At 71.1% G+C, this 54472-nt stretch carries 61 protein-coding genes and 3 pseudogenes (1 of these 64 cut by a window edge); 32 read left to right on the plus strand and 32 right to left on the minus strand.

Going from position 1 to position 54472, the window contains the following annotated elements; translation table 11 throughout:
• On the plus strand, positions 1-471 hold a 471-nt coding region (locus N912_RS0145580), incomplete at its 5' end, for an RNA polymerase sigma factor (RefSeq protein ID WP_028927688.1).
• A gap of 353 nt (positions 472-824) precedes the next feature.
• On the opposite strand, the gene N912_RS0145590 is transcribed toward N912_RS0145580, so the two are convergent.
• Complete coding sequence (locus tag N912_RS0145590) at positions 825-1178, minus strand: hypothetical protein (protein WP_156994403.1); 354 nt, start codon at positions 1176-1178, stop codon at positions 825-827.
• Between the two features lie 1137 nt (positions 1179-2315).
• Here N912_RS0145590 and N912_RS64235 point away from each other — a divergent pair.
• Positions 2316-3449: a CBS domain-containing protein gene (locus N912_RS64235; RefSeq protein WP_169748071.1), complete on the plus strand. Its 1134-nt coding sequence runs from the start codon at positions 2316-2318 to the stop codon at positions 3447-3449.
• Between the two features lie 1206 nt (positions 3450-4655).
• Here the strand turns inward: N912_RS64235 and N912_RS64815 are convergent.
• Entirely contained in the window at positions 4656-4976 is a 321-nt protein-coding gene (locus N912_RS64815; RefSeq protein ID WP_051581716.1) for a hypothetical protein, read from the minus strand.
• Between N912_RS64815 and N912_RS67185 the strand changes: the two genes are divergently transcribed.
• From N912_RS67185 to N912_RS67190, 4 genes are read left to right on the plus strand one after another with little or no spacing between them, the layout of a single operon-like run.
• The gene (locus tag N912_RS67185) at positions 4906-5319 is read left to right on the plus strand and encodes a GntR family transcriptional regulator (protein ID WP_156994409.1); all 414 of its coding nucleotides are present in this window, start codon (positions 4906-4908) and stop codon (positions 5317-5319) included. The two genes, N912_RS64815 and N912_RS67185, sit on opposite strands and share 71 nt — an antisense overlap.
• Positions 5320-5366: 47 nt before the next feature.
• Positions 5367-5933, plus strand: coding sequence for an HD domain-containing protein (locus tag N912_RS58875; RefSeq protein WP_064745586.1), 567 nt, complete (start codon positions 5367-5369; stop codon positions 5931-5933).
• Positions 5934-5977: 44 nt separating this feature from the next.
• Entirely contained in the window at positions 5978-6256 is a 279-nt protein-coding gene (locus N912_RS64240; RefSeq protein ID WP_156994405.1) for a hypothetical protein, read from the plus strand.
• Positions 6257-6303: 47 nt separating this feature from the next.
• Entirely contained in the window at positions 6304-6861 is a 558-nt protein-coding gene (locus N912_RS67190; RefSeq protein WP_425415400.1) for a bifunctional DNA primase/polymerase, read from the plus strand.
• Here the strand turns inward: N912_RS67190 and N912_RS66270 are convergent.
• Positions 6849-7220, minus strand: a complete 372-nt coding sequence (locus N912_RS66270; RefSeq protein WP_051581719.1) for an NUDIX hydrolase — start codon at positions 7218-7220, stop codon at positions 6849-6851. The genes N912_RS67190 and N912_RS66270 overlap by 13 nt on opposite strands.
• 103 nt (positions 7221-7323) lie before the next feature.
• Positions 7324-7899, minus strand: a complete 576-nt coding sequence (locus N912_RS66275; protein WP_051581720.1) for a hypothetical protein — start codon at positions 7897-7899, stop codon at positions 7324-7326.
• A gap of 1 nt (position 7900) precedes the next feature.
• Here N912_RS66275 and N912_RS61350 point away from each other — a divergent pair, with 1 nt between their 5' ends.
• Positions 7901-8119: a hypothetical protein gene (locus tag N912_RS61350; protein ID WP_028927691.1), complete on the plus strand. Its 219-nt coding sequence runs from the start codon at positions 7901-7903 to the stop codon at positions 8117-8119.
• Between the two features lie 31 nt (positions 8120-8150).
• Here N912_RS61350 and N912_RS58895 read toward each other — a convergent pair whose 3' ends face one another.
• From N912_RS58895 to N912_RS64820, 5 genes are all read right to left on the minus strand, one after another.
• Entirely contained in the window at positions 8151-8804 is a 654-nt protein-coding gene (locus tag N912_RS58895) for a DUF998 domain-containing protein (RefSeq protein ID WP_169748072.1), read from the minus strand.
• Positions 8805-9071: 267 nt separating this feature from the next.
• On the minus strand, positions 9072-9821 hold the full coding sequence (locus N912_RS58900) for a sensor histidine kinase (protein WP_084211974.1): 750 nt from the start codon (positions 9819-9821) through the stop codon (positions 9072-9074).
• 106 nt (positions 9822-9927) lie between these two features.
• A complete protein-coding gene (locus N912_RS65395; RefSeq protein ID WP_211261632.1) occupies positions 9928-10068 on the minus strand; it encodes a hypothetical protein in 141 nt (46 codons plus the stop codon).
• Between the two features lie 675 nt (positions 10069-10743).
• The gene (locus tag N912_RS62985) at positions 10744-11109 is read right to left on the minus strand and encodes a nitroreductase/quinone reductase family protein (protein WP_211261633.1); all 366 of its coding nucleotides are present in this window, start codon (positions 11107-11109) and stop codon (positions 10744-10746) included.
• A 103-nt stretch (positions 11110-11212) separates the two neighbouring features.
• The gene (locus tag N912_RS64820) at positions 11213-11380 is read right to left on the minus strand and encodes a DUF6307 family protein (protein WP_169748073.1); all 168 of its coding nucleotides are present in this window, start codon (positions 11378-11380) and stop codon (positions 11213-11215) included.
• 236 nt (positions 11381-11616) lie between these two features.
• Here N912_RS64820 and N912_RS66870 point away from each other — a divergent pair.
• Positions 11617-12056: pseudogene (locus N912_RS66870) on the plus strand (DUF1876 domain-containing protein).
• Here N912_RS66870 and N912_RS0145670 read toward each other — a convergent pair.
• From N912_RS0145670 to mgtA, 4 genes and pseudogenes are all read right to left on the minus strand, one after another.
• Positions 11947-12555, minus strand: a complete 609-nt coding sequence (locus N912_RS0145670; RefSeq protein ID WP_028927694.1) for a DoxX family membrane protein — start codon at positions 12553-12555, stop codon at positions 11947-11949. The pseudogene N912_RS66870 and the gene N912_RS0145670 overlap by 110 nt on opposite strands.
• A 114-nt stretch (positions 12556-12669) precedes the next feature.
• Positions 12670-12753 (minus strand): annotated as a pseudogene (locus N912_RS67195) (universal stress protein); the annotation flags it as partial.
• A 52-nt stretch (positions 12754-12805) separates the two neighbouring features.
• Positions 12806-13156: a hypothetical protein gene (locus N912_RS0145675; protein WP_028927695.1), complete on the minus strand. Its 351-nt coding sequence runs from the start codon at positions 13154-13156 to the stop codon at positions 12806-12808.
• Positions 13157-13261: 105 nt separating this feature from the next.
• Positions 13262-15880, minus strand: a complete 2619-nt coding sequence (gene mgtA / locus N912_RS0145680) for a magnesium-translocating P-type ATPase (protein ID WP_037070109.1) — start codon at positions 15878-15880, stop codon at positions 13262-13264.
• A 156-nt stretch (positions 15881-16036) separates the two neighbouring features.
• Between mgtA and N912_RS0145685 the strand changes: the two genes are divergently transcribed.
• Both N912_RS0145685 and N912_RS0145690 read left to right on the plus strand, forming a co-directional pair.
• Positions 16037-17287, plus strand: a complete 1251-nt coding sequence (locus tag N912_RS0145685; protein WP_245645938.1) for an acetyl-CoA hydrolase/transferase family protein — start codon at positions 16037-16039, stop codon at positions 17285-17287.
• 263 nt (positions 17288-17550) lie between these two features.
• Positions 17551-18048: a Crp/Fnr family transcriptional regulator gene (locus N912_RS0145690; protein ID WP_051581723.1), complete on the plus strand. Its 498-nt coding sequence runs from the start codon at positions 17551-17553 to the stop codon at positions 18046-18048.
• A 228-nt stretch (positions 18049-18276) separates the two neighbouring features.
• On the opposite strand, the gene N912_RS0145695 is transcribed toward N912_RS0145690, so the two are convergent.
• On the minus strand, positions 18277-18720 hold the full coding sequence (locus tag N912_RS0145695) for a pyridoxamine 5'-phosphate oxidase family protein (protein WP_028927699.1): 444 nt from the start codon (positions 18718-18720) through the stop codon (positions 18277-18279).
• Positions 18721-19479: 759 nt separating this feature from the next.
• Here N912_RS0145695 and N912_RS64250 point away from each other — a divergent pair.
• Positions 19480-19722 carry a hypothetical protein gene (locus N912_RS64250; RefSeq protein WP_156994406.1) on the plus strand — a complete coding sequence of 81 codons (243 nt, stop codon included), beginning with the start codon at positions 19480-19482 and terminating at the stop codon, positions 19720-19722.
• 25 nt (positions 19723-19747) lie between these two features.
• Here the strand turns inward: N912_RS64250 and N912_RS58905 are convergent, their stop codons facing one another.
• The 5 genes from N912_RS58905 to N912_RS0145730 form a co-directional block, all read right to left on the minus strand.
• Positions 19748-20668, minus strand: a complete 921-nt coding sequence (locus N912_RS58905; protein ID WP_156994407.1) for a universal stress protein — start codon at positions 20666-20668, stop codon at positions 19748-19750.
• Positions 20665-21690, minus strand: coding sequence for an Acg family FMN-binding oxidoreductase (locus tag N912_RS58910; protein WP_051581725.1), 1026 nt, complete (start codon positions 21688-21690; stop codon positions 20665-20667). The genes N912_RS58905 and N912_RS58910 overlap by 4 nt, the downstream gene beginning before the upstream one ends.
• A 413-nt stretch (positions 21691-22103) precedes the next feature.
• Positions 22104-22397 carry a hypothetical protein gene (locus tag N912_RS58915; RefSeq protein WP_037070110.1) on the minus strand — a complete coding sequence of 98 codons (294 nt, stop codon included), beginning with the start codon at positions 22395-22397 and terminating at the stop codon, positions 22104-22106.
• A gap of 151 nt (positions 22398-22548) precedes the next feature.
• Positions 22549-23421, minus strand: coding sequence for a universal stress protein (locus N912_RS0145725; RefSeq protein ID WP_028927700.1), 873 nt, complete (start codon positions 23419-23421; stop codon positions 22549-22551).
• Positions 23422-23777: 356 nt separating this feature from the next.
• The gene (locus N912_RS0145730) at positions 23778-24587 is read right to left on the minus strand and encodes a hypothetical protein (RefSeq protein WP_028927701.1); all 810 of its coding nucleotides are present in this window, start codon (positions 24585-24587) and stop codon (positions 23778-23780) included.
• A 310-nt stretch (positions 24588-24897) separates the two neighbouring features.
• Between N912_RS0145730 and N912_RS66875 the strand changes: the two genes are divergently transcribed.
• From N912_RS66875 to N912_RS66680, 8 genes are all read left to right on the plus strand, one after another.
• On the plus strand, positions 24898-25320 hold the full coding sequence (locus N912_RS66875) for a hypothetical protein (RefSeq protein ID WP_342670908.1): 423 nt from the start codon (positions 24898-24900) through the stop codon (positions 25318-25320).
• The gene (locus N912_RS66880; protein WP_342670909.1) at positions 25262-26161 is read left to right on the plus strand and encodes an HAD-IC family P-type ATPase; all 900 of its coding nucleotides are present in this window, start codon (positions 25262-25264) and stop codon (positions 26159-26161) included. Before N912_RS66875 ends, N912_RS66880 begins: the two co-directional genes overlap by 59 nt.
• The gene (locus tag N912_RS66885) at positions 26128-26994 is read left to right on the plus strand and encodes an HAD-IC family P-type ATPase (RefSeq protein ID WP_342670910.1); all 867 of its coding nucleotides are present in this window, start codon (positions 26128-26130) and stop codon (positions 26992-26994) included. Before N912_RS66880 ends, N912_RS66885 begins: the two co-directional genes overlap by 34 nt.
• 105 nt (positions 26995-27099) lie before the next feature.
• On the plus strand, positions 27100-27552 hold the full coding sequence (locus N912_RS58925) for an Hsp20/alpha crystallin family protein (protein WP_245645939.1): 453 nt from the start codon (positions 27100-27102) through the stop codon (positions 27550-27552).
• A 170-nt stretch (positions 27553-27722) separates the two neighbouring features.
• Positions 27723-28622, plus strand: coding sequence for a universal stress protein (locus N912_RS0145745; RefSeq protein WP_028927702.1), 900 nt, complete (start codon positions 27723-27725; stop codon positions 28620-28622).
• Between the two features lie 166 nt (positions 28623-28788).
• Entirely contained in the window at positions 28789-29397 is a 609-nt protein-coding gene (locus N912_RS61355; RefSeq protein ID WP_051581728.1) for an alcohol dehydrogenase catalytic domain-containing protein, read from the plus strand.
• A gap of 133 nt (positions 29398-29530) precedes the next feature.
• Complete coding sequence (locus N912_RS58935; RefSeq protein ID WP_051581729.1) at positions 29531-30034, plus strand: universal stress protein; 504 nt, start codon at positions 29531-29533, stop codon at positions 30032-30034.
• Between the two features lie 182 nt (positions 30035-30216).
• Entirely contained in the window at positions 30217-30345 is a 129-nt protein-coding gene (locus tag N912_RS66680) for an SHOCT domain-containing protein (protein ID WP_281176405.1), read from the plus strand.
• A gap of 62 nt (positions 30346-30407) precedes the next feature.
• On the opposite strand, the gene gap is transcribed toward N912_RS66680, so the two are convergent.
• Positions 30408-31427, minus strand: a complete 1020-nt coding sequence (gene gap, locus N912_RS0145770) for a type I glyceraldehyde-3-phosphate dehydrogenase (protein WP_028927703.1) — start codon at positions 31425-31427, stop codon at positions 30408-30410.
• A 192-nt stretch (positions 31428-31619) separates the two neighbouring features.
• Between gap and N912_RS58940 the strand changes: the two genes are divergently transcribed.
• The 3 genes from N912_RS58940 (at position 31620) to N912_RS0145785 (ending at position 33962) form a co-directional block, all read left to right on the plus strand.
• On the plus strand, positions 31620-33053 hold the full coding sequence (locus N912_RS58940) for an MBL fold metallo-hydrolase (RefSeq protein WP_084211982.1): 1434 nt from the start codon (positions 31620-31622) through the stop codon (positions 33051-33053).
• Positions 33050-33625 (plus strand): rhodanese-like domain-containing protein, encoded by a 576-nt coding sequence (locus N912_RS58945; protein WP_037070111.1) that lies wholly within the window; start codon positions 33050-33052, stop codon positions 33623-33625. Before N912_RS58940 ends, N912_RS58945 begins: the two co-directional genes overlap by 4 nt.
• A 76-nt stretch (positions 33626-33701) precedes the next feature.
• Complete coding sequence (locus N912_RS0145785) at positions 33702-33962, plus strand: metal-sensitive transcriptional regulator (RefSeq protein WP_028927704.1); 261 nt, start codon at positions 33702-33704, stop codon at positions 33960-33962.
• Between the two features lie 10 nt (positions 33963-33972).
• Here the strand turns inward: N912_RS0145785 and N912_RS0145790 are convergent, their stop codons facing one another.
• The 3 genes from N912_RS0145790 to N912_RS0145800 all read right to left on the minus strand — a co-directional run bounded on the left by N912_RS0145790 (position 33973) and on the right by N912_RS0145800 (position 37263).
• Positions 33973-35190 (minus strand): ABC transporter permease, encoded by a 1218-nt coding sequence (locus tag N912_RS0145790; RefSeq protein ID WP_028927705.1) that lies wholly within the window; start codon positions 35188-35190, stop codon positions 33973-33975.
• A 109-nt stretch (positions 35191-35299) separates the two neighbouring features.
• Positions 35300-36523, minus strand: a complete 1224-nt coding sequence (locus N912_RS0145795; protein ID WP_028927706.1) for an ABC transporter permease — start codon at positions 36521-36523, stop codon at positions 35300-35302.
• Between the two features lie 281 nt (positions 36524-36804).
• A complete protein-coding gene (locus tag N912_RS0145800) occupies positions 36805-37263 on the minus strand; it encodes a DUF6292 family protein (RefSeq protein WP_028927707.1) in 459 nt (152 codons plus the stop codon).
• A gap of 247 nt (positions 37264-37510) precedes the next feature.
• Between N912_RS0145800 and N912_RS63005 the strand changes: the two genes are divergently transcribed.
• The gene (locus N912_RS63005) at positions 37511-37819 is read left to right on the plus strand and encodes a DUF3040 domain-containing protein (protein ID WP_028927708.1); all 309 of its coding nucleotides are present in this window, start codon (positions 37511-37513) and stop codon (positions 37817-37819) included.
• Here the strand turns inward: N912_RS63005 and N912_RS58950 are convergent.
• Entirely contained in the window at positions 37781-39367 is a 1587-nt protein-coding gene (locus N912_RS58950; protein ID WP_064745587.1) for a bifunctional aminoglycoside phosphotransferase/ATP-binding protein, read from the minus strand. The genes N912_RS63005 and N912_RS58950 overlap by 39 nt on opposite strands.
• A gap of 244 nt (positions 39368-39611) precedes the next feature.
• Between N912_RS58950 and N912_RS0145815 the strand changes: the two genes are divergently transcribed.
• The 4 genes and pseudogenes from N912_RS0145815 (at position 39612) to N912_RS66690 (ending at position 41827) form a co-directional block, all read left to right on the plus strand.
• The gene (locus N912_RS0145815; protein ID WP_028927709.1) at positions 39612-40502 is read left to right on the plus strand and encodes a universal stress protein; all 891 of its coding nucleotides are present in this window, start codon (positions 39612-39614) and stop codon (positions 40500-40502) included.
• A 182-nt stretch (positions 40503-40684) separates the two neighbouring features.
• Positions 40685-41395 (plus strand): hypothetical protein, encoded by a 711-nt coding sequence (locus N912_RS61360; protein WP_028927710.1) that lies wholly within the window; start codon positions 40685-40687, stop codon positions 41393-41395.
• Between the two features lie 12 nt (positions 41396-41407).
• Positions 41408-41512: pseudogene (locus tag N912_RS66685) on the plus strand (CBS domain-containing protein); the annotation flags it as partial.
• Positions 41489-41827 carry a CBS domain-containing protein gene (locus N912_RS66690; protein ID WP_342670911.1) on the plus strand — a complete coding sequence of 113 codons (339 nt, stop codon included), beginning with the start codon at positions 41489-41491 and terminating at the stop codon, positions 41825-41827. The pseudogene N912_RS66685 and the gene N912_RS66690, both read left to right, overlap by 24 nt.
• Before the next feature lie 52 nt (positions 41828-41879).
• Here N912_RS66690 and N912_RS0145830 read toward each other — a convergent pair whose 3' ends face one another.
• From N912_RS0145830 to N912_RS0145840, 3 genes are read right to left on the minus strand one after another with little or no spacing between them, the layout of a single operon-like run.
• Entirely contained in the window at positions 41880-42797 is a 918-nt protein-coding gene (locus tag N912_RS0145830) for a carbamate kinase (protein WP_028927711.1), read from the minus strand.
• The gene (locus tag N912_RS0145835; protein WP_028927712.1) at positions 42794-44020 is read right to left on the minus strand and encodes an arginine deiminase; all 1227 of its coding nucleotides are present in this window, start codon (positions 44018-44020) and stop codon (positions 42794-42796) included. Before N912_RS0145835 ends, N912_RS0145830 begins: the two co-directional genes overlap by 4 nt.
• Positions 44017-45441, minus strand: a complete 1425-nt coding sequence (locus tag N912_RS0145840) for an amino acid permease (protein WP_037070113.1) — start codon at positions 45439-45441, stop codon at positions 44017-44019. Before N912_RS0145840 ends, N912_RS0145835 begins: the two co-directional genes overlap by 4 nt.
• Before the next feature lie 331 nt (positions 45442-45772).
• Here N912_RS0145840 and N912_RS64260 point away from each other — a divergent pair, with 331 nt between their 5' ends.
• A complete protein-coding gene (locus N912_RS64260) occupies positions 45773-46300 on the plus strand; it encodes an Rv1733c family protein (RefSeq protein WP_051581731.1) in 528 nt (175 codons plus the stop codon).
• Positions 46301-46335: 35 nt separating this feature from the next.
• On the opposite strand, the gene N912_RS58965 is transcribed toward N912_RS64260, so the two are convergent.
• The 4 genes from N912_RS58965 to N912_RS0145865 all read right to left on the minus strand — a co-directional run bounded on the left by N912_RS58965 (position 46336) and on the right by N912_RS0145865 (position 48898).
• On the minus strand, positions 46336-46695 hold the full coding sequence (locus N912_RS58965; RefSeq protein WP_037070114.1) for a hypothetical protein: 360 nt from the start codon (positions 46693-46695) through the stop codon (positions 46336-46338).
• Positions 46696-47082: 387 nt separating this feature from the next.
• Positions 47083-47796, minus strand: a complete 714-nt coding sequence (locus tag N912_RS58970) for an ABC transporter ATP-binding protein (RefSeq protein ID WP_037070116.1) — start codon at positions 47794-47796, stop codon at positions 47083-47085.
• Positions 47797-47822: 26 nt separating this feature from the next.
• Positions 47823-48596, minus strand: coding sequence for an ABC transporter permease (locus N912_RS0145860; RefSeq protein ID WP_169748074.1), 774 nt, complete (start codon positions 48594-48596; stop codon positions 47823-47825).
• A complete protein-coding gene (locus N912_RS0145865; RefSeq protein ID WP_028927716.1) occupies positions 48593-48898 on the minus strand; it encodes an ABC transporter permease in 306 nt (101 codons plus the stop codon). The genes N912_RS0145860 and N912_RS0145865 overlap by 4 nt, the downstream gene beginning before the upstream one ends.
• A gap of 232 nt (positions 48899-49130) precedes the next feature.
• Between N912_RS0145865 and N912_RS0145870 the strand changes: the two genes are divergently transcribed.
• The 3 genes from N912_RS0145870 to N912_RS0145880 are packed head-to-tail and all read left to right on the plus strand — an operon-like array spanning position 49131 to position 53312.
• Positions 49131-50021: a universal stress protein gene (locus tag N912_RS0145870; protein ID WP_028927717.1), complete on the plus strand. Its 891-nt coding sequence runs from the start codon at positions 49131-49133 to the stop codon at positions 50019-50021.
• Positions 50018-50632, plus strand: a complete 615-nt coding sequence (locus N912_RS58975) for a CBS domain-containing protein (protein WP_084211988.1) — start codon at positions 50018-50020, stop codon at positions 50630-50632. The genes N912_RS0145870 and N912_RS58975 overlap by 4 nt, the downstream gene beginning before the upstream one ends.
• A gap of 10 nt (positions 50633-50642) precedes the next feature.
• Positions 50643-53312 carry a bifunctional acetate--CoA ligase family protein/GNAT family N-acetyltransferase gene (locus N912_RS0145880; RefSeq protein ID WP_037070120.1) on the plus strand — a complete coding sequence of 890 codons (2670 nt, stop codon included), beginning with the start codon at positions 50643-50645 and terminating at the stop codon, positions 53310-53312.
• Between the two features lie 10 nt (positions 53313-53322).
• Here N912_RS0145880 and N912_RS0145885 read toward each other — a convergent pair whose 3' ends face one another.
• The gene (locus N912_RS0145885; RefSeq protein ID WP_028927719.1) at positions 53323-53826 is read right to left on the minus strand and encodes a universal stress protein; all 504 of its coding nucleotides are present in this window, start codon (positions 53824-53826) and stop codon (positions 53323-53325) included.
• Positions 53827-54039: 213 nt separating this feature from the next.
• On the opposite strand from N912_RS0145885, the gene N912_RS0145890 reads away from it, so the two are divergent.
• A protein-coding gene (locus tag N912_RS0145890) for a universal stress protein (RefSeq protein ID WP_028927720.1) crosses the window boundary here: on the plus strand, positions 54040-54472 show its start. The gene runs 464 nt beyond the window's last position; only the first 433 of its 897 coding nucleotides appear in the window; it begins with the start codon at positions 54040-54042; its stop codon lies beyond the right edge, outside the window.

A 54472-nucleotide genomic window follows, 5' to 3' on the forward strand; every position in this document is an offset into this window, starting at 1 on the left:
GACCGGATGCCGATGCTGGTCCGCTACGCCGCGCGCAAGGTCGGCGACCACGGGCGCGCCGAGGACGTCGTGCAGCGCGCCTTCGAGAAGGTGCTGCGCCGCCAGCGGCAGGACAGCCCGGAGATCAGCAACCTGGACGCCTACCTGCTCACCGCGACCTGCAACGAGGTCAACCGCGAGCTGCGCTCGGTGATCCCGGACCGGCAGCGGCTGGTCGCCGAGGACGACTCCGGCCACGCCGAGCTGCCCAGCCAGCGCCCGGACGTCTCCGCGCAGGTCGCCGACGCGCTGGCGGTGCGCGCGGCGCTGGCCGAGCTGCCGCCGAGGGAGCGCGAGGCGGTGGTGATGCGGCTGCAGTGGCAGCTCAGCGTCGCGGAGGCCGCCGAGGTCATGCACCTGAGCTCCGGCGCGGTCAAGCGGTACACCGCCGACGGGCTGCACCGGCTGCGCGAGCGACTGGCCGCCGCCTGATCCGACGTTCGGGCCGGCTCCTGCTCCATCATCCGTTCGAGCATGGCTCGAAGCAGTCGGTGTCACCGGCGTGTGCGGGCGGCAACCCGTTCACCTCCGGCGCGATCTGGCGACCGGCCGACATGATCGCGCCGTAGGGCGATGACCAGATTGATGACTTCTCCTCCGCGGGAGAGTTCTTTGGGGAGCGAGATGATGTCGTTGTGCCGAACGTTTCTCGTCCTGGTAACCGATGAGGATCTGGTTGATCGTTGCGATGGACTTTGCATACAGGTGCGCGGGCATGTGACAGGCGATCGCGTCCTGTCGGAGTTGGTAGAACTGTCGGTAAGGGCGCCCGCACACGACACAAGCTACGCCGGCTGACCGACGTCGCCGCGGGCGCGTTCCCGTATCTCACACTGGCCGAGTTGCGGCCCGTCGCCCGGTATGCAGCCACCGGAGCAATGATGGACGACGAGGGTCAGCTGGGCAATTGATGCGGTGAGCACGACCGGTGCGCCGTGGCTGATCCCGCACAGCCGGCGGGTGGCGGCGGGCAGGTGCAGCGCACCGCGGTCATCGAGGATGTGGGAGCCGGTCGGCGCGGACTTGACGACGATCAGCCCGTGGACGACGTCCAAGCTCAGGTGCCGTCCAGGTGTCCAGCCCAGCGTGCGCAGCAGCCGCCGATCGTTCAGCCGGCCGGAGCGGTCGGCGCGAACCATCCCGATCAGCAGACCGGCCGCGGTGGTGGACGCCGGCCGCGTCGGAGCGGGGAGCATCGGCAGCGGGACCGGTGTCCAGCTCGGCCAGTGCGTGCTCGACCGACTGCGCGGCCGCCCGGCGAATCGGTACGCCCGGTGGGCTCGACCACGCCGGGGTCGCCTCGACGGTCATCCGTGCTCTCCCCACCGCATCAGGCCGGGCACCCCGGGGACGCTCCTCCCGGCACGGCCACGACAGCTCCGATGCTCGTCTCGCGCTCCGCCTGGCCACAGGGTCACAAGTCCCGCCGGGCCAGGACCGGCGGTCTCGGCGGCTGTCGCGCCGGGCGTGACGGAGAATGACTCCGTGCGGGTGCTCTCCGAGTCGCGGCTGGCGGCGATCTTCTCATCCACCTGCGCTGACCGGTCGTGCTTGTTCACCGCAGCCGACCAGCTGCCTTACACGACGTGAAGTCGCCGGACGCAGGCCCGGCGGGCTCAGACGCTTCGCGACGAGGCGCTCTAACGGTGCAAGACGTCGTCGACGCTGCTGGCGCCGGAGTCTCGGCGGCGTGATTGCCGGGAAGGCGCTCTCCCTCGACTCCTCGTCTCAGGGTCGCACGACCTAATGCATGGGCCGTCTGGCTGATCTTCCGCTACTCTAGCACCTGGCGCAAGCCAGATCATGTAGTTTATGCCCGCTTCTATCTGTCGTATGTGCGGCCGAAGACGTCGAGTATCTGTATCGAGGTGTCTGTGACGACGGCGTGGATGATACGTGCTGGCTGGGAGGGCGAGCGAGAGCACGCATCCCTAACCGAAGGGCGCGTAATCGCAGGCTGGGAAGAAGTGGGCGATCTGTCCGGAGTTTCTTCCAAGGCAGCAATGCGTGAGGTGGTGGACAGTACCTACTCGGATGCGAGTCCCGCCAGGGCAGCCAACTGGACTGGGCAGCTATGGCGCTTCACCCATGTCATGTCAATAGGTGACTACGTTGCCACTCCGCTGAAGCGGAAACTGCAAATAGCAATAGGTCGAGTTGCCGGAGAGTACGAGTATCTGGAAGGTGCTCCTGTAGGGTTTCGGCACACTCGAAAGGTTGAATGGCTAAGGACTAGCCTTCCCCGAAGTGCTGTCCGCCAAGACCTGCTCGACAGCATGGGATCGTTGCTGACGGTCTGTCGACTGGAGCGCTTTGAGGCCGCCGACAGGATCGCCTCGCTGGCTCTTACGGGCGTCGATCCCGGTCCGCCAAATGACGAAGCTTACGCGCAGGTAAGTTCACAGCAGGAGCTTGCAGACCGGGCTGCGGAGGCAGCAGCAGCGTCTGAGCCGTTTCGCATGTCGGTTCGTGAACTGCTCAACCTATGGGGTGCGATTCGGCGCAGTGCGTCGACCGTTGCGCAGATCGAGCAGGACCTTGCTGACCTCGGTTTGACGACGCGACCTGCCTTCACGGATGCCGGCCTGGACGACAAAGTCGCAATTGTGATTGTTGGCGGCGAGCCGAGCAGCGCGCATGTTCCCGCGGACGACATCGCCGAGGACTTTGATGCTGCGGACTCTTTAACCCTCGCCCCGCGAATCGGTGTCATTGAGTCTGCGAGTCGGGGAGTTGTTGCCGTATCACCTTCAGATGATATATCGGTGGCGATAACTTTGATGATAGCCCATGAATATTCACAGCTTGCTGTTGTGTCGGGCGAGGGTGAAGCTCGACAGTTGCGAGGCGCCATCAGTTGGGAATCGATTGGGATCGCCAGCGTGACCGCTCCGCCAAAGCGAGTCGTGGATGCGACCATTCCCGTCTCTCCAGTGCATCACCGAAGCCTTCTGCTTCCACTGATCGAGGAGATCTTCCAAAAGGACTACCTCTTTGTGTCCTCAGACGAAACTCCCTTAGCCGGGATCGTGACCGCCGCCGATCTTACCCGTAGATTCGGCGAGACGACCCGGCCTCTAGTGCTCATCGAGGAGGCTGAACGCAGATTGCGAATGAACTGCGATGAAGTCTTCGCTGCAGAGGATTACGCGCGGGCGAAAGTCAAGTACAATCCGGCGACAGGGGCCTCACCTACCATCGGGAACTACTGGCATCTCCTCAGGGAACGCGAGATGTTCGATAAGCTCGGATGGCCACTTGATCACGCCTTCTTCATGGATCACCTTGAGAGGCTTCGTGTTGCCCGCAACGACTTCATGCACTTCAACCCTGACCCGTTGAGTGGTGACCAGTTGGACGCGCTTGAGAGCTTCGTACGCTTGCTGCGAGCAGTGGACTCGAGGGACTGAAAGGACAGATCGCCGAGAACGTCGAGCACGGTCGCGGCGCCAATACGCGACGCCGCCCCCGAAGTGGTTGTCCTGTTGGATGCATCCATGATTGCTGTGTAGTGGTCTTTGAGCCCGAAAGGGTCTCGGCCCGGTCGCTGGAGCCGTCGAGGGCTTTGTGCTCGACCGGTCGGCATGCCATGGTTGACGGTGCCTTTCGCTGCAGCACTTCGTAAAAATGGGATGGTAGTGCGCCTCAGGTTGGTGGAGCACGTCGAAGTGTTAAGGGTGGCGTTCGTGCAAACTGACTCAGTCAAAATCGGTTTGACAATTCGACAATACATTCTAAGTCCGAGACCTCTGCGGTTTTGTCGCCGTCTCGGCGTTAAGGAATTCCTCTAACAACGACGTGGCGCCTACCGATCCGCCGAGGCTCGATCCCGTCTAGAATCTTAATGCGCCTAGAGTCTTCGTCCTTGTTGGCAACTCTTATAAGGATCGACCCGGAGCGCCCTTTTCCATTGTTTGCGATCGCGCAGATAGTTTTGATGACCTTATCAATCACGTTGCCGTCGAGGATCCTTCGTTCGTCAAGAGTTAGCATGCCTTGCTTTAGTTCGTAGTGTGGAAGTTCGATCTCTGACCTGCGAATCTGCCCGTCTGTGTCGACAGTTGAGTGCGCCCCATAAACTTCGGTGGTTTGACCGTCTACTAGATAGTCGTTGATCAATCCTTTAATAATTCGAACATTGTTTCTGCGTTGCTCGGGTACGATCGATCGCTTGCTAGTTTCGATGCGCCCGTGAAGGCTCGAGATTGCTGCCTTCGTACCTCTGTAGTCCGCAATCTTCTTTCGTTGTCCAATTAGCGACTCATGTATGGCAACCATTAAGATTGCGAAGGCTGACGGAAATGGATTAGGGAAAGTTTATCGAAGATAATGGCTCGAAGTTTCCAGGGCTCCTCGCCTGCGGAGCAAACCTTTAAGAGTTGATCAATGCAATACTTTAGCTCGGCGGCCAGTCTCTCTGGCTCGTAGGATGCTAGGGCGCCAACCGGTCTTTCGTTCGTTGCGCTACCGGTTTCGTATGCTTGATCGAGAGCTTCTTTTGAAAAAGGGGCACCCTTTTGGGTATGTCGAGGAGCTTCCAATCGATACGCTTGGTGCCGCGACGTCCAATGTCATGTCTACGTTGGTCTAGTGCTGTTCATGGGCCTGGCGTCGGCCTAGACGCGCTCGAAGCTGTCGATGTATGTGGCGAGCATCCCGGCCTCTTCGACCTGGCGTAGTTGGAGCACTGGTGCGTAGGCGGCGGCGATCCCGTGGACTTGGGGATTGATCAACGTCTCGTCGTCGGCTCGGAAGATCGAGTTGTACAGGATGGTCTTGTGCTGGCGGGCCTGAACTCCCTCGGTGTCCAGTAGCGGCCGGAACAGGGCTATGGCGTTGTGGACCCGTGCCGCGACGGCAGCGCCGATGCCCTCCTTGCCGCCGCGATCGGCTACTTGCGGTGAGTTTGGGTCGGCTAGACGCAGTCGCACGGTCACGCCGGCTCGCGCCTTGTCGGCGAGTAGTCGGGTCAGCTCGGCGCTGCTGCATGAGGAGGGGCTGATCGGCCCGATAGCCGGGCGGGGGTGGGTGGTGGTGGAGCGGAGCTCGGCGTCGGGTGTGGTGGGTTTGCTTCCGCGGTACCGGCAGATTGCCGCTGAGCTACGTGCGGCCATCGAGGAGGGCCGGCTTTGGGCTGGTGCCGCGTTGCCCAGAGAGGCAGGCCTCATCGCTCGGTATGCGGTTTCTCGCGCGACCGTTCGCCAAGCTCTCGCCGTTCTGGAGCCGGACGGGCTGATCACCACTCATCCGGGTGAGGGCAGGTACGTGCGCGTTCGGTGAGTCGGCGGCAGCGACAGGTACGTACGTGTCGCGGGTAGCCCGCGCGTGTGGGACGGGTGGAGTGGGCGCGCGCCCTGGCGGAGAGGTTGCCTGCCGAGCCGTTGCCGCGGCGCTGGGCTCACACGCAGGGCGTGGCGGCCGCCGCGGGGCGCCTGGCTCCCATCCTCGGCGAGGATGCCGAGCTGATCGAAGCCGCTGCTTGGCTACACGACATCGGGTACTCGCCCGTTGTCGCGGATACTGGATTCCACCCTCTCGACGGCGCCCGGTATCTCCGCGATGTCGAGAGTGCGGACGCGCTTCCTTGTGGTCTCGTCGCCTACCATACGGGCGCGGTCTATGAAGCTCAGGAGCGCGGCCTCGAATCTTCCCTGGGGGATGAGTTCACGCTACCGGCGCGCTCGCTTGCCGTCGCGCTCACGTATTGCGACGTTACCACTGGGCCTGATGGAAACAGTGTCACTGTTCAAGAGCGTATCGACGACATCTTGGAGCGGTACGGTCCTGATCACCCGGTTGGTCGAGCGCTTCGGAAGGCGCAGTCGTTTTACCTTGATATCGTGAGCGAGATCGAGGCTTGCCTGACGTCGAGGACGCCGATAGGACGTTTCTGACTTTTACGGCATCTCAAAGAAATCTGGACGCGAGGTCCGATTATGTGGTTGCAGCGGAGGTGCTGGCGCCGCCTGGCGGGTATGGCGATGGGCCGGTATACATCCGGGTAGAGAAGGAGAAGGCCGGTTCATGGCGCCCGCCGCCTGGTCATGGCGTGTCGTATGACGACCGGCGGTGTGTGTGGGATCGGCGGTTCGACTACGTGCGGGTCGTGAACACGCACAACGCATTTCTCTATGCCGAGCTGATGCGAGAGGAAGGTGTGCCGTCGGAGGCGTTGTCGGTCGTGCGGCTGGCGCCGGCCGCTGGGGTGGTGTCGTGAACGACGGGCGTGGTCACTTCGCCGAGTTGCGGTGTGCGGCGATGGCGATGGTCAGCTACGGATGGCCGGTGTTGCGCGGCACCTATCTTGACGATGGTGGCTGCTGGCGTGGACGTGCCGGCTTGGTGGACTTGCGGCCGATCGATGACGACTGGCAGACGGCATGGACGCGCAAGGCGAGCCAGGTCGCGGCGTGGTGGGCTGAGCAGCCGTACAGCGTGCTCGTCGCGTGCGGGCACGGCGTGGATGGTGTGGAGTTGCCGGTGCAGGCTGGGCCGAAGGTGCTGTGTGCGCTGGACGCGTCGGATGTTCATCCGCCGGCGATGTTGACCCCAGTCGGCACGCTGGTGCTGTTCGTGCAGACCGCACCCGGGCCGCGCCCGTTCTTGGCGTCCGCTTCGTTGCGGCGGCCGGGTCGTGGGCGCCGGTGCCGCCGACTGGGCAGAGCTGTGGTCCCAGGTCGGCACGGTATCGGTGGGTGCTGGGCGCATCACCGTGCGAGCTTCGCTGGGAGTTGCCAGAACTGGCGCGCGTGCACGAGGCGATTAGCGCGGCTGTTCGGAATCCGGCGAATACACGCTTATCTGCGGCATTACTCAAGGTAGGGTGTGCCGTCGAAGTCGAGAAAATGGCGAATTCGACGCCGCTGGGCCGGGGTCATGGGAAGCTCGGTGAGGGTTTTGCGCTCCTGCCAGGCGACTTGCCGTGACTCCGGGCTGGTGGCGACCTCGCCGGCGACCGGGCGCCCGGCGAAGAGGATCGAGAACTCCTGGCGGGTTTCGCCGTCGCTGGTGAACTCGACTACGTTGCGGGGGTTGCTGAAGATCCCCATCAGGGCGGTGATCTCGCAGGTGATCCCGGTCTCTTCGTGTACCTCGCGCTGGGCTGCCTGTAGTGGAGTTTCGCCGACTTCCTGGGCTCCACCGGGAATTGCCCATTGGTCGTTGTCGGTGCGTCGGATCATGAGCAGTTGTCCTGCGTCGTTTACGACCGCGACGGAGACTCCGGGGACTATCCGGGTGGCTCGGGGCGCGTGGGGTCGTCGAAGTAGTCGATCCGCTGCCCGCTCATGCTTCCGCTTCCAGCGACGTCGCGTCGGACCAGATCGACTCGAAGGTCTCGTGGAACAGGTTGACCATGTCACCGCCCGGGACGCGCCGCAGATGCAGGGTGGGCGCGTTGTGCCCGGCGAGGCCGTAGACATGCATGGTGACGATCATGTCGTCATCGGATCGGAAGATCGAGTTGTACAGGCATGTTTCGTGTAGCCGGAACTCGATGCCGTCCAGGCCCCGGAGAGGGCGCAGTAGCGCAAGGACGTTGCGCACTCGCGAGGAGACGACGCCGAGGCCGGTTTCCTCTTCTTCCTCTCGTAAGGCAACAGCTGGCGCGTCGGGGTTGCTGATCAGCAGCCGGGGCCGGACGCCGGCCTCGGCCCGTGGTTCATCGAGTGCAACCCGCGCACCGTCGAGCCCGGCAACGCCGCCGCCGGCGGCGTCGATCTGCCCGCCATGACCATCGCGCTCTCGCGCGGCGACACCCTGCCGGCGCGGGCCCGAATCGGCCAGCCGGGAATACGCATCCGCAGTGCGCTGGCGCTGGCCCTGGGCGGCCGAACACGGAACCCACGGATCCGTCCTCACCTTGCTCGTCGACCTGGCGATCCGGCGCGGCCAACTGGGCCATGCTGCGGAGGTTCTGCCCCCGATCGTCCGCGACCCCTGCAGTGCCATCCCGCTGTTCGCGGCCGCCGCCCGCGTGCTGGCCGACCCGGCACGGACGCTTGCGCTCGCTCGCGGCGCGGTCCACGGCTACTCGATAACACCGGCCGCGGTCGACAAGGTCCGCGCCGCACGGCCATGAGCAGCGCACCTGGGCGCGGCCGCCCGACGGATCATCGTCGTGGACTCGCCGCGTCGGGAGAAGTGCGGTTCCGACCGTGTGCGCCCTTGTTGCGCAGGAGGGCGACGGCCAGTACAGCCATCCACAGCAGGTAGGCGCCGATGTTGATGCGTTCGTACACGCCGAGCCACGGTGTGGGCGCATTGGCGATGATCTGGTCACCGTGCATGCCGGCCAGGGCGCCGAACACGATCGTCACCGCCAGGGTCGTGAGGGAGTAGAAGCGGAACCGCTTGCCGAGTGCGGCGGCGCCGAACCCCATGGCCAACAAGATGGGGAGCACGTTCGCGACGGTCACGATGATGTGCATCGTGTCGGTCGCCGACGCCTCGACCCCACGCATGTGCATCGGGAACACGGGTGCCACCAGATCGATGACGCCGACACCCACCAGCAGCCAGCCGGTCACCCGTAGGGCGCGGTTGCGGCGGGCCAACCACACGGTGCCGATGCCGAACGCGAGCGCCAGCACGCTGTGCACCAGGAGCAGCACGACCATGAGCGGTCTCGATGGGGCGTCGACGGCGGACAACTCGCTCACCGCTTGGTTCGCCGAGCTGTAGCCCTCCCAGCGCATGGCTCCGAACACGTTGGCCATCAGGTAGATCAGGGATGCCGCGATCCCGCAGGCGATCAGGAGCGCCACCGGCGCCGGCGGCGGCGAGCACCCGGCGGCGTCACCGCGCGCTGTCGGCGTCCGTCGAACGAACGTCGCCATTCCTCGCCTCCTCCAGCGCGAGGTCGTCGGGTCCGCGCTTCGACTTCAGCTTCGGGACCGAGACGTTGCGGCGCCTAGGGTCGTTCGCTCGCGACTCCTCGGTCCTTTGCCCCTGCGCTGAGCAGCGCCACGTAGCCTGGGAAGTGGGTCGACATCGCTGGAGCTCGCATCGCTGGACACCGCGCGGGTGGCTGGTCAGACGGGTCGTGCCGGCCCGCGAGTGGCTGGCGCGGTCCAGAGTAGGCGGGTGCCACCGGCGTCCGGCCGTTCGATGGCGCAGGTCCCGCCGTTGCTGGCCGCCCGCTGCTCGAGATTGCGCAGCCCGCTGCGCAGGGTGGTCGCCTCGGGGATGCCGGAGCCGTTGTCGGTGACCTCGGCGGCGACCTCGTTGTCCTGGATGGTGATGGCGACGGCCATGTCGGTGGCACCGGAATGCCGGACGGTGTTGCTGACCGCCTCGCGGATCACGGCCTCGACGTCGTCGGCCAGCTCGGCGGGTAGGCCATCGAGGTCGCCGGCCATGCGCACGGTGGTGCGGATCGGGCTGTCCTGGGTCAGTTCGGTGATGGACTCGTGCAGGATGGTGCGCAGCTTGGCGGTGTCTCTGGTGGCGTTCTGCAGGTCGAAGATCGCGGTGCGGATGTCCTGGATGACCTCGTGGAGCTGGTCGATGTGCTCGCTGAGCCGTTGAGCGACGACCGGGTTCTTGGCCCGCCGGTGGGTGGACTGCATGGCCAGCCCGACCGCGAACAGCCGCTGGATGACCTGGTCGCGCAGGTCGCGGGCGATGCGGTCGCGGTCGGAGGGGACTTCCACCTCGCTGACGGCGGTCTGGGCCTCGGCGTGGCGCAGCGCGAGGGCGGCCTGGTCGGCGAACGAGGCCACGATCTGCGTCTCGGCCTCGTCGAACACTGGTGAACCCGGGTTGCGCACGGTGAGTAGCACGCCCGGCGATGGTGTCGGCCTTGCCCACTGGCAGCGCGAGTGTGGGCCGAACCGGGCCCGTCCTCACTGAGCACCCCGAGTGCGCCGTAGCGGGCGTGGACCAGGTTCATCGCCGCCTCGACGATCCGGCGAGCTGGTCGCGGGCTTCGACGATCTCGCCGATCCGGTCCTGTACCTCCACCAGCAGCGCCCGCAACCGCAACTGCGACAACGTCTCGCTCACCCGGCCCGCAAGCTCGTCGCTCACGCGTGTTCACCTACCCCGACGGCCCAACGTCACCACAGCAAAGTTATCCGGATTACCCGCCGACTCGTACACCAACCAATCGATCGGCTCGTCAGCACATGGCACGCAGGATTTCACTTGATGACGCCCCGGGTGCTACACCGCCGGCTTCGCCGACCGGAGATCATTTCGACCTTCTGGAGGATGAGCGCTGAGCGGATCAAGCGGATTCTCGCTTTGGTGAAGGCGCAGGAGCCGGCTGCGGTGGGCGGCCCGCCCGCGGTGGCGGACCGCCCACCTCCTCAAACGCGGTCATCGCCGAAAACTGCCAGGTCTCGGCCCGATGACCCGCGAGGCGTCAGGCGCGCGTTCCCTCCACGGGGGACGGAGGCGAACACCGCGGCGCCTGACACGTACGACGCTATGCCGTCCCGGCCGACAGCCGCGGCGACCGAATGGCCTGCTCGCCGGGGACCGAAGCCCTCAGCCCCGACAGACCCACCGCTCAGTCGTGGCGACGTTCACCCCGTGCCCGACACTCGCCCCGACCTCGCTGTGGCAGGGCCACAGCGAGGTCGCGGGTCCAGGAAGTTCGGTCGGTCCCTCGGGCCGGTCGGGTCATCCATCACCGCGAACGCGTCGCGGCGTCGACGGCGAGCGCCCGCGCACGGGGCGAGATCGAGGTCGACGGGCGCCTCACGGCGGGTCGAGCTCGATCCTCACGGTGAGAAGGGCGGTGCCGAAGCGGCGGACGAGTTTGGCGTGGCGCTCGTTGCCGAACGAGGTAAGGCGAGCGTCCGGGTCGTCGTCTGCCATCGTCGTTGCCGTGCCTGGTATCCACCGGCGGCCCAAGCGGACCCGCACCCGAGGATGTGCGACGAGGTTGCGCACGTATCCGGCGTGGCGTCCTTGTTCGGCGACCAGCCACACGGTCCGTTGTTCGAGGTGGGCGCCGACGACTGTGTGGCGGCGTTTGCCGGTGACGCGGCCGACGGTCTCGATGAGGATGTGGCCGGGTAGCAGCCCGAAGAATGCCGCGAGCTGTGACGGCGGGTTCAGCACGTACTTCTGGAGCCGGCGGATTCGTGCGCGACGCCGGGCTTGATCATGGTGCTCAGGCAGCTGAGTCATCCCTTGCGTCCTCTCGAGAAACCGCACGCGGCCACTACCGGATGCGCTCCGGGATGTGGTCGAGCGTGTAGAGGACGTGCACCGCGAGCGCGCGCGACTGCTGTTCGGTGAGGTTGGAGTGTTCCTGGATCACCGAGGCCACGCGCTCGAGCCGCTGCCGGTATCGCGGGCTGTGTCCGTCCTCGGGGAGGTTGGCTGCCATGGTTGCCTCTCGTTCGTTCGTCGGGTGACCAGCCTGGTGTTTCCGTCCATTTGTTGTCTGGAGGCGAAGGTCCGTGTTGGCCGGGGCCTCCGGCCCGCCAGGTGAGCCAACGCCCCCTGTGGTGAGGGCCGAAGTCACTTCAAGATCGTAGGATGCGCTTCTACGCTCCGCGAACAACGCGATAGCCGGGCCGCGCACGGGCGCAGGCGGCGGTCGAACTTCGGATGGAGCGTGCGATGGACGAGAGCAAGCGGTGGACCGTGTCGATCGATATCGACGAGCACGACGGCAGGACACGGGCGACCGCGCGACTGCGTACGCGGAACACGGACCATCTGTCGGGGCCGGGCTGGCCCGGCTCAACCCGCGGGACCGCGACGTGCCGGAGATCGGTGACGAGCTCGCCGCCGCCCGGGCACTGTCCGAGCTGAGCCACTGGCTCGTCGATCTCTTCCGTGGATCCGCGTCTGGTCGCGTACGTCACCAGCACGTCGGCCATGACCTCACCGTCCTTTCGGCGTCGCCAGCCGTCTCAGCCGGGGCGGCGGCGGTCACCGAGTCGGGGCTCAGAGCAGCCAGCGCGCGCGCCGTACCAGGCGTTCCCAGGCCCGGCCCAGCCCCCAGGTGTGGCCGGCGTAGGCAGCCGCGCAGGCGATCAGGGCGAGTGCGTAGATGATGTGGTAGTCCACGACCGGGTTGGTCGAGTCGGTGGGATCCCCGGTGAACCCGAACCGGGCGGGTGGCCACTCCGCCGCCCACATGCCCAGCAGCATGAGCGTGCCGGTCAGCGCCGAGATGCGCAGCCCGATGCCGAGCATCACGGCCAGCCCGATGCCGGCCAGGCCGACCATGAACAGCCAGTCCGCCCAGGGCGCGCCCGCCCAGCCGGCGAACATCTCCCGCAGCGGGCCCGCCTTCAGATGGCCGAGGTAGCCCCGGGTCGGCGAGCCGCCGGCCAGCCACGCCTGTGGGGCCGTGGTGTGGTAGCCCAGGCCGAACAGCTTGTCCAGGAAGGCCCACAGGAACACGAAGCCGATCCCGATGCGCATCAGGGCCAGCGCCCACCCGCCGGGCGGGCGTCGGGTGGCGGTCGTACTGGTCGGCTTGGGGTTCGGCTCCCGGCGGACGGAGTGCCGACCGGGCTCGATGGTCTCCTCGTGCTGTTGGACTGTCATCGTGATCCTCCGAATCGGGAACGAGCGTTGTCACCGACAGCGTCGCGTCGCTCGCGGGTGGGAGGTACCGGCGAAGGTCCCGTCCTGGTGGGGCACTCGATCCCTCGGCGCCGGCTACCTGACCACGGCGACCGGGCATCGGGCGTGGTGGAGCAGGGCGCGGCTGACCGAGCCGAGCAGCAGCTCGGCGAAGCCGCCGTGTCCCCGCGCCCACCACGACCATGGCGGCGATCCGTTCGGCGGTGCGGCCTCAGCCGGGTGAGGCGGTGCCGGTGCTCAGCGGGCCGTGGTCGTGCCAGCCGTAGATCGCGGTCACCGGGGCGCGTGACCTGTACGCGGGCACCGGGCCGGTGGCGTCGGTGTACTTCGACCTGCGCGCCGGCGGGGACCAGGTCTGCGCCCGCTGGCACGCGGTCGCCGAGGCGCTGTCTCGCCAGAGGTCGGCCGTGGGTTGGTCGGGGTGGTACGGGCCGGCATCCTCGCCGATGACACCGTCTCGGCGGGCATGGCGTGGTACGGCCCGGCGCCCGCCGACCTCGCGCTCGAACCCGAGCCGTTGCGCGGGCTGGGACGGGGTGGCCGAGGCATGGCGCCTTGCCACGCGCGCCGCGTTGGGCGCGGGCGTGCGGGTTCACGTGCTCCCGACCGACACCGCGTGGGAGATCGTCCCGGAGGGGATCGCGACAGTGTGCCGTCACCCCGCGTGTCAGGGCGGTGCCAGGCGGCCGGCGTGGGTGAAGCGGCTTGCGCGCCGGTGCTGTCGGTGGCTCTGGTCTCGGCGTCGTGTCGTCGGGCGCGCGGCGGGTGTTTCGGTGAAGAAGTGGCGTTTGGCCAGCTCGACCAGCAGCAGGTAGACCACCACGAGCGCGCCCAGGGCGAGGAAGAACACGACCGGGGGCGTGACGAACCCCAGGGCACCGCTCACCGGGGACAACGGCAGCAGGATGCCGATCAACACCACCGAGGCGGTGGCGGCCGCGAGCGCGATGCTCGGCCTGCTGTGCACGAACGGGACGCGGCGGGTTCGGATCGCGAAGATCACGAGGGTTTGGGTGGCCAGGGACTCGATGAACCATCCGGAGCGGAACAGCTCGGGTCCGGCGTGGAAGATCCCGAGCATGACCCCGAAGGTGACGAAGTCGAACAGGGAGCTGATCGGCCCGAAGAACAGCATGAACCGGCGGATCATCCGCAGGTCCCAGTGCGAGGGCGCGCGCAGCTGTTCGGGGTCGGCCCGGTCGGTGGGGATGGCGAGCTGGCTGGTGTCGTAGAGCAGGTTGTTGAGCAGGATCTGCGACGGGAGCATCGGCAGGAACGGCAGCACCGCCGAGGCGGCGGCCGCGCTGAACATGTTTCCGAAGTTGCTCGACGTGCCCATCAGCACGTACTTGATGGTGTTGGCGAAGATCCGCCTGCCCTCGGCGATGCCGCCGGCGAGCACGCCGAGGTCTTTCTCCAGCAGCACCACGTCGGCGGCGTCCTTGGCGACATCGGTGGCGGTGTCCACGGACAGCCCGACGTCGGCCGCGTGCAGCGCCAGCGCGTCGTTCACCCCGTCGCCGAGGAACCCGACGTCGCGCCCGTGGGTGCGCAGCAGCCGCACCAGCCTCGCCTTCTGTTCGGGGGAGACCCGGGCGAAGATCGTTGCCGAGGCGGCCTCGACGGCCAGGTGCTCGTCGTCCATCGTCTCGATCTGGGCGCCGGTCAGGGTGCCTCCGGATGCCAGGCCGAGCTCGGCGCAGACTCGTTCGGCCACCAGTGGGTTGTCCCCGGTCGCGATCTTGACGGTCACGCCCAGCCTGGCCAGGGTGCGCAGGGCATCCGCGGCGTCGGCCTTGGGCCGGTCGGAGAACACCAGGAAACCGGCCAGGTCGAGGTCGCGCTCGTCAGCGGTGGTGACGGTGCGCAGTCCGGAGGCCGGCCGGGTGGCCACGGCGATGACCCGATCGCCGGCGGCGAACCTCGCGTGCAGGGTGGCGGCCGTCCCGTCCGGCACCGACGGGCAGCGGGCCAGCACCGACTCCGGCGCGCCTTTCACCACGAGCAGCGGGCCGGCGTCGGCGCCGACCGTGAGCGCGGAGGTCATGCGGCGCTCGTGGTCGAAAGGGACCACCATGAGCCGCCGTCGATGTGGGTCCGGGCGGCGGTCGGTGGCGCGCCACAGCGCGGCGTCGATCGGGTTGGCCCCGGCCACGCCGTCGGTCTCGGTGGCCAGCAGGCCGAGGCGGAACACCTCGTCGCTTGGTGTCCCGTCCGGGCTCAGCGCGGCGGTGAAGTCGATGCGGCCCTCGGTCAGGGTGCCGGTCTTGTCGGTCACCAGCACGTCGAGGTCGCCGAGGTCCTCGATGCACACCAGCCGTTTGACCAGCACCCGCCGCCGCGCCAGCCGGCGGGAGCCGGTCGCCAGGCTGGTGGCGACCACCGCCGGCAGCAGTTGGGGCGTGATGCCCACGGCGATCGCCAGTGCGAACAACAGCGAGTCCAGGAGCGGGCGGGACAACAGCAAGTTGATCATGAAGACGAACGAGGTGAGCACCACCGCCACCTGCAACAGCAGCTCGGAGAACCGGCGCAGCCCGGCCTGGAACTCGGTCTCCGGCTGCCGCTGTCCCAACTCGAGCGCGATCCGCCCGAACTCCGTCCGGGCGCCGGTGGCCGCCACCACCCCGAGCCCGCCGCCGGCCCGCACCACGGTGCCCATCAGCGCGCAGCAGCTCAGCTCGGCCAGTTCGGCCCGTTCGGCGACCGGGTTGGCGCCCTTCACCGCCGCCGAAGTCTCGCCGGTCAGGACGCTCTCGTCGCACTCCAGGCCGGTCGCCTCGAGCAGCCGGACATCCGCCGGCACCACCGCGCCCATCCGCAGGCGCACCACGTCCCCCGGGACCAGCTCGGTCACCTCCACCTCGACGAACGCGCCGTCCCGCAGCACCGGCGTGGTGTGGCGAACCCGCGTGTGCAAGGCCTCGGCGGCGCGCTCGGCGCGATACTCGTTGACGAACCCCAAGCCGACGCTCGCCACCAGGATCACGGTGATGATCACCGCGTCGGTGTGCTCGCCGAGGAAGTACGACACGACTGCGGTGACCAGCAACAGCACCAGCAGAGCGCTGCGCAGCTGGCGGACCAGCACGGCCAGCGGCCGCGCCCGGTGGCTGCGCACCGCGTTCGGGCCGACCGTCTCGCGCCGCGCCGCCACCTGAGCCGTGGTCAACCCCGAGGGGGTGGTGTCCAGCTCGGCCAGTGCGTGCTCGACCGACTGCGCGGCCGCCCGGCGAATCGGTACGCCCGGTGGGCTCGACCACGCCGGGGTCGCCTCGACGGTCATCCGTGCTCTCCCCACCGCATCAGGCCGGGCACCCCGGGGACGCTCCTCCCGGCACGGCCACGACAGCTCCGATGCTCGTCTCGCGCTCCGCCTGGCCACAGGGTCACAAGTCCCGCCGGGCCAGGACCGGCGGTCTCGGCGGCTGTCGCGCCGGGCGTGACGGAGAATGACTCCGTGCGGGTGCTCTCCGAGTCGCGGCTGGCGGCGATCTTGTCGGGCGTGCCGGGGATGCCCCGGGTGGTGGTGAGCGGCAACTTCGCGACCCCGGAGCGGGCGTTGGCGGTCCTGGACACCGCCGTGGCCGAGTACCGGTTGTTCGTCCTCAACGCGCAGCGCGGCATCCCCGACCGGGACGGGGTGATCCTGGAGAGCCCGTTCATCGGTCCCGGCATGCGCGGGAAGCGTGGGCTGCGCTACTTCCCCTCCCGGCTGTCTCTGGCACCCGCCCTGCTCGCCCAGACGCTGCCGCCGGACATCGTGCTGCTGCACACCTCGACGCCCGTGGACGGCACCGTGTCGCTCGGCACCGAGGTCAACATCCTGCCCGCCGCGGTGGAGGCTGCCCGCGCCCGAGGTGGACTGGTCATCGCTCAGCTCAACCCTCGGATGCCCTACACCTACGGCGACGCCGTGCTGGCGACCGAGGAGATCGACCACGCCATCGAGGTGGACGCGGCGCTGCCCAGCCCGGTCCCGCGCCCGCTCGGCGAGGTCGCCCGGCGCATCGGTGAGCGGGTGGTCGACCTGGTGCCGGACGGGGCGACCCTGCAGCTGGGCATCGGCGCCGTGCCGGACGCGGTGCTGGCCGCGCTGACCGGCCGGCGCGACCTGGCGGTGTGGTCGGAGATGTTCAGCGACGGCGTGCTCGGCCTGGACAAGGCCGGCGCGCTGCACCCGGACACTCTCATCACCGCGTCCTTCGTGTTCGGCAGCGCCGAGCTCTACGACTGGGTGGATCGCAACCCCAGGGTGCGCATGCTGCGCACCGAGAAGACCAACGACCCCGGGCTGATCGCCCGCCAGCCCAGCCTCGTATCCGTGAACAGCGCGCTGCAGGTCGACCTGTTCGCGCAGGCCAACGCCAGCCGCGTGCACGGGGCGATCTACTCCGGGTTCGGCGGCCAGACCGACTTCGTCGTCGGCGCGCTCCACTCGCCGGGCGGCCGGGCGATCATCGCGCTGCCGTCCTGGCACGCCAAGACCGACACCTCCACCGTGGTGCCTAGGCTGGCCGGGCCAGTCACCTCGTTCCAGCACAGCTATCTCATCAGCGAGCAGGGCAGCGCCGCCATCTGGGGGCATGACGCGGCCAGCCAGGCCCAGCAGATCGTCGACCACGTGGCCCACCCGAGCGCCCGCGCCGCGCTGCGCGAGGAGGGTCGCCGGCTGGGCTTCCCGCTGACCTGATCGGGCCTGGTCACCGATCGCATCGTCGAGCGCGCGGAACCGGGCGGTATCCGCCTGCCCTGGACCGCGCCCGTACCCCAAACTCCGCACGCCTGACCAGACTCGGGCTCTCGGCCGCCTGTGCTGCTCCGGCGGCGCCGCGACCGCGGTGGTGGTCCCTGGGCTGGACGTTGTGGGACCTCGGACTCTAGGTGCGCCTCGGCCGCGCGGTGTTGTGTGGGACGGCCGGGTGAGACGGGCGAGTTGCGGGAGGTGGCGGCGGGATGGGTGATCTCAGCGAGGCCCAGGTTGTCGGGGCGCTGGTTGAGGAGGTGGCGCGCGTTCCAATGCTGGCCGCGCTGCCGTCCGCCGAGCAGGTGCTGATTTCTCGGGCGGCGCGGACGGTGAGCTTCGCCGCGGGGCGGCGGCTGTTCTCCGAGGGGCAGCCGGCTCAGGGGTGCTGGTTGGTTCGGACCGGTCACGTTGCCCTCGACGCGCACGTGCCGGGTCGGGGCGCGGTCGTGGTGCAGGTCCTCGGGCCTGATCAGGTGCTGGGCTGGTCGTGGCTGGTTCCGCCGTATCGGTGGCACTTCGGGGCCACCGCGATCGAGGCCACCAGGGCGATCGAGCTGGACACCGTGCAGCTGCGCGCGCTCGCGGAGCAGGATCCCCGGTTCGGGCATCGCCTCACGTTGATGCTGTTCGAGGAACTGCTGGGACGGTTGCAGGCCACCCGGGCGCGGCTGTTGGAGCTGTACCAGGGCGCGAACGGTCAACGCTGAGGGAGGACGACGTGGGAACGGGTCCGGGTTGGCTGTGGTTGATGGTGCTGGTACCGACGGGTGTCGCCCTGAGCGCGATCGGCCTCGAGCTTCTGGAGAACCTCCTCGTGTCCGGTCGCCCATCGACCGAGGCCCCGGAGCCGGCGGCTGGCGCGGGAGGGGCATGACGTGCAGGTGCTGATGGTCGGGGCGGGTGGACCTGCGGATCCACCCGGTCCCGATCGCGGGTTAACGGCCGAAGCCGAGCAGGTCCTTGTTGATCCCGTCGGCCACCTTGAGCTGACGCCCGGTGATGATCTCGATGCTGATCGCGATGATGTGCGCGGTGCGGTCCGGCGCCCAGGGCTCGGGCATGGTCTCGGAGAGCACAGCCAGGCGCGCCGGATCGGTGATCTCGTGGGTACGGCCGATCGCGACGACGCTCCAGCCGGTCCAGGTGCTCGGGTCGATCTCGTCGACCTCGAACGCGGCGACCGACCGGCGCAGCGCGGCCGCGAGCTTGGCGCCGCCCGCGGTGCGAAAGATGATCTGACGGTCGTCGAGCGCGAAGTTGACCGGCTGGATCGCGGGCAGGGCCGACTCGTTGAACACGACCCGGCCGATCCGCGCCTCGCCCAGCAGCCGTAGGCACTCCTCTCCGGTGAGCTCTGTCAGGTCCCGATTGCCGTTCATCAGTCGCCCCTCGTCAACGTTGCTGATCGATTCTTGGGAGGCGACAACGGGTCTTCCTAGGGTCGAAGGTCCTGGCTGCGCCCGGCGGGCGCCGACCCGCGGGTGACGCGCCGTTCAGCCCGGCGCGCCCGGCGCCGGTGGGGCGCATGCCCCGGAGCAGGATCACCGCCCACAGCACCATGCCCGCCGTGAGCAGGACCTGCCAGCGCCGGGTGCACCACCAGCGCGACGGCCTGAACCCAGCCCTTGCTGACCAACGGACGCGCCGTATGGCGCGACTCTGTCCAAGGTCACCTCGGAACCGGGGCCTTGGCCCTTATGGGTACCGGCCGTTCGAGGCTTACCGAACCCCCGGGGCGGCGGCACACTCCGGTGAGGAGGTGGCGAAATGTCGTCGGGGACCCTATCGGAGTAGGGGCCGCGTTCCACTGGTTCGGGTCGCCGCTTTCGGCGGACCGAATCGGCTCACGGTTGTCGAGGAGCCAGCGCCGGAACCCGCGCTGGGGGAGGTCCGTGTTCGTACCGTTGCGGTCGGAGTCAGCTTCGCGGACGTGTTGATCCGGGAAGGCAGCTATCCCGGAGGCCCGGTCCCTCAGCGGCGTCGCCACCGGCGCGTTCTCGGTGGCTGTGACGAGCCGGTTTCGTGGTCCAGGCCGACCCTGAACCTGTTTCCTAAGTCCCTATCGCCCGACTACGCGGACGGGCGAGGGTGGGGCGAGCGTGATCCCTGACCGCCGACGCACATGTGGAGGTCGTGCAGTGTCTGCACCAGCATCGCCCACCGGGTCGAAGGCCGGTTCGCCGAGCAGCGATTGGGAGTTTCGCCGGCAGGCGGTTGCCGAGCGGTTGTTGACCGCGTTGGAGGACGTGGTGTGGCGGTACCGAGCGCCGAGCCCGGGTGGGCTGCCGCCCGGGCTTGTTGCCGAGGCGGTGACCGCGGAGGTGGCACACCATCTGCTGGTGGCTCGGGACGCGCTGCGCCAACTGCCCCTCGCCGACTAGGTCGCACGCTGTGTAACGGGCGTGGTCACCAGAGCTGGCCGAGGGCGTGCGGATCGCGCGGGGCCTCGGTGACGTACCAGGGGCCGTCGGGTGGCGCGGTGACGGAGTCGGGACCGGCGACGATGACCGGAGCCGGGCTGTGGCGCAACACCGCCCTGCTGGTCGAGCCGAGCAGCGCTCTGGCCGCCGGCCCGCGTCGGCGGCTGCCGGTGACGATCACTTCGGCGCGGCCGCCGAGCTCCAACAGCGCCTTCTCCGGTGGCCCGGAGGGGAACCGCCAGCCGACGGTCACTGCCGGGTACCGCCGTGACCATCCGGCCAGGTGATCGGCCAACGCTTGCCGGCCACCGTGGTGTCGGTCGTTGCCTCCCGGCCCGGGGTGGTGGGTGTGCACCACGGCGAGCTCCCAGCCGCGCCGGTTGGCCAGCTCGAAGGCGACCTCGACGGCGGGTGCGTCCGCAGGCAGGGTGCTCAGGCCGAGTACGACCAGCGGGTCCGGGCGGCGCGTCGGTGGCCATCGGCGAACCCCGACGACCGGGCACCGGGCTTGGCCGCTGACCTGCAGGGTGGTGGAGCCCAGCAAGATGTCGTCGAGCCCGCCGCTGCCGGTCATGCCCAGGACGAGCAGTGCCGCCGACGCGGATGCGCTGGTCAGCGCGGGTACCGGGTCGCCGGCGAGCACCACCGGGCTGACCCGTATCGCGCCGGCCTGGCCGGAGGCCTCGGCATTGGCCTGGCTGATGATCGATCGGGCATGCCCGATGCCGACGGGCGGGCCGGCCGCCGGGCGGGGGTTCGGGGCGGCGTGCGCGATGGCCAGCACGCCGCGGCGCGAGGCCGCTTCTTCGGCCGCCCACCGGACCGCGGCCAGCGCGTGTTCCGAGCCGTCCACGCCGACCATCACGGCGCCGTCGGGAATCTCGGTGGACATCGGCTGCTCGTTCATGGCCGCCACGTTTCGGTCGGGCCGCTGTTGGCGGCGGTGGGCAACAGGACCGACCGGAGGTCGCGCCGGTCGGTGACGGGCAGCTCGCCGGCGTGGCTGGCGGGCCAGCCGATGCGCAGGATCAGCTGTGGGTACTCCGGCGCCGGCAGTATCCGGCCGCGGATGGTGCGGCGGGTCGAGGAGATCTCGATGGCCTGGCTGAGCGGGGTGGTGGCCAGCCCGAGGTTGGTGGCGGCGAGCAGGGCGGCGCTGGTGGCCTCCCCGGCGCGGAGCCGGTCCACGGGCTCGTCATGGGCGCAGGTGACGATCAGCAGCTCGGCGGCGTCGTCGGCGGGACCGCTGCCGGCGGGTAGCGGAGGCTGCCTGAGCTGGGCACGGGGGAACAGTCGTAGCGGGGAGCCACCCGTCGCGCCGACCGGTGGGGCGGCCACACTCGCCGCGGAGATGCCGTCGCGTGCGCCCGCGTGCCGGCGGGTCCATAGCTGGAGCTCGGCGCTGTAGCCGGGGGCGTTGCGCTGTTCGCGGGCGGCGTCGGCCAGCGCGCGGGCCAGCCGCTCGCGGGTGTCCGGGTTGGTGATCGGGTGCAGGTTGGTTCCCTGGCGGCGGGCGTGTTCGGCGATCGCCCGGAGCATCCGGGGAGGAACCGGCCGACGGCTCATCCGGCGTCGGTCGGTGCGGCGTCGATGGATGGCGCCGAACAGCGCCGCCTCGGCCGGGTCGCCCGGGCCGGGGCGGATCGTGACGGTGGCCAGGTGCCCTTCGTGGTCGGGGTCGGGGAACCTGTCGACGGTCACCGCCAGATGCTGTGCGGCCAGCGCGACGCGCAGGTGGTGCAGCGCGGCGCCGCAGCTGAGCAGCAGGTCGCGCCGGTCCGGGTCGGTCCAGGACAGGTGTCGGGTCCAGTCGGCGTGCAGTTCCACCGAGCCGGCGCGGATCCGCCACCGCCACGGCTGGGTGTTGTGCACCGACGGGGCGCGCACCGCGTGCTCGAGCGCCGCGACCAGGTCCACGGTCGGGCTCATCTCTGACTCCGTCCCTCGACTCCTGCGGGTGTCGTGTCCAGGATCCGGGCCGAGGACCGGCTCCGGCAGGGGCGTAAGACCCGACTCGGGGGCCATTCGGCATGAGTCGGAGGCTCTCCACGAAAGAGCTGGCTGGGATGTCGAGATCGCCCGAAGCGCCGCGCCGTCGGGAGAGCTACCCGCTGGCCGCGGAGGTGGTGACCCAGTGCCCTTGGCCGGGTCGGGCGTGACGAAGAGGCTGCCGGCGTGACCATCGGTATCGAGCGCGGGGCCAAGCTGACCGCACCCGAGGATGTGGTGCTCCCGGATCTCGATGGCGCGGCGTCGGCCGAGCGGCTCCGATCCTGGTTGTGACCGGCGCCCCTCTGCCGTTCCGCCGAACCGATCCTGATCCGCTGCCGGTATCCGCAAGGTCAGGACGCCGGCGGCCGAGCCGCGGACTGGTGCGCGGTGTTGTAGGCGAGGGTGCCCCGGGCGTGGTCCAGCGAGCGTCGCGCCAGGACGAGGTGCTCGCGGGCGTGGCCGAGGTGGGCGGTCACCGTGGGTCTGGCGGCCACCTGCTGGCGTGCCTGGTCGGAGAGCTTGTCCATCAGCAGCGTCATCGATATCAGCTGGGTCATGGTTGACAGCGCGGCGGCGTCCTGGCCAGGTTCGCGGGCGGTGGGCTTGTCGGCCAGGTCGAGCCGGTCCGTCATGGTGATCGTCATCGTGTGCCTCCTCGGGGTTCTCAGGATGGCGTGTCGTGGATCACATTCGACAGGGTCGACGGTCGCTTCCGGGTCGAGCTTTCGTCCCGGAGGGCGACCGTTCTGACCGGGACCCTGGGCACGGGCGGCCGGGACCTTCGGCTCCCGGCACTCAGTGGCGTGGGTTGGGAGCGCCGTCAACGTGGCAGGCGCTGTCGCCGGGCACCACCAGGACCGGGCAGCGGGCGTTGCTGATCAGGTCAGCGAGCGGCGAGCCGACGAGGTTGCCCAGGCTCGGCCCTCGCACCGAGCGGCCGAGCACGAGCAGCCGTGCGCGATGAGCGCAGGCGAGCAGGGCGGGAACCGGGTCGTCCTCGATCACGAGCTGGCGCACGTCGACGGTCGGGTGTCTGGCCGACCAAGCCGAGACCGCAAGATCCAGCTCGCGTGTCACCCGCTCGGACGCGGCGTCGAACAGGGCCAGGTTGTCGGCGGAGGGCACCCCGAGGTCGACGGTGTCGTTGCACCAGACGCGCACCGCGTCCAGCGGCGCCCCGCGCAGCTCGGCCTCGGCGAACGCGAGGTCGATGACCACCTCGGCGGTCCACGGGGTGACGCCCAGCATCACCGCGGCCGTGTCGGGGCACGCCAGCTCATGGCGGGGCACCGCGACGAGCGGGCAGTCGGTCTCGGCGGCCAGCGCGGGCGTGTCCGCCGCGCCGGCCGCGACCACCAGCAAGCCCGCGTCCGCGGCGAGCTCACGCGCGTCCGCGCCGTAGGACCGGGCGGGGACGGCGCGCGCCGGCACGCCCGGCGCATGTGCACGGATGATGCCCATCGAGGCGGCAAAGGCCGCGCCCGCGGCCGGTTCCTGGACCGTGTCCGAAACGCTGACCAGCAGCGGGACCGATCGCAGCACGGCCGCGTCGGCCGCCCACCTGGCGACCGCCCCGTCGGCCGCCGGCGAGCTGGTGATCACCAGCACCACCGGGCCGGCCAGCCACCTGTCGGTGGTGGTGCGCTGTTGAGCGAGACCCTCGGACATGTGGACCTCTCTCGGTTGGTGAGGAGGCCGGGGTGGCTGCTCCCGTGACAGCCACCCCGGCCGATGCCATCCGTCCGCTCCCCAGCGACTGGTGGCGGGTCCAGCCATCGGCGTCGGACGATCGGGCGAGCCCCAACGCCGTGAACCCGCTCGCCCGATCGCCCTTCTCCCGACCGCCGAGGGGGTGGCGGTCGAGACCGCTGCCGGCTCGGTTGTTCTCCGTTCGCCGACGTGGACAAAGCATGCGCGCGGCGCGCGGCCGCACACAGGGTTGAAGGTCACGTCCCGCGAGCCGAAAGACCCTGCCGGTACGGAGGGGGTGTGGGCCGCGCGCTACGACGCTGACCTCGGGGGACTCAGCGCCGCCTCGCCGGTCGCCGGCTCGTGGCCGGCGACCGGGCCAGCACGGCAGTGCCGGTCAGCGCGATGCACAGCGCGAGCAGGCACGGCAGCTCCCAGCCGGGTCGGACGTCGTCGCCGAGCAGCACCACGCCCGCCGTGCCGGGCAGGACGACCTCGGTCACGCTCAGTACGGCGAGCACGGCGCCCGCGTTGCCGATCGCCAGCGCCCACAGGTAGAGCAGCGTGCCCGCCAGGCCGAGCGCGCCCAGCAGCCAGAAGCTCGGCTCCCGCGCCAGGTTGCCGAGCTCGTCCACGGACCCGAACCGGACGTTCAATGCCCTCGCCAGCACGGCGGCCGTGCCGAAGCAGCCGCCCGCGAGCAGCGTGGCAACCAGCCACAACCGGGTGCGCAGCCAGAACGCACCGAGCACCACGCCCACCGCCAGGACGGCCAGCAGCACCGGGATGACGCCGGTGGGGGGATGCGGCGCCCGCTCGGGAGCGGCGCTGGCGGCGATCACGGCCAGGCCCACCACGGTGGCCACCGCGGCGGCTACGTCGCGGGCGCGGGTGGCCGAGCCGAACGCGCGCCCGCCGGCCAACACCGTGATGGCGACCTGCTCGGCCACGATCGCCTGAACCGCGAAGATCGGCAGGAACCGCAGCGCCGTCAGCGACAGCAGCCAGCCCAGCACGTCCAGCGCCAGCCCGAGCAGGTAGGGCACGACCGCCGGTCCTCGGCGTGTGGACCAGTTCGCCGCGCCGGCCGCCTCCAACAGTGCGGCCGCGCTGTTGGCCACGGCGGCGAATGCGGCGAGCGCCATCCCCAGAAGGACCATTGCCCGCTGTCAGCGCCGGGCCGGCACGCGGTACCGGGCCACCGAACCGAGCGGCGTCCGCGTGCTGGTCGTCATCGTCGTGTCCTCATTCGGTGTCCGTGTCGCGCCCGGCGTGGTGGCCATCTGACCGGGTGGCGGCCGGCCCGATGCAGAGCGGGAAGGCCTCGGCGGGCCGGACGTTCGTCCCCGTGTCCTCGACGTGGGCGCTAAGACCGTCCGGCCGGGGTATCGCTGCCCTGTGTCGGCCGCGGGCTGCCCCGGTGGACTGGAGCCATCAGGGTGTGAGGAGCTCGCGGTGGGCAACACGGGATGGGCCGTGCGCCGGTGGACCGCCTGGTCAGATGGGTGGCGTTCGTTCGGTGAGGCCGGCTTCGCGGTTGCCGCGGCGGTGGCGCTGGTGTCGGGCGGCGCCGCGTGGCTGCTCGGGTGGCGGGGTGTCGCGGCCGGGTGCTGGGACGCTGGCACGCTCGTCGCGGTGGTGCCTGCGCTCGCGTGGGTGATCGGGGCGCTGCGTCGGGGGCGGGCCGGGGTGGACCTGATCGCGGTGGTGTCGTTGGCCGGCGCGTTGTTGGTGCACGAGTACCTGGCCGGCGGGCTGATCGCGGTCATGCTCGCCGGTGGTCACGCGCTGGAAGCCGCCGCCGAACGGCGCGCCGCGCGTGACCCTGACGGCGCTGCTGTCCCGTGCCCCTCGGACCGCGCGGCGGCGCGTTGGTGACGAGGTCACCATCGTGCCGATCGCCGAGGTCGTCGTCGGTGACCTGGTCGTCGTCGGTCCTGGCGAGGTGGTCCCGGTCGACGGGCGGGTCGAGGGCGGGGCGGCGGTGCTGGACGAGTCGGCGTTGACCGGGGAGCCGTTGCAGGTCGAACGGGCGGCCGGGGAGCCGGTGCGCAGCGGCGTGGTCAATGCCGGGTCGGCGTTCGAGCTGCGCGCGAGCGCCACCGCGGCGGACAGCACCTACGCCGGGATCGTGCGGCTGGCGCGGCAGGCCAGCGCGCAGGGCGCTCCGCTGGTGCGGCTGGCCGACCGCTACGCCGCGTGGTTTCTGCCGTTCACGCTGGTGGTCGCGGCGGGCGCCGGCGTGCTGAGCGGGTCGGCGGTGCGCGCGGTGGCGGTGCTGGTGGTCGCCACCCCGTGCCCGTTGCTGTTGGCCGCCCCGGTGGCCATCGTCTCCGGCCTGGCCAGGGCGTCGCGGCTCGGCGTGGTGGTCCGTGACGGCGCGGCGCTGGAGAACCTGGGACGGGCCACCACCCTGGTCATGGACAAGACGGGGACGTTGACGGTCGGGCATCCGGCGGTCCTCGACGTCCTCACCGCGCCGGGCTGGACGGGCACCGAGGTGCTGCGGCTGGCCGCCTCGGCGGACGTGCTGTCCCCGCGCGTGCTGGCCGAGGCGGTGGTGGCCGAGGCGCGCGCCCGAGGCTTGGACCTCACCGTGCCCACGGACGTGGTCGAAGGCCCGGGCCGGGGCGTCACCGCTGATGTCGGTGGCCGGCGAGTCGAGGTGGCAGGCTGCCCGATGAGGTGGCGGACGCCGGCTGGGCGCGCGCCGCGGTGAACCGGGCCGCCCTGGACAACGCCGCGATCGCCTGGCTGAGCGTGTCCGGTGAGCCGGCCGGCGCGGTGCTGCTGCGCGACCCGCTGCGCCGGCAGGCGCCCCGCACGCTGCGGCGGCTGCGCGCGGCCGGGCTGGGCCGGCTGGTCATGCTCACCGGTGACCGGCGCGAGCCGGCCCAGGAGATCGCCATCGGGCTCGACGAGGTGCACGCCGAGCAGGACCCGGCCGACAAGGTCGCGTCGGTGCGTGCCGAGGGCCGGCGCGCGGCCACCGTAATGGTCGGCGACGGCGTGAACGACGCGCCCGCCCTGGCCGCCGCGACCGTCGGCGTGGCCATCGGCGCGCGCAACGCGACCGCCTCCACCGAGGCCGCCGGCATCGTGCTGGCCACCGACCGGCTGGACCGGCTGGCCGACGCGATGGACATCGCCCGCTGGTCCCGGCGCATCGCCGTGCAGAGCGCCACCGTCGGCATGGGCCTGTCCCTGCTGGCCATGGGCGTCGCTGCGGTCGGCTGGCTGCGGCTGCTGCCGCACGAGCGCGCCGAGGAGACCGAGCTCTACCCGGCACCGGCCGATCCGTTGGGCGGCCCGGAGGCCACCGCCACCATGAGCCGCACGCACGCCGAGATCGAGCGGCTGACCAACCGGATCGGCGCCCACCTCGCGCTCGCCCGCGCGGCCGGCGAGGTGCCGGCCGGCCAGCTCGACGACCTGCTCGCCTGCCTGTACGGCCTGCACACCGTGCTGCGCCTGCACTTCCTGCAGGAGGAGGAGAGCTACTTCGTCCTGGCCGGTGACGAGGCGCCCGAACGATCACCGGGCGTTTGTTGACGAGGTCCCCGGCGAGGCGGTGACGAACGGCCCTGCCAGCCCCGAGGGCCGACGAGCAGCCTCGATGGTGTCAGTGATGTCGATCGTGAGGAGGCTAGTGTGGCGATGTTGGCGCGCCGAGCGCGTACTACGGATCTGAGCACCTGGTTCGACGAGTGGATGCGGTCGCTGCCGATGCGCAGGCCGTTCGGGTTGGCCTGGGATTGGCCCGGCGAGGACCTGATCCGGGTCGATGAGTACCGCGACGGTGAGACGATCGTGGTCCGGGCCGAGCTGCCGGGCATCGAGCCGGACAAGGATGTCGAGCTGACCGTGTCGGAGGGCATGCTGCGGATCGACGCCGAGCGTCGGATCGAGGAGCAGTCCAAGGACAAGGGGTACGTGCGGCACGAGCTGAGCTACGGCCGGCTCACCCGCACGCTGCCGCTGCCCGAGGGCGTCGTGGAGTCGGACATCCGCGCGAGCTACAAGGACGGCATCCTCGAGGTCCGGGTTCCAGTTCCGGCCGCCGTGGCCGGCCGCGAGCCCACCAAGATCGCTATCAACAAGGGGAAGTGACGGGTCCGGAGACCCAGGATGCGGCCGGTCGCCGGTTCTTGGCGGCCGGCCGCGTCGCGAGCGGTTCCTCGGCGGGGCCGAAAGTCCTCGCGGTTCGGGCCGTGCGCCGCTGTCCGCCCGCCGGCGCCGATGCGACGGTCGGGTGCAAGAGCGGTGATGGAGGAGACACGATGCCGTCTTCGATGGTGGGGCGACCGGTTGTGGTCGGGGTCGATGGTTCGCCGGCGGCGCTGGCCGCGGTCCGGTGGGCGGCCGAGGAGGCGCGTCGTCGCGGGCTGGCGATGCGTCTGGTCAACGCGTTCAGCTGGTCGGACGTGCTGCCCGTGGACGACGCCGTGGGGCCGGGAGGCCACCGGGAGATGATGCTGCGGCTGATCCGTGACCAGCTCGGCGCGGCCTCGGCGGTGGTCGAGCGGATCGCCCCCGAGGTACGGGTCGAGCGGGACGTGGTGGACGGCCACCCGGTGCCGGTGTTGCGCGGCGAGTCCGAGGGCACCGCGATGCTGGTGCTCGGTGGCCGCGGCCGAGGCGGCGTGCTGGGGCTGCTCGTCGGGTCGGTGGCGGCGTCGCTGGCCGCGCACGCCGCCTGCCCGGTCGTCGTCGTTCGGGGGACCGAACGGGATCGCTCGTCGGCGGAGCTCCCGGTGCTGGTGGGTGTCGACGGCTCGCCGGACAGCGAGGCGGCCGTCGCGTTCGCCTACGAGGCCGCGTCCGTGCGCGGCGTACCGCTGGTAGCCGTGCACACCTGGTCCGACCTGATGTTCGACTCCCGGGTGTCACCGCTGATCGACTGGGAGGCCCTCGAGACCGGCGAGCGGGAGCTGCTGGCCGAGCGGCTGGCCGGGTGGACCGAGAAGTACCCCGACGTCCACGTCCAGCGGCTGGTGCTGCGCGGCCTCGCGGCGCACACCCTGGTCGACCATGCCGACCGCGCGCAGCTGCTGGTGGTGGGCTCGCGTGGCCGTGGACACCTGACCAGCATGATGTTCGGCTCGGTGAGCCACGCCGTGCTGCACCGCGCGCCGTGCCCGGTCGCGGTGGTCAGGGCGGACCTCACCACGGCGGCATGAGCGTCTCCGCCCAGGCCGGGCGCCGTGGCGAGGGTTCGAGACGGCCGATGCGCGCCTGGGTTGCCGAGCGACCCGGGCCATCGGTGACGGGCCGCTGCGGCGCGCTGACCTGCCCGAACCGCAGCCCGCGCCCGGTGAGGTCCGGGTCCGCGTCGCCGCGTGCGGGGTGTGCCGCACCGCCCTGCACCTCGCCGAGGGCGACCTGGCCCCGCGCCGACCGCGCACCGTGTCAGGCCACGAGATCGTCGGCCTGGTCGACGCCCGAGGCCCCGGCGCGGAGCGCTTCGAGATCGGCGACCGGGTCGGCATCGCCTGGCTGCGGGGCACCTGCGGCCGGTGCGCCTGGTGCCGGACCGGCGCGGAGAACCTCTGCCCGATGGCGCGCTTCACCGAATGGGACGCCGACGGCGGGTACGCCGAGTCGGCCACCGTCCCGGAGGCGTTCGCCTACCGGCTGGCCGACGCCGAGGCGACACCGCCCGAGCCACTGGACTCCGCGATCCTGTTCGCCGCGGCCGGTGAGCTTGTCGCGGTGGCACTGCGCGCTGCGGCCCGGCGGCACCCTCGCGGTGGCCGGCATCCACCTCTCCGACGTGCCCGGCGGCCGTACCCGTTGCGGGACGTGCGACCCTCGCCAGACGTCTGTCAATGCCGCAGCCTGACCCGCATGACGGCGATGACATCGGAGGCCAGGCGGCTGTTCAGGATGGGCCTCATCCTGCTGCTCGTGCTGGTGTTCCTGCTGTGCCTGCGAGAGCTGTTCCTGAACCTGTAGCCGGTGAGGATCGCGGTCGCCGACCGGACGGTCCTCACGCCGGTCCGAATGCCCGCGCTGGCAGGCCGTTCCCCCCTAGGGGCGAACGGCCTGCCAGACCACCGTGGAAGCAAGGGGAAGGAGAGGATGAGAGATGAGTGCCGGCAAGACGATCGTGGTCGGGGTGGACGACACCGAGCAGGCCAGGGCCGCCCTGGAGTACGCGCTCGACTCGGCCGCCCACCAGGGTGCCAAGGTCCGCGCGGTGAGGGTCTTCGGGCCGACGGCGCACCGGCCGGGTCCGCACGGCCGGCGGTGGGTTGAGCGGGTCACCTGCCTGATCGAGGAGCAGGTCCGGGGCATGGTCGACGACATCGTGGCCAACCGCCCCGTCCTGGGCCTGGTACCGGTGGATGTGCAGGCCCTGCTGGGGCAGCCGGCGACCGTGCTGGTCGAGCAGGCCGCCAGGGCGGACCTTCTCGTCGTCGGGCACCGAGCGCGCGGCGCGTTCGCCAGCACGCTGCTCGGCTCGGTCGGCCTGCACTGCATGCTCCACGCTCCGTGCACGGTCACCGTGGTGCGCACCGCGCCGGCACCGGTCCGCGAACCCGAGCGCGCCCCCGTCGTCCCGGCCCCGATCGGACCCGCCCTGGCGTAGCCCAGGCGGAACACGTTCAGACTCGAGAAGGAGCCTTGCCATGATGTGGTGGTACGGAAACGGGATGGGCCCGTGGGGGTTCATCCTGACGACCGCGAGCACCGTCCTGTTCTGAGGATTGATCATCTTCGGGGTCGTCCTGCTGGTTCGGTACTTCGCCCGCTCCGACCGGCCCTCGACCGGTGGCCGGGCGAGCACCCCGGAGCAGCTGCTCGCCGGGCGGGTTCGCCGCTGGTGAGATCGACGAGGACGAGTACCGGCAGCGCCTCGAGGTGCTGCGCGGGCAGCGCCGCGCGCAACCCAAGCCGTAGCCGCCCACTCCATTCGACCCAGCGCGCCGGGCACAGTCCGGCGCGCTGGTTCGGCAGTGGTGCTAGGGAGCCGGTGGCAGGGTGTGGGTGATGAGCTCGACCAGGTCGAGCGTGCGCTGGGCGTAGCCCCACTCGTTGTCGTACCAGCCGAACACCTTGACCAGGTCGCCGGTGACCTGGGTAAGGCCGAGGTCGAACAGGCAGGAGGCGTTCTCGCCGATCACGTCGCGGGACACCACTGGGTCGCTGGTGCAGCGCAGGATCCCTTTCAGCGGTCCGTCCTCGGCCGAGGTGAAGGCTCGGTTGACCTGTCCGACGGAGGCGGGCTCGGCCAGCCGGGCGGTGAGGTCCACCAGGGAGCCGTCGACCACCGGGACCCGCAGCGCGACCCCGTCGAGGCGCCCGGCGAGCTCGGGCAGTACCCGGCCGACGGCGCGGGCGGCGCCGGTGCTGGTGGGGATGATGTTGATCGCGGCCGCCCTGGCCCGGCGCGGGTCCTTGTGCGGCCCGTCGAGCAGGTTCTGGTCCGGGGTGTAGCCGTGCACGGTGGTCAGCAGCGCCTCGACGATGCCGAAGCCCTGGTGCAGGACCTGCGCCATCGGGGCGGCGCAGTTGGTGGTGCAGGACGCGTTGGAGATCACGTGGTGGGTGGCCGCGTCGTACCGGTCGTCGTTGACGCCCATCACCACCGTCAGGTCGACGTCGGTGGCGGGCGCGGTGATGACCACCTTCTGGGCGCCGGCGGCCAGGTGTGCCCCGGCCCGCTCGCCGGTGCGGAACCGGCCGGTCGCCTCGATCACGACATCGACGTCCAGCCTCGCCCAGCCGAGCAGCGCCGGATCGGGCTCGTGCTGGATCCGGATGGAGTGCTCGTCGATGGCGAGGTAGTCGCCGGCGACCTCGACCTGGTGGGGCCAGGGGCCGTAGGTGGAGTCGTAGCGCAGCAGGTGCGCCAGGGTGCCGACCGGCGCGACGTCGTTGACCGCGACGACGTCGAATGCCTTCTCGCCGCGTTCGACGATGGCGCGCAGCACGCCCCTGCCGATCCGGCCGAGCCCGTTGATGCCCACTCTCGCTCGCATGATGACTCCCTCCGGCGTTGTGCCTGGTTGTGCCTCATGCTGGTTGCGCCGCGCGCTCGCGCCTACGGTCAACCGCCCTCGACTCCGGTGCCGAAGTGCCCGCGCCCAGGACTCGCCAGGCCCGTTCTCGGGGCAAAGTGCCAGTACAGATACCCCCTGGGGAATAGAGCGCTACCGTGCTAACGTCGGTTCATGGCATACCCCCCTAGGTATTTGGAGGATGTCGTGGCCGGATCGAGGACGGCTGGTTTCACGGTGCTGCCGATCGACACGCCGGGGCTGGGTGATCGCAGCTATCTGGTGCACGACGGCCGGGTGGCGCTGGTGGTCGACCCGCAGCGGGACATCGACCGGGTGCTGGAGCTGGCTCGCGCGGAGGGGGTGCGTATCACCCACGTCGCGGAGACGCACATCCACAACGACTACGTCACCGGCGGACTCGCGCTGGCGGCGGCGACCGGGGCGAGCTATCTGGTCAACGCCGATGACCAGGTGGCGTTCCCTCGGACCGGGGTGCGCGACGGCGACGTCGTGCGGGTCGGGGCGATGAACGTGCGGGTGCTGCACACGCCCGGACATACGCACACGCACCTGTCCTACGCGGTGGCGCACGGCGGGCGGACGGTGGCGGTGTTCACCGGCGGTTCGCTGCTGTACGGCTCCACCGGCCGGCCCGACCTGCTCGGCCCGGACCACACCGCCGCGCTGGTGCGGGCGCAGTGGCACTCCGCGCACCGGCTCGCCGACGAGCTGCCCGACACGACAGCGGTCTATCCCACCCACGGGTTCGGCAGCTTCTGCTCCGCGACCCAGAGCGCAGGCCTGGCCAGCACGATCGGCCAGGAGAAGGGGCACAACCCCGCGCTGACCAGGGACGAGGCGGCCTATGTCGCCGAGCTGCTGGCCGGGCTGGACGCCTACCCCGCCTACTACGCGCACATGGCGCCGGCCAACAGCGCCGGCCCTCGCGCGCCGGAGCTGTCGTTGCCGGCCGTCGCGGACCCGGCCGAGCTGCGGGCCCGGATCGAGCGCGGCGAGTGGGTGGTGGACCTGCGCGCCGGCACCGCGTTCGCCGCCGGACACGTGGCCGGCAGCCTCAGCTTCCCGCTGGACGGCCCGTTCGTCACCTACCTCGGGTGGCTGCTGCCCTGGGGCACCCCGGTCACGCTGCTGGGGGAGGCGACCGAGCAGGTCGCCGCCGCGCAGCGCGAACTGGTGCGCATCGGCATCGACCGGCCGGCGGCCATGGGCAGCGGTGGTCCCGAGCGATGGGCCGGACCCGGGACCGAGCTCGCCGGCTCCCGGCGTGCGAGCTTTGCCGAACTGGCCGCCGCGCTGGCCTCGGACAACCCGCCGGCGGTGCTCGACGTCCGCCGCGCGCTCGAGCGCCGGGCCGAGTACCTGCCCGGCTCGACGCACATCCCCATCCACGAGGTGCTCGACCGGCTCGCCGAGGTCCCGGCCGGCCCGGTCTGGGTGCACTGCGCCGGCGGCTACCGCGCCGGTGTCGTCGCCGCGCTGCTGGCCGCACGGGGCCATGACGTGGTCGCCGTCGACGACGCCATCGACCGCGCCCGCGAACTCGGCCTGACCGTCACACCGAGCCGGAAGGAGAGCGTGGCGTGACCCGTCAGCCGCCCATCCTGGACACCGAGGACCTGCGCGCCCGGCTCGCCTCGGCCAGTCCGCCCACGCTGCTCGACGTGCGCACCCCCTCGGAGTTCGCCGCCGTGCACATCCCCGGTTCCTACAACGTGCCGCTGGCCACCCTGCGCGAACATCGCGACGAGCTGACCCGCACGCTCGATGCGCAGGTGGTACTCATCTGCCAGACCGGGCCGCGCGCCGAGCAGGCCGAGAAGGCGCTGGCCGATGCCGGCCTGCCCGGGGTGCACGTGCTGGCCGGCGGGATCCGCGCCTGGCAGGCCGCCGGCGCCCCGACCAACCGCGGCCGCAACCGCTGGGACCTGGAACGACAGGTCCGCTTCACCGCCGGCGCCCTGGTGCTGGCCGGCCTGCTGGGAAACCTTGTCGTGCCCGGCCTGGAGTGGTTGTCCGCCGGCGTCGGGGCCGGCTTGGTGCTCGCCGCGGTCACCAACACCTGCGCCATGGGCAACCTGCTGTCCCGCCTGCCCTGGAACCGGACCGGCGAGTCGTGCCCGACCCTGGCGATCACCCAGCTGGCCAAGGACCGGTAGCCCGGCGCGCGGGACGGCCTAGACTCGACATCGGGTGCTCAGTACGCCCCGGGGTATCGACAAGGTTAGGTGCGGCATGCAGCTCGAACCCGATGTCATCGGCGGGGTCCTCAACCGCCTGCGCCGCGCCGAAGGACAACTCGGCGGCGTGATCAAGATGATGCAGGACGGACGCGACTGCGAGGAGGTCATCACCCAGCTCGCCGCCGTGTCCCGCGCGCTCGACAAGGCCGGGTTTGCCATCATCGCCTCCGGACTGCAGCAATGCATCGCCAACGGCGAACAGAGCCAGATCGACAGGGCCAAGCTGGAGAAGCTGTTCCTCTCACTCGCCTAGCCGGCGTCCTTCACTGGTGGCGGAGTGCGTCGAGGGGGCGCAGCCGGGCGGCGCGGTAGGCCGGGTAGCCGCCGGCGAGGATGCCGACCAGCACGCTGGCCGTGAACGCGATCAGCGACCAGGTGGGGGAGACGGCGGGCGCTGGGAGGTCCGGCAGCGCGTGTGGGATGAGTATGGCGGCGACTTCGGTCACGACAAGGCCGAGCACTATGCCTGCCAGGCCTCCGGTGGCGGTGAGCAGGACCGACTCGGTCAGGAACTGCCGCAGGATGGCATGTCGGGTGGCGCCGACGGCCTTGCGGATACCGATCTCCCTGATCCGCTCGGCGAGGGAGACCAGCATGATGTTGGCTATCCCGATCGCGCCGACGAGCAGTGAGATCGCCCCGATCGTCGCGATCGTGGCCCTGAGCCCGGTGAGGAACTTGATGTCCTGCTCGATCTCCCACTGGAAGTTGAGTACCTCGAAGTCACGCCGGGACGGGTTGGTGATGCGGTGTTGGCGGTCCAGGACGGCGGTCACCTCGTCGCTGAGTCGGCCGACCGTGCTGAGGTCGCCGGTTTCGACGATGATCTGGTCGACGGAGTTGTCCTTGCCGAACAGGTAGCCGCGGGCGGTCTGCCTGGGCAGGATCACGACGTTGTCCTGTAGGCCGTTCGAGGTGATGGCGCCGACCACGGTGAACGTGCTGCCGGCCAGCCGAACCTGCTGGCCGATGGCGGCGCTCGGGTCGGCGCCGAACAGTTCCTCGACCGGCGTGGGGCCGAGCACGACCTCTCGTACGGCGGGGTGTTCCTCGGCGGGGGCGAGGAACCGGCCGGCCGCCAGGTGCCGGTTGGCGACGGTGAGGTAGTCGACGGGGGCGCCGATCGCGGTCACCTGTCGTTGCCTGGTGCCCGCGTCCAGCACGGCGCTACCGCTGACCAGCGTTGTCACCGACAGGGTGTGGGGGACCCTGGTCCGGTCGCGCAGCGCTCGCGCGTCCTGCTCGGTGAGGTCGTGGATCTGCGCGGCCCCGGCCAGCTGTCCGGTTGTCTTGGTCACCATGACCTGCCTGACCAGCGGCCCGACCAGCTCGAAGTAGTAGGCCTCCAGCGTTCTGCCCAGTGCCGTGCCCAGGATGACCGCGGCGACCCCGATCACGACCCCCAGCGTGGTCAGGCCCGAGCGCATCTTGTTGGTTCGCAACGCCCGCAGGGCGGCGCGAAACGACTCCCACAGATTCATCGGCCGCCCCCGCCCCTCGGTTCCGGTACGCCGGCCCCATGGTCACCGTCGGGGCGCACGGAGTCGGCCGGCCTTCGGCTCCACTTCCCAGGACCTTGTGCCCGAAGGGTCACTCGTAGCGCAGCGCGTCCACGATGTGCATGTTCGCGGCGCGCATGGCCGGGTAGAGCCCGGCCATGATGCCGATCGTGACGCTGATCCCGAAGGACAGCGCGATCGAGCCGGGCGAGACGACCGGGGCGGGGAAGGTGTCCGTGGCGCGGGGGATCACGATCGCCGCCACCTGGCAGGTCAACACTCCGAACAGGACACCGGCGACACCGCCCGCGTTGGCCAGCGTGCTGGACTCGATCAGGAACTGCCGGACGACCGCGGTGGCGGAGGCGCCGACGGCCTTGCGCAGGCCGATCTCGCGGGTGCGTTCGGTGACCGAGACCAGCATGATGTTGGCGACGCCTATTCCGCCCACCAGCAGCGAGATCGCCGCGATGATTGCGATGAAGCCCTGTAGGGCGTCGAGGAACTGTTGGCGCTGCTCAATCAGACGCTGGAGGGAGAGCAGCTCGAAGTCCCGGCGCGAGGGGTCGGCGACGTGGTGCCGGGCGTCGAGAACCGACGTGATCTGCTCGGTGGCGGCCGGGACGGTGGCCGCGCTGGTGGCCTTGACGATGATCTGGTTGACGGTGGTGTTGTTGCCGAACAGGTAGGTGCGCGCGGTCTGGATCGGCATGAGGGCGATGTTGTCCTGCTGGCCGTTCATCGCGAGCACCCCGACGACCTGGAAGGCGGTGCGGTCGAGCCGGACCTGTTGGCCGATCGCCGCGGACGGGTCGTTGGCGAACAGCTCCCGAACCGGGGTCGGGCCGAGCACGATCTCTCGTGACGTGACTCCGGCGCGCGCCCGGTCCCGGTCGAGGTGCCGGCCGGCGGCGAGCTTGCGGTCGGTCACGGTCAGGTAGTCGTCGGTGGAGCCGAGGACGGTGATCCGGCGCTCCCCGTCTCCGGCGCGCAGGATCACGCCGCCGGACACCACGGGTGTCACCGAGGCGATGTCCGGTGCCCTTGCCGGGTCGCGCAGGGCGGCCACGTCCGCGTTGCTGAGGTCCTTGACCTGGACCGCGCCGGTGGTGTGCCCCTCCAGGGAGGTCACGGTGATCTGGGTCATCAGCGGCCCGACCAGCTCGTCGAACCAGGCCTTCACCCCGTTGCCCAGCGCCACACCGATGATCACCGCCGCGATGCCGATCACGATGCCGATCGTGGTGAGCGCGGAACGCATCTTGTTGACCCGCAGCGCGCGCAGCGCCGCTCGAAACGCGTCCGAGAGGTCCATGGCAGTCCTCGTGTCGACTCCTGTTGTTGAGCCGAGGATGGCGAGGAGAGCGGCTTCGGGCAGGAGGCGAAAGACTCATGAAAGGCCTGGTTCGGGCGCCGCGACCGGCCACGAGCGAGCCGTGCGTCCCCGCGAGCGGTGGCTTCGGACTCCTGGCGGGTGGCCGGTCCGGGTCGTCGGCATCATCACCCGCCGCAACCTCCTCGACGTCGAGCGGCGCCGCGCCCGGGCGTCGCGGCACGCGCCCCAACTGAGACGTCCTTCTGGGACTTCGCGCGGCACTAGGTCCCGAGCGGGGCGAACCGGGACAGGGTTTTGACCAGCAGTTGGCGCCCCACCGGCCGGCGGCGCGTCGGGGTGGCGCAGGCCCACGGGGTGTCGGGGTCGGCGTACAGCGCGGCGACGAAGTGCGCCACCGCGCTGGGCGTCGGCAGCGAGCGTTGGCTGGACAGGTAGCGGGTCACGGCGTCAAGCTGCGTGTGGTCGCGGTGGCTGAGGCTGGCCGACCAGCCCGAGGAGGGTTCCCAGCGCAGCCGGGTGGGCGTCCACGGCGCGGCGCCGCGCATCGGTGGATCCAGGGTGAGCGTCCCGGCGGGGGTGTCGCTCTCCTCGGTGTTCAGGGCGCGCACCCGGATGCCTCGCCGGGCCAGGTCCACCGCCACCGCGGACAGGTAGCCGACGACCAGGCTGCGCTCGGTCGGAGTCGCTCGGCGCCGGGGCCGTGTCGTGTCCTGGGGCATGAGGACCCATCTCCTTGCGGTGCGCTCGGCCGGCTGGGCCGCCGGTGGGCATGCCTCGCCCGAGATGACCAGTCGGATCATGCGGGTGTCGGCGCGTGCGAGGAATGGCCGAAAGACCCGCGCCGGCGGGCTGATGGGTGCCGGGCAGCTCGGTCGTGTGCCGGGACCAACGGGAACAACGCCCCTGTCTCGCGCCCGGGGAGGCCGAGCAGCATCGAACCCGACGAGATCCCGATAGGAGCCTGCCATGCTCAGCGAACGAGAACGGCGCACGTTGCGCGAGATCGAGCAGCAGCTCGCCGAGGAGGACCAGCGATTCGCCGTGGCGATGAGCCGTCCGCTGACCAGCCGAGCGTCCCGATGGCTTCGGCGCGGACACGACGTGACCACCGTGCTGGCCGTCCTGCTCGCCCTGACCTGCCTGACGGTGACACCCAGAACGACCGCCGCCGCCGGTGTTCTCGCCGCGCTGCTCGCGATCACCGCATTTTACCTGCGCAGACGGCGTTTCCCCGGCCTACCCACCGCTGAACGGCGTTGGTCCGGCCGAGGTTAGGCACGGACCGGTGCCCGCCGTTCGGGCCGGCCAGTTACGACGGTCGTCGTCGCGTGTGGCGTCCTCCCAGGCCCGCGCGCCGAGGGCCAGCGAGTCGGTGGGGGTTCGGGTCGTGTCGATGACGACCGCGTCCGGCCACGGGTCGGCGTCGCGTTCCATCGCCGAGGCCACCGCGAGGGTGGCGTCCGAGGGGCCGCGGCGGCGGTGCAGGATGCGGCGGGCGGCGACCGCGTGCGGCGCGTCGCAGCGCAGCTCGATGAGTTCGGCGTGGGTGCGTTCGGCCAGGTCCGTGGCCAGGGCACGGTGCCGGGCGCTGGTCCACGATGCGTCCAGCACGACATGCTCGCCGAACCTCAGGGCCTGCTCGGCGTGGTGCACCAACTCGGCGTAGGTGCCGTCGGTGTTCGCCGTGGCGTAGAGGCCGTGGCGGTAGGTCGCACGCGCAGGGTGGTTGGGGTCGAGGCCGGCCTGTTCCTTGCGCAGCCGGTCGCTGGAGATGAGCACCGCGCCCATCCGGTCGGCGAGCGCGCCGGCCAGGGTGGACTTGCCGGTGCCGGGCAGCCCGCCGACGAGCGCCAGCCGGACCGCGCCCCGGTGCAGGTGGCGGGCGCTGAGGTCGGCGTGCCGGCCGACCAGGGCCTGGGCTTCGGCGTTGCCCTGCTCGGCCTTGAGACAGTTGACCAGGGTGCGCACGCAGGCGCGGTAGGCCACGTAGTGGTGGCGCAGCGAGGCCGGTGCGGGGTCGCCCGCGAACTCGGCGTAGTCGTCGAGGAACCGGGCGCCCAGGTCCGCGCGGCCGAGGCGTTCGAGGTCCATGGCCAGGAAGGCGGCGTCGTCTAGGCCGTCGACGTGGCGCAGGCCGTCGTCGAACTCCAGGCAGTCCAGTGCCCTGGGCCCGTCGGGGAGGCAGAAGATGTCGTCGGCGAGCAGGTCGCCGTGGCCGTCCACGGCCCGCCCGGCGGCGCACCGGGCCGCGAACAACGGCTCGCGCCCGGCGGTGAACCGGGGCGCCAGCCGGGCCAGGTCGTCGTACACGGCCTCGTCCAGCGGGCGGCCCCGGAACCGTTCCAGGCGCTCCAGTGTGGCCAGCCACCGGCCCCGCGTTGCGCTGGCCGTGGCGGCCGCCGAGATGGCCGGCCCGCGCTCGGCCCGCGCGTGGAAGGCGGCGAGCCGCCTGGCCAGCGCACGCAGCGCGTCCGAGACCGGCTCGCCGGCGCTCACCAGGGTGGACAGCCGCCGCCGGGCCGGCATCCGGCGCATCACCACCAGGTGGTCGGCCGGGCCGCCGGTCACCGGGTCGCTAATGTCGGACACCCCGAGGTAGACGTCCGGCGCGAGCCGTCGGTTGAGCTCGACCTCCCGGCGGCAGGCGGCCAGCCGGGCGGACCGGGTGGTGAAGTCCAGGAAGCCGGTGCGGACCGGCTTCTTCAGCTTGTACGCCCGGTCACCGACCAGGAACACCACGCCGATGTGCGTCTCGTGGCAGGCCGCGAACGGCGACCTCTCGGTCGTCTCGGTCGTCGGGTCCGTCTGGTTCGCAGCGCCCATGGGCCGGCTCCGATCCGATATCCGATGGCGGGTTCGACGTCGAGTGCACCGGTATCCGGCGGCGGAGCCCAGATGCCGCTGGTCCCGGACCGCCCGGGCGAAGGTCCCGGTGTCGGGTCCGGAAACGGAGCCGATGGGAGTCGCCGGGATGAGGGGTCGAAGGACCCACGTCACTGGGACGTCCGCCGCTGCCGCCGAGCCAGCGGTGTCGGCAGCCTGGTCGGTAAGGACACCGGGAGGCGTGATGGCGTATCAGACTGGCCGAACCATCGTGGTCGGCGTCGACGGGTCGGACTCCGCCCTGGCAGCCGTGCGGTGGGCGGCAACGGAGGCGGCCCGCTGGCGGGTGCCGCTGTGGTTGGTCAACGCCTGCCCGTGGCCCGAGCACCACTTCGGTCAGGTGACGCTCGGGTTGGACGCCCGCACCGTGTTCGTGCGGCTGGCCCGCGAGCAGCTCGAGACCGCCGCCTCGGTGGCCACCGAGGCCGCCCCCGGTATCGAGGTGGCCAAGCAGGTGATCGTCAGTTATCCGATACCGGTGCTGGTCGCGGAGTCGAAGCGTGCCCGTTTGGTGGTGATCGGAGATCGCGGCCTGGGCGGTGTGACCGGGCTGCTGGTCGGGTCGGTGGCGGTCGGGGTGGCGGCTCGGGGCGCGTGCCCGGTGGTGGTGGTGCGGGGTGAGCCGCCGGTGGCGCTGGACTCGCCGCTGCCGGTGGTGGTGGGGGTCGACGGCACCGAGCGCAGCGAGGCGGCGTTGGCATTCGCCTTCGAGGCCGCCTCGGCGCGGGCGGTGCCGTTGGTGGCCGTTCACACCTGGGGCCAGGAGCGCATCGACCCGATCTTCGGCGCGCTGCTGGACTGGGACGCGATCGAGGACTGGCAACGGCAGGTACTGGCCGAGCGCCTCGCCGGCTGGGCGGAGAAGTACCCGGACGTGACGGTGCGACGGGTGGTCAGCCGGGACGCTCCCGCGCATCGCCTGCTGGCCGAGGCCGAGCACGCCCAGCTGGTGGTGGTCGGCTCGCATGGGCGGGGCGGTCTCGCCGGGTTGGTCTTGGGCTCGGTCAGCCACTCGCTGCTGCACCACGCACCGTGCCCGGTCGCCGTGGTCCGGCCGGACGGCGACCAGGTCTGACGCCGCGTGTCGTGGTGAGCGCAGGTCCCTGTTTTCCCGTTCCGGGCCGCTGTCCCTGCCGAGTCGGGACAATGAGTGCGGCCGGTGAGGTGGCACCCACCGGGAAGATCAGTCGAGCGTCGTGATTTTGTTGGGCGGGGAGGAGATTGGGACAGCTCCTTCGGGCATCGCCATTTCTGGCCGTGACGATCACGGGTGGCGTCGTAGCGCTCGTCCTGATCATGATCGCTGGAACGGAATCAGGCCTGGGTGGTTTCCTGCTCCTCCTTGTGGTTGCCGTGCTTCCTCGCGCGATTGCACACGCGCGAAAGCGGTCGGGTCGAAAGGAAGGAGCTGACCGGGCGGCGGCGCTGTTCGATGATTTGACGGCTGGCCGAGCCCTGAAGCCTCTGGACGTCGACGGCCTCGTCATGGGTCACGCGGAGAATGCCCGTCTGGAGTTTCGTGCGACGTACAGTCGGCTCTACGGGCTGGAACATGATCAGCCGATGGGAAATATCCTACTCTTGGGATGGCTCGGCTTGGCCGAGCTTATCGGCGTCTATTTCGCGGCGTCACGCGCACGCAAGCGCGCGGAAGCCGAGGCCGGGCTTCGGTGGCGTGACGTGCAGGTAGCACGGGTAGTGCTCACCAACCAGCGCCTCGTCTGCAGAGCGGATCATCAATGGCTGAGCTTCTACTACAGGGAAATCTCCGCGCTGTATCCAGATATGGACAGATGGGAGGTCGTCCTGGAGTTCCGCGACGCGCGCGTGGCCCCGCTGCGCCTGGACGGATCTGCGGTTCGGGCGATCTGCGTGTACCTGTGCTGGGCGCTCCACGGGCGTAGGGGTCTCACCAGCGATCCCGCTTTTGCAGCTCTCAGATCGGCAGGGCGGCGTGCCGGAATGTGAACGGTTCGAGCGGATACTCCGGTGCCCGCGGCAGCGGCGCTGTTGGTCTCGCACGGTTTCGCGGCGGCGCCGGTGGGGGATGCCGACGGGCGGGTGGTCGCGATCGTCTCGGAGGCGGATCTAGCGCGAGGCCGGGTGGTGCCGGAGGGGTGGGTCGCCGAGGGGCGCGAGCACCTGGACGAGGTGCCGGTGTCGGCGGTGATGACCCGGTCGCCGACCAGCATGCGTGCCGACGACGATCTTGCTGACGTGGTGGCGTTGATGCTGGATGTGAAGATCCGTTCGGCGCCGATCGTCGCGGACGGCCGGATGGTGGGGATCGTCGGGCGGCGCGACGTGCCGCGGGCGGTGGCGCGCAGGGAGCTGGCCTCGCGCGACGCGTGGGTGCATCGGACGGGGGAGGGCCAGCCACGCGCGCGGGGCGAGAGCTAGCCGCCGGCGCATCCGGGCCGACCGTCCGGCGGACGGTCGGCCCGGACGCGAGTCATGGTGTGACCAGGGTTCCGGTGTGGCCGTCGAGCAGGTGGTGGGCGTCGTCGAGGCGGCCGATCGCGGCGGGTGAGCTGGTGGCGGTGGCGAAGCGGCGGGCGGCCTCGATCTTGGGGCGCATCGAGCCGGCGGGGAAGTCCCGCGCGGACAGGTCGCGGGCGCTGGCTCGGGCGATGCGGGCCTGGCGGGGTGTGCCGTAGTCGCGGTAGACGGCGTCGACGTCGGTGAGCAGGAGCAGGGCGTGCGCGCCGAGCTCGGTGGCGAGCAGGGCGGAGGTCAGGTCTTTGTCCACGACGGCCTCGACGCCGTGCAGCGCTCCGGTGTCGTCGGCGCGGACGGGGATGCCGCCCCCGCCGGCGCAGACCGGGGTGGTGCCGTGGTTGATGAGCTGGCGGATCTGGTCCAGCTCGAGCAGCGAGACGGGTTCGGGGGAGGCGACGACGCGTCGCCATCCGGCGCCGTCGGCGCGGACCCGCCAGCCGCGTTCGGCGGCGAGCCGCTGGGCGGTGGCCTGGTCGTAGACGGGGCCGACGAACTTGGTCGGGTGCTCGAAGGCGGGGTCGTCGGTGCGGACGAGGGTGCGGCTGATCAGGCAGGCGGCGGCCAGGCCGGCGGCGTTGTGCAGGGCGTCGACCAGCCAGTAGCCGATCATGCCCTGGGTCTGGGCGCCGAGGGCGTCGAACGGGTAGGGCCGGCGCAGCGCCGGGTCGTGCTCGCTCTCCAGTGCGAGCATCCCGACCTGCGGGCCGTTGCCGTGGGTGATGACAAGCCGGTGTCGCCGCGCCAGGGGGGCGAGGGCCTGCGCGGCGCGGCGCACGTGGGCCTGCTGGATGTCCGACTCGGGCGCCTCGCCGCGTTCGAGCAGCGCGTTGCCGCCGAGGGCGACGACGATCAGCGTGCCCGGCGCGGTCACGCGGGGTCTCGTTCGATCGGGCAGGTCATGCAGCGGGGTCCGCCCCGGCCGCGTCCCAGCTCGCTGCCGGGGACGGTGATCACCTCGATGCCGTTCTTGCGCAGCATGGTGTTGGTGGCCACGTTGCGGTCGTAGCCGACGACCACGCCGGGCGCCACCGCGAGGTAGTTGTTCCCGTCGTCCCACTGCTCGCGCTCGGCGGCCCTGATGTCCTCGTCGGTCCTCAGCACGGTGACATGGTCCACCCGCAGCGCCCGGGCGAGGGCGTCCCACAGGTCGCCGTTGCGGGTGACGTCGAGCTCGCCGGGAGGCCCGCCCGGGGTGAGCGTCCAGGAGCGCAGGCTCGGGTCGAGGTAGGGATAGAGCACGAAGCTGGCCAGGTCGACCATGGTCATCACGGTGTCCAGGTGCATCATCGCGTGCGAGCGCGGCAGTTCCAGGGCGATCACGGTGTGCGCCTGGCCGCTGGTGAACAGCGCGGCGGCGAGGATCTCCACGGCCATGGGCGTGGTGCGCTCGCCCATGCCGACCAGGACCGCTCCGCCGCCGAGGACGTGCACGTCGCCGCCCTCGATGCTGGTCGGCTGGGGGCCGGGGTCGCCGCCGTCGTAGGTGACGAAGTCGGCGCCGGCGAACGCGGGGTGGTAGCGGTAGATCGCGGTGGTGTGGAGCGTCTCGCGCCGGCGGGCCGGTTTGGCCATGGGGTTGATCGAGACCCCGCCGTAGATCCAGCACGAGCTGTCGCGGGGGTAGAGGTGGTTGGGCAGCGGGGTGAGCAGGAAGTCGTCGGCGTGCAGCGTCTGCCAGCGCAGGCTGGCCGACCGCAGGGGGCGCAGGTCGGCCTTGAGCACGCCGCCGACCAGCGCGGCGGCCAGGCTGGGCGCGTCGAGGTCGTCGAACAGCGCGCGCAGCGGCCGGACCAGGGCCGGGCCCACGAGCTGGGGGGTGCAGATACGGTCGAGCAGGAAGGTGCGGCCCTGGGCGGTCCCCAGGGTCTCGGTGAGCAGCTGGCCGGAGTAGAGCACGTCGACGCCGTGCTCGCGCAGTGCCTCGGCGAACACGTCGTGCTCCTGCTTGGCCTTGCTGGCCCACATGACGTCGTCGAAGAGCAGCCCCTGGACGTTCGCGGGGGTGAGCCGGGTCAGCTCCAGCCCGGGCCGGTGCACGATGACCCGGCGCAGCCGGCCGACCTCCGAGGACACGGCGTACATCGGGCTACTCATGCTGCTTGCTCCCATGTCGAGTCGGTGGTGTCCTTGGGGCGTTGGCCGGCCTGCTCGCGGTGCGCGGCGACGAACGCGTAGAGCACGACGCCGGTCAGGACGAGCACCATCGCCTGGTAGACCGCCGCGTAGCCGGCGGCGAAGGTCACCCACAGGGCGAACAGCGCGGCGAGCGCGGTGACCGCCAGGTCGCGGCCCAGCGCCCATCCGTTGACCCGGCGCCTGGGCGAGAGCAGGTAGGTGAGCTGCGCGCAGGCGGAGAACAGGTACGGGATGGCGACGGTGACCACCGACAGGTTGACCAGGTAGGTGAACACGGTCAGCCCCGAGCTGGCGGTGTAGCGCCAGAGCATCAGCGCCGAGGGCAGCACCGCGGCGGCCAGTACGGCGAACCAGGCTGTGTTCCTGCGGTCGGTCCAGGCGAACGCCGGGGGGAACAGGCCGTCGTCGGCGGCGGCCCTGGACACCTCGGCGGTGACCAGGGTCCAGCCGTTGAGCGCCCCGAGCCCGGACACCACCGCCAGCGCGGCGACGAGCTTGCCGGCCCAGGCCGCGCCGCCCAGGACCGCCTCGAAGGCGGGCACGAACGGCGTGCCGGAGGCGACCAGCGTGTCGTGCGGCACCAGGCCCATCACGGCGGCCGAGACCAGCACGTAGAGCACCGCGCTGGCCGCCGTGCCGAGCACCGAGGCGCGACCGACGTTGCGGCCCGGGTCGCGGACCCGTTTCGCGGTGATGGCGGCCACCTCGACGCCGATGAACGAGAACAGCGCAACGCCGGCGGCGATACCGATCGCGCTGTAGAGGCTGGCGCCGGTGGCGTTGAACGAGCCGAAGTTCGCCCCCGCGACGAAGAACCAGCCGACGACCGCGACGAACAGCAGCGGCAGGAACTTCAGCACCACCGTGAGGTTCTCCACCCACGCCATCTGGCGCACCCCGACCAGGTTGACCACCGCCGGCACCCACAGCCCGACCAGCGCGATGCCCCAGTTCACCCAGCCCGACGGGTTCTCCAACCCGAACAGCGAGTCGACGTAGAGCACCCAGGAGGAGACGATCGCGGCGTTGCCGGCCCACGCGCTGATCCAGTAGCACCAGCCGGTGAGGAAGCCGGCGAACTCGCCCAGCTCGTGGCGGGCGTAGGCGTACAGGCCGCCGTCGGTGTTCGGCACCCTCCTGGTGAGCTGGCCGAACAAGACCGCGAGCAGGGTCGCGCCCACCGCGACGACGGCCAGCACGACCAGCGAGCTGGTGCCGGCGCCGGCCAGCACGGCGGGCATGGTGAACACGCCGGTGCCGATGACGCTGCCGATGACCAGCCCGGTCGCCGAGGTCACGCCGAGGGCGCGCGCCTTGGCGTCGACGGGCCGCAGGGCGCGGTCGGGTTGCTCCGGTGGACGATCCGAGGCGCTGGACATCAGTGGTCCTTTCTCCGGGGCGCGGACGCCCTCCATGTCATCCGAATGGAAATCCAGAATTCCGCCGGCCGGGCGCACACGGGCAGGGTCGATCGGCCCTACACGGAAAGCCGAACGTAACGACACGCGGAACGTTCGGCCGAAAGGCGGGCGCGTCTATTCCGGACATGGCGTTGGGCCCCTCGAAAAGAGCATTCGGCCGCTAGGGCGACGGGTGGTGCGCTGGCAGCGTTCCCCATCAGGACCACAAGGCGGGATTGGACGGTGCGTGATGCAACCCGACCAGCGACCCCGTCGGCCACCGCGAAACGGGGCCGAGGGAACGGGCCGCATGCCGAAGCGGCCCACCGACCGGGTCGAGGACGTCGTCGCCTCGGTGCTGGCCTTCGCGCTGTTGGTGGCGGCCGTCGTCGCCGCGCTCGCCGGGGTCAACGCGTACGGGAGCGTGCTGGAACTGGCCCGCGCCCAGGCCGCCGCCCGTACCCCCATCGTCGCCGTGCTCGCCCAGGACACCCCGCGCCCTCGGGCCGGGGAGTCCACCGTCACCGCCCCGGTCCGGTGGACCGAGGCCGACGGCGTCGAGCGGACCGGGCAGACGCAGGCGCCCGGCGGCCAGAGCGCGGGCACCCCGGTTCGCATCTGGGTCGACCGTTCGCACCACATCGTGCCCCAGCCGGCGGGAGAGGCCGATGCCCTCATCGCCGGCTTCGGCCTCGCCGCCGCGCTGCTCACCGGAGCCGCCCTGCTGGCCACCGTGCTGTGGAAGGGCACCCGATGCTGGACCCTGGCCCGCAACCGCGCCCGCTGGGAACGCGACTGGGCACAGGTGGAGCCGTCCTGGCGCGGCCGCTACCTGTGAGCGCGCCTGCCACGTGAGCCTTCCTCCGCACTAAGTCAGGTCGGCGTGTAAATGTCAGGCAAGTCCATCTCTCGTCGTGCGGCTGTCACGAATTCTTGCTCGGCCTTCCACAGATCGACGAAGAGCTCTGATGGGATCTCGCGCTCGGTGGATGTGCCCCGAGCGGAGGCGACGCGGCGGGCCAGCGTCACAAGGTTCCTGTGAGCGACCACGGTCTCGGGGAGGTCCGAGACGAGCCTGATGGCCATCATCGCGGACTCGAGATTCTCCCGGTAAGGTCTGCCGGTCTCGTCAAAGAACGGCATTGACTCGCCTGTCTTTCGCGGGTGCGGCGCGATCGTGATGTTCGCTGTCGGCTCGAGGGTGAAGGCTATGAACTGGCGGTAGGCAGACAAGAAGTCGCCGTAGGCTGCCAGTCGAATGTCTCGCCATTGGCGGGCGTGGTCACGGCGCCACGAACGTTCTTGCCCGCGGAGCGACAGCCAACCTCCAAGCGTCACACCGAGTAGGGTGACGATGGCCGTGATCGCACTAGCGCCAATGTTCATGGAATTCTGGCCTCTCAGAACTTCTGTCAGCGGTCTGCTGGCGGAGATGTGTTGAAGAGGATGCTCGCCGCGTAGGTTGGCTCCTCCCAGGGATTAACTTGAGACCTGGCTCAAGCACACGGGTTGTTTCCGAGGCGGGCGGTTCCGAGGATCTCGGACACTCTGTGATGGGGTGGCCCGGTTCCGGCCATGGGATCGGTTCAGGTCGCGCGCAGGGGCCAGCGGCATGCGCCTTCAAGACGTGTTGAGGGCGTGCCGTGCGCCGGCGGGAGTCCTGTCGCGGACGGGGCGGTCGCTGACGACTCGGCCGTCGCGCAGCTCGATGATCCGTTCGGTGAACGCGGCGATGTCCGGCTCGTGGGTGATGATGACGACGGTGTGGCCGGCGTCGTTGAGCTCGACCAGGATCTTGACGATGTCGATGCTGGCGGCGGTGTCGAGGTTGCCGGTGGGTTCGTCGGCCAGCAGCAGGGTGGGGTCGGTGACCAGGGCGCGGGCGATGGCGACGCGTTGTTGTTGGCCGCCGGACAGCTCGGTGGGCAGGTGCTTCTCGCGGTCGGCCAGGCCCACCCGGGCCAGGGCGGCGCGGGCCTTGGCGCGCCGGTCGGGGACCCGGCCGTAGATGAGGGGCAGCTCGACGTTGCGGATCGCGCTGGTGCGGGGGAGCAGGTTGAACGACTGGAACACAAAGCCGATCTTGTGGTTGCGGACGTGGGCCAGCTCGGCGTCGGAGAGGTGGGAGACGTCGGTGCCGTCGAGGCGGTAGTGGCCCTCGGTGGGGGCGTCCAGGCAGCCGAGGATGTTCATCAGGGTGGACTTGCCGGAGCCGGACGCGCCCATGATGGCGACCATCTCGCGGTCGCCGATGGTGAGGGTGACGTCGTCGAGGGCGCGCAACTCGACGGCGCCCATCCGGTAGACCTTCGTGACGTGTCCCAGTTCGATCATCCCGGCCTCCGGGGTTCGTGGGGTGGCTACTGAAAGCGCAGGGCGTCGACCGGGCGCATGCGTGCCGCGCGCCCGGCCGGGTAGCTGCCGGCCGCGACGCCGATCAGGGCGCTGATGGCGACGCTGAGCACCACCGCCGTCGGTGAGACGGTCGGTGGCGGGAAGTTGGCGGTGACGCGCGGGATCGCGAAGGCGGCCGCCTCGGTCAGGCCGATGCCGAGCAGCATGCCGGCCAGGCCGCCGGTGGCGGAGAGCATGCTGGACTCGATGAGGAACTGGCGCAGCACCTCGTGCCGGGTGGCGCCGAGCGCCTTGCGTAGGCCGGTCTCGCGGGTTCGTTCGGTGACCGAGACGAGCATGATGTTGGCGACGCCGATGCCGCCCACGATCAGTGCGATCGCGGCGATGGCGCCGATGAACGCGCGGAGCGCGGCGAGGAACTGCTCGCGCTGCTCGATCAGGGTCTGCAGGGAGAGCACCTCGAAGTCGCGTTGTGACGGGTCGTAGACGTGGTGGCGCTGGTCGAGCACGGCGGTGGTCTGGGCGGTCGCGGCGGGCACGGTGGCCGTCCCGCTGGCCCGCACGATGATCTGGTTGACCACGTTGTCGTTGCCGAACAGCTCGGCGACCGGGGTTGGGCCGAGCACGATCTCCCTGGCGGTGGGGCCGGACTGGGCGGAGCCCACGAACCTGCCGGCCGACAGCTGCCGGTTGGCGGCGGCGAGGTAGTCGGGTGGCGCGCCGACGACGGTCACCCGGCGCTGGTCCTCGCGCACGCGCAGCACGGCGCTGCCGGTCACCACCGGGTCACCGACACGATGTCGGGCGCGTTGGCCGGGTTGCGCAGCTCGTCGACGTCGGCGTCGGCGAGGTTGTGCACCTGGGTCGCGCCGGCGACGTGGCCGGTGGACTTGGTCACGATGATCTGCGTGGTCAGCGGGCCGACCAGGGAGTCGAAGTAGGCCTGCACGCCGTTGCCCAGCGCCACGCCCAGGATCACGGCGGCGATCCCGATCACGATGCCCAGCGTGGTCAGGGCGGAGCGAAGGCGGTTGGTCCGCAGCGACCGCATGGCGGTCCGAAACGCATCCCGGAGGTCCACGGCCGCTCCCCCTGTCGTCTCATGGCGCGCGGCTGTTGACCGAGCCTGGTCGTGGGCCGGCGGTGGGCACAGGTGGCGAAGGCCCTCACCGCGACGGCCATCGGACCCCGCTGCCCGGTGAGTGCCGGTGTGCCCGGGGGGTGGGGACCAACGGCCGCTGTGGGCCGGCGGCGGGTGTACCTAGCGTTGCCCGGTGACGCGGAGTCTGGGAGGTACACCGGTGAGCAGGTGGGTGAGTAGGCCGATCGTCGCGGGCCTGGACGGGTCGGAGCCCGGTAGGTGGGCGGCGTGGTGGGCGGCGGCGGAGGCGGTACGGCGGTCGGTTCCGCTGCGCCTGGTGCATGCGGTGAACGTGGCCCCGTACACGGCCGGCGCCGGATATATCCCGCCGCAGGGCCTGTTCGAGGCGCTGGAGGACGAGGGCAGGCAGTGGCTGCTCGCGGCGAAGGCCGAGATCGGTCAGGCTCATCCGGGGCTGGGTGTCGAGGTGGAGGTCGAGGCGGCGCATCCGGTGCAGATGCTCCTCGTGCGGTCCGAGCGGGCGGGGCTGGTTGTGCTCGGGTCCAGCGGCGCGGGCGGGTTGGCCGGGATGCTCGCCGGTTCGACGGCCGTCGCGCTGGCCGCCCATGGCCGCTGCCCGGTGGCCGTGGTGCATGGCCCGGAGACGGTGGCCGAGGGGCCGGTCGTTGTCGGTGTGGACGGCTCGCCGGCCAGCGAGGATGCTGTCGCGATCGCGTTCGAGGAGGCCTCGCTGCGGGGTGTCCCGTTGCTCGCGGTGCACGCCTGGAACGGGTTCGACTCCGACGCGGAGTACCGCGCCGCCCGGCGGCTGGCCGAGCGCTGGGAGGAGGTCGAGGCGCGCGAGCGCGAGGTGCTGGCCGAGCGGTTGGCCGGCTGGGCCGAGAAGTACCCCGACGTCGAGGTGCGACGGGTGGTGGCTCGCTGCCGCCCGACACCGGCCCTGTTGGAGCACAGCGCCGGGGCGTCCGTGCTGGTGGTCGGCAGCCGGGGCCGGGGTGGGTTCGCCGGCATGCTGCTCGGCTCGGTCAGCCGCGCGCTGATCCAGCACGCGAGCTGCCCGGTCATCATCGCCCGCCCGGCGACAGGCCACGGGGAGGGATGAGCATGCGTGTCGAGCAGGCCATGAGCACGCCGGCGGTGACGGTCACGGCGGCGACCTCGGTCAAGCAGGCCGCGGGGTTGCTGGCCGCCCGGGGGTTCACCGTGTTGCCGGTGGTGGACGCGGACTTACGGCTGGTCGGGATCGTCAGCGAGGGCGACCTCGTGCGCGACCGGTTCCCGGCCGAGGCCCGGCTCGGCGTAACACTTGTCGAGGCGTTGCCGGCGCTCACGATCGCGGAGGTGATGACCCGCGAGGTGCTTACCGCGGCCGTCCGCGACGACGTGCACGAGCTGATCGAGCGGATGCGGCTGGCTCGGGTGCGTGCGGTGCCGGTCTGCCGCGACGGGCTGGTCGTCGGCGTGGTGACCTACCGCGACCTGCTGCGGACCGTGGCACGCGAGGACGGGAGGATCGCCGCGGCGGCGCGCGCCCGGCTGGAGTCGGTGTTCTCCCTCGGCCGGTTCACCGTGACCGCCCGGGACGGGGTGGTGACGCTCATCGACCGGATGGCCCGCCCCGAGGACTGGCACACCGCCCGAGTGCTCGCCGAGCAGGTGCCCGGTGCGGCCCGGGCGAGCGTGACCTCCCCGGTCGACGAACCGGCCGGCTGACCGGCGCGCCATGACGTCCGCCACCGGCGACCAGGCCGGGCTCACCGGCGCGCGCTTCGAGCACCGGGCGCTACTGGCCGACGGGACGGCGATCGTGGTGCGCCGCCTCGGGCCGGGCGACCGGGCCGCGGTCGAGGCGCTGCACCGCGACCTGCCCGCGAACGACGCCTACCTGCGGTTCTTCACCGTGTCCGCGGCGAGCCCGGGCATCGTGGCAGACCTCGTGGTCCGCGACGACGTCGTCGCGCTCGGCGCGCTGCGCGGGGACCGGTTGCTCGGTGTCGCGCACTACCGCCGCGAGCCGGCGGGGCGGGCACCGGAGATCGCGATCGCGGTGGCGCACGACGCCCAGCATCGCGGGGTGGCCTCGCTGCTGCTGGAGCACCTGGTGGCCGTCGCGGTGGCCGAGGGGGTGACCAGGCTGAGCGCGGAGGTGCTCTCGGTCAACCACGAGATGCTCCGCGTCATCCGCGACAGCGGCCTAGGTCACCGCCTGCGCCCGGATGGGGACGTGGAGCACGTCGAGCTGGACGTGACGGACGGGCTCGCCGACCAGCGGTTGCTGGACTCGATGCTCTACCGGCAGGAACGGGCCGACGTGGCCAGCCTGCGCTCGGTGCTGGCGCCTCGCTCGCTGGTGGTGGTCGGCGCGGGCCGCAAGCCTGGTTCGGTCGGGACGATGGTGCTGCGCACGATCCTCGACGCCGGGTTCGCCGGTGCGGTGCACGTGGTGCACCCGAGCGCGGCCTCGGTGGCCGGGCTGGGCTGTCACCGGTCGGTGGCGGAGCTGCCCGGCGAGATCGATCTCGCCGTTCTCGCCGTACCTGCCCCGGCCGTGCCGGAGGTGGCCGAGGACTGCGGGCGTCGTGGGATCCGTGCGCTGCTGGTGCTCTCCTCGGGAGTGACCGGTGAGCTGGCCGAGCGGCTGGCCGGCGTCGCGGCGCGGTACGGGATGCGGGTGGTCGGCCCGAACTGCCTGGGCGCGGTCAACACCGATCGCTCGGTGCGGCTGGCCGCCACGTTCGGCCGGACCCCCGGCGCCGGGCGGGTGGGGATCGCCGCGCAGTCCGGAGGCGTGGTGATCGGGCTGAGCGCCGAACTGGACCGGCTCGGGCTCGGGGTGTCCACCGCGCTGTCGGTGGGCGACGCCCTCGACGTCAACGGCGACGACATGCTGCTGTGGTGGGGCGCGGACGGGCGTACCCGCGCGGCGGTGCTCTACGTCGAGTCGGTGCGCCGGCCCGCGCAGTTCGCCGCGATCGCGCGGCGGCTGGCGCGGCGGATGCCGGTGCTCGCGGTCCGCTCGGGGACCTCCGAGGTCGGGCGGCGCGCGGCGGCCTCGCACAGCGCGGCCACCGCCACCCCCGGCGTGGTCCGGGAGGCGCTGTTCGCGCGGGCCGGCGTACTCGCGGTGGACAGCCTGGCCGAGGTGGGCGAGGGGCTCGCGGTGCTGTGCGGACAGCCGGTGCCCGGCGGCGACCGGGTCGCGGTGGTGAGCAACGCGGGCGGCGGCGGGGTGCTCGCGGTGGACGCCTGCACCCGCCACGGCCTGCGCCCGGCCGAGCTGAGCCCGTCGACCCGGGCCGCGCTGGGCGCCGTGCTTCCGCCGGCCGCCTCGGTCACCAACCCGGTGGACACCACCGCAACCGTGCCCGCCCCCAGCTTCCGCCGCGCCATCGAGCTGCTGCGCGCCGACCCGGCCGTGGACGCCGTGCTCGCCGTCGGGGTGTGCACCGGCGCCGGCGACCCCCTGGCCGAGCTCGCGGCGCTCGACACCCGGTCGGCCGGCACGCCGCTGGTGGCCGTACGCCTCGGGCAGGCCAGCGCCGTGGAACTGCCCACGCCTGGCTCGGCCGCCGTCTTCGCCGATCCGTCCACCGCCGCCCGTGCCCTGTCGCTGGCGGTGCGCAGGGCCCGCTGGCTGGCCACCGCGGACCGGCCGATGCACGTGCCCGCGGGCGTCGACCCCGAAGCCGCTCGCCGGGTCGTGGCCGCCCATCCGGATGTCGAGTGGCTGCCGCCGCTGGCCGCGGTGCAGCTGCTCGGCTCGGCAGGGCTGCCCGTCGCGCCGGTCGAGATCGCCACTACGTGCGGCGCGGCCGTGCGGGCGTGCCGCCAGGCCGGCGGGCCGGTCGCGCTCAAGGCGGACGCGTCGGACCTGCTGCACAAGAGCCGAGCCGGCGGGGTCTGGACCGGCCTGGACTCGGCCCGAGAAGTGCGCCAGGCCTATCGGGAGCTGCGCCGCCGGTTCGGCGGCCGGCTTCGCGGCGTGGTGGTGCAGCCGATGGCGCCGCCCGGGGCCGAGCTGCTGGTCGGGGTCACCAGCCATCCACCGTACGGACCGCTGCTGACCATCGGGCTCGGCGGCACCACCACCGACCTGGTCGGCGACCGGGCACACTGCCTGCTGCCGGCCACCGAGGCCGAACTCGACGCCACGCTCGACCGGCTGCGCGTCGCGCCCCGCCTGTTCGCCGGCGCGGGCGGCGCCGCCATCCGCGACCAGCTGCGGGACGCCGCGCGCCGACTGGCCTGGCTGGCCACCCGGGCACCCGAGGTGGCCGAGACGGAGATCAACCCGCTGCTGGCCGGCCCGACCGGCGCCTCGGCCGTGGACATACGGGTACGGCTGGCGCCGGCCCGGCCGGCCGAACCCTGGCTGCGCGGCCTGCCCACCTGAGCCGCTCCGGTCAACCCTGGGCCGCGAGCGCGTCCGCTGGCCGCTCGCCGGCGGCGCTGGTCGGCCGCACCACGGTCACCGGGCAGCGCGCGTGCAGCACACAGTGCAGCGCCACCGAGCCGAGCGGCATCCTGGTGCAGCCCCGTCCGCGGCTGCCGACAACCAGCAGGTCCGCGTCGCGTGACGCACCGACGAGCACCGGCCCCGCCTCTCCCGGGCTGATGACCAGCTCGACCTCGGGCGCGGCCCGGTCACCGTCGAGCGCGTCGTCGATCATCCGTCGGGTCTCCGCCCGCACGGCGTCCGCCACCCCGGACGGCCTGCTCGGGAGCGGTTCCCCATAGGCGAGCGCCCACAGCTCCGGAGGTTCGTAGGCGCTGACCACCCGCAGCGTCGCGGCCCGCAGCTGCGCTTCGCCGATCGCGTGCCGCAGCGCGGCCCTCGACGACAGCGACCCATCGACGCCGACCACGACGACGCCCGCCCGTCGTCCGCATCCGAGATCCTCGGTCATGGGCACATTCGACCGCGCGCGGGTCGCCACGGCCAGATTCGGAAGACACCGAGCGCGATGGACGTACGGCAGTACCGCGACCGCACCGACGCGAGCGGTTCCTCGGCGGGGCCGAAAGTCCTCGCGGTTGGGGCCGTGAGCCGCTGTTCACCGCCCGGCTCGGCCGCGACGCTGGCGGACCGAAGTGCGTTTGCGGGGACAGGGAGGAAGGCCATGCCGTCTCGGGTGGGGCGTCCGGTTGTGGTCGGCGTCGATGGTTCGCCGGTGGCGTTGTCGGCGGTCCGATGGGCCGCCGAGGAGGCGCGTCGTCGTGGGTTGGGGGTGCGGCTGGTGGAGGCGTTCGCCTGGTCGGACACCATGCCGATGGACGAGGTGATCGCGACCCGGGACTACCGGGCGATGCTGCTGAGCACCATGCGCGACCAGGTCGACCAGGCCGCGACGGTGGCCAGGGAGACCGCGCCGGGGGTCCGGGTCGACGGGGAGGTCGTGGCCGGATACCCGGCGCGGGTGCTGCGTGCGGAGTCCGAGCGGGCGGCGCTGCTCGTGGTGGGCGGTCGCGGCGCGGGCGGCGTGCTCGGGCTGCTGGTCGGGTCGGTCGCGGTGTCGATGGCGGTCCACGCGGCCTGCCCGGTCATCGTCGTTC

The organism is Actinospineispora acaciae DSM 45401, assembly GCF_000620785.1.
In the GTDB taxonomy this organism is placed as follows: Bacteria; Actinomycetota; Actinomycetes; order Mycobacteriales; family Pseudonocardiaceae; genus Pseudonocardia; species Pseudonocardia acaciae.

Excerpts from the sequence above, each read along its gene's own strand:
- N912_RS58905 (WP_156994407.1), bottom strand. The coding sequence starts at position 20,668 with ATGAACGAGCAGCCGATGTCCACCGAGATTCCCGACGGCGCCGTGATG.
- N912_RS58950 (WP_064745587.1), bottom strand. The coding sequence starts at position 39,367 with ATGGGCGCTGCGAACCAGACGGACCCGACGACCGAGACGACCGAGAGG.
- N912_RS0145800 (WP_028927707.1), bottom strand. The coding sequence starts at position 37,263 with ATGCCCCAGGACACGACACGGCCCCGGCGCCGAGCGACTCCGACCGAG.
- N912_RS0145790 (WP_028927705.1), bottom strand. The coding sequence starts at position 35,190 with ATGAATCTGTGGGAGTCGTTTCGCGCCGCCCTGCGGGCGTTGCGAACC.
- N912_RS67185 (WP_156994409.1), top strand. The coding sequence starts at position 4,906 with ATGCCCTCCTTGCCGCCGCGATCGGCTACTTGCGGTGAGTTTGGGTCG.
- gap (WP_028927703.1), bottom strand. The coding sequence starts at position 31,427 with ATGCGAGCGAGAGTGGGCATCAACGGGCTCGGCCGGATCGGCAGGGGC.
- N912_RS0145880 (WP_037070120.1), top strand. The coding sequence starts at position 50,643 with ATGACGTCCGCCACCGGCGACCAGGCCGGGCTCACCGGCGCGCGCTTC.
- N912_RS67190 (WP_425415400.1), top strand. The coding sequence starts at position 6,304 with ATGGTCAGCTACGGATGGCCGGTGTTGCGCGGCACCTATCTTGACGAT.
- N912_RS66270 (WP_051581719.1), bottom strand. The coding sequence starts at position 7,220 with ATGATCCGACGCACCGACAACGACCAATGGGCAATTCCCGGTGGAGCC.
- N912_RS0145725 (WP_028927700.1), bottom strand. The coding sequence starts at position 23,421 with ATGTCCGAGGGTCTCGCTCAACAGCGCACCACCACCGACAGGTGGCTG.
- N912_RS0145590 (WP_156994403.1), bottom strand. The coding sequence starts at position 1,178 with ATGGTTCGCGCCGACCGCTCCGGCCGGCTGAACGATCGGCGGCTGCTG.
- mgtA (WP_037070109.1), bottom strand. The coding sequence starts at position 15,880 with ATGACCGTCGAGGCGACCCCGGCGTGGTCGAGCCCACCGGGCGTACCG.
- N912_RS0145745 (WP_028927702.1), top strand. The coding sequence starts at position 27,723 with ATGCCGTCTTCGATGGTGGGGCGACCGGTTGTGGTCGGGGTCGATGGT.
- N912_RS0145690 (WP_051581723.1), top strand. The coding sequence starts at position 17,551 with ATGGGTGATCTCAGCGAGGCCCAGGTTGTCGGGGCGCTGGTTGAGGAG.
- N912_RS64820 (WP_169748073.1), bottom strand. The coding sequence starts at position 11,380 with ATGGCAGCCAACCTCCCCGAGGACGGACACAGCCCGCGATACCGGCAG.
- N912_RS0145840 (WP_037070113.1), bottom strand. The coding sequence starts at position 45,441 with ATGTCCAGCGCCTCGGATCGTCCACCGGAGCAACCCGACCGCGCCCTG.
- N912_RS58975 (WP_084211988.1), top strand. The coding sequence starts at position 50,018 with ATGAGCATGCGTGTCGAGCAGGCCATGAGCACGCCGGCGGTGACGGTC.
- N912_RS0145835 (WP_028927712.1), bottom strand. The coding sequence starts at position 44,020 with ATGAGTAGCCCGATGTACGCCGTGTCCTCGGAGGTCGGCCGGCTGCGC.
- N912_RS0145815 (WP_028927709.1), top strand. The coding sequence starts at position 39,612 with ATGGCGTATCAGACTGGCCGAACCATCGTGGTCGGCGTCGACGGGTCG.
- N912_RS58925 (WP_245645939.1), top strand. The coding sequence starts at position 27,100 with ATGTTGGCGCGCCGAGCGCGTACTACGGATCTGAGCACCTGGTTCGAC.
- N912_RS64235 (WP_169748071.1), top strand. The coding sequence starts at position 2,316 with ATGGGATCGTTGCTGACGGTCTGTCGACTGGAGCGCTTTGAGGCCGCC.
- N912_RS58915 (WP_037070110.1), bottom strand. The coding sequence starts at position 22,397 with ATGACGATCACCATGACGGACCGGCTCGACCTGGCCGACAAGCCCACC.
- N912_RS0145795 (WP_028927706.1), bottom strand. The coding sequence starts at position 36,523 with ATGGACCTCTCGGACGCGTTTCGAGCGGCGCTGCGCGCGCTGCGGGTC.
- N912_RS63005 (WP_028927708.1), top strand. The coding sequence starts at position 37,511 with ATGCTCAGCGAACGAGAACGGCGCACGTTGCGCGAGATCGAGCAGCAG.
- N912_RS0145730 (WP_028927701.1), bottom strand. The coding sequence starts at position 24,587 with ATGGCGCTCGCCGCATTCGCCGCCGTGGCCAACAGCGCGGCCGCACTG.
- N912_RS0145670 (WP_028927694.1), bottom strand. The coding sequence starts at position 12,555 with ATGACAGTCCAACAGCACGAGGAGACCATCGAGCCCGGTCGGCACTCC.
- N912_RS58935 (WP_051581729.1), top strand. The coding sequence starts at position 29,531 with ATGAGTGCCGGCAAGACGATCGTGGTCGGGGTGGACGACACCGAGCAG.
- N912_RS58940 (WP_084211982.1), top strand. The coding sequence starts at position 31,620 with ATGGCATACCCCCCTAGGTATTTGGAGGATGTCGTGGCCGGATCGAGG.
- N912_RS0145695 (WP_028927699.1), bottom strand. The coding sequence starts at position 18,720 with ATGAACGGCAATCGGGACCTGACAGAGCTCACCGGAGAGGAGTGCCTA.
- N912_RS58970 (WP_037070116.1), bottom strand. The coding sequence starts at position 47,796 with ATGATCGAACTGGGACACGTCACGAAGGTCTACCGGATGGGCGCCGTC.
- N912_RS58910 (WP_051581725.1), bottom strand. The coding sequence starts at position 21,690 with ATGAGCCCGACCGTGGACCTGGTCGCGGCGCTCGAGCACGCGGTGCGC.
- N912_RS64260 (WP_051581731.1), top strand. The coding sequence starts at position 45,773 with ATGCCGAAGCGGCCCACCGACCGGGTCGAGGACGTCGTCGCCTCGGTG.
- N912_RS0145885 (WP_028927719.1), bottom strand. The coding sequence starts at position 53,826 with ATGACCGAGGATCTCGGATGCGGACGACGGGCGGGCGTCGTCGTGGTC.
- N912_RS0145785 (WP_028927704.1), top strand. The coding sequence starts at position 33,702 with ATGCAGCTCGAACCCGATGTCATCGGCGGGGTCCTCAACCGCCTGCGC.